General features: G+C 62.8%; 52 protein-coding genes and 1 riboswitch (2 of these 53 running past the window's edge). Of the genes, 18 read left to right on the top strand and 34 right to left on the bottom strand.

Annotated features, from left to right (window positions below; genetic code table 11):
• From BM269_RS07740 to BM269_RS07695, 10 genes are all read right to left on the bottom strand, one after another.
• A protein-coding gene (locus BM269_RS07740; protein ID WP_090436439.1) for a flagellar hook-length control protein FliK crosses the window boundary here: on the bottom strand, positions 1-1,108 show its 5' portion. Its footprint begins 176 nt before the window's first position; only the first 1,108 of its 1,284 coding nucleotides appear in the window; it begins with the start codon at positions 1,106-1,108; the stop codon falls past the left edge of the window.
• Positions 1,109-1,110: 2 nt separating this feature from the next.
• Entirely contained in the window at positions 1,111-1,422 is a 312-nt protein-coding gene (locus BM269_RS07735; RefSeq protein ID WP_090436438.1) for a hypothetical protein, read from the bottom strand.
• A complete protein-coding gene (gene fliS, locus BM269_RS07730) occupies positions 1,415-1,801 on the bottom strand; it encodes a flagellar export chaperone FliS (protein WP_090436437.1) in 387 nt (128 codons plus the stop codon). Before fliS ends, BM269_RS07735 begins: the two co-directional genes overlap by 8 nt.
• 12 nt (positions 1,802-1,813) lie before the next feature.
• Positions 1,814-3,205, bottom strand: a complete 1,392-nt coding sequence (gene fliD, locus BM269_RS07725) for a flagellar filament capping protein FliD (RefSeq protein ID WP_090436436.1) — start codon at positions 3,203-3,205, stop codon at positions 1,814-1,816.
• A gap of 87 nt (positions 3,206-3,292) precedes the next feature.
• Positions 3,293-3,724 (bottom strand): flagellar export protein FliJ, encoded by a 432-nt coding sequence (gene fliJ / locus BM269_RS07720; RefSeq protein ID WP_090436435.1) that lies wholly within the window; start codon positions 3,722-3,724, stop codon positions 3,293-3,295.
• Entirely contained in the window at positions 3,721-5,031 is a 1,311-nt protein-coding gene (gene fliI, locus BM269_RS07715; RefSeq protein WP_090436434.1) for a flagellar protein export ATPase FliI, read from the bottom strand. Before fliI ends, fliJ begins: the two co-directional genes overlap by 4 nt.
• Positions 5,028-5,738 carry a flagellar assembly protein FliH gene (gene fliH / locus BM269_RS07710; protein ID WP_090436433.1) on the bottom strand — a complete coding sequence of 237 codons (711 nt, stop codon included), beginning with the start codon at positions 5,736-5,738 and terminating at the stop codon, positions 5,028-5,030. Before fliH ends, fliI begins: the two co-directional genes overlap by 4 nt.
• Positions 5,738-6,766, bottom strand: coding sequence for a flagellar motor switch protein FliG (locus BM269_RS07705; protein WP_090436432.1), 1,029 nt, complete (start codon positions 6,764-6,766; stop codon positions 5,738-5,740). The genes fliH and BM269_RS07705 overlap by 1 nt, the downstream gene beginning before the upstream one ends.
• Positions 6,747-8,507: a flagellar basal-body MS-ring/collar protein FliF gene (gene fliF, locus BM269_RS07700; RefSeq protein WP_090436431.1), complete on the bottom strand. Its 1,761-nt coding sequence runs from the start codon at positions 8,505-8,507 to the stop codon at positions 6,747-6,749. The genes BM269_RS07705 and fliF overlap by 20 nt, the downstream gene beginning before the upstream one ends.
• A 36-nt stretch (positions 8,508-8,543) precedes the next feature.
• Positions 8,544-8,894: a flagellar hook-basal body complex protein FliE gene (locus BM269_RS07695; RefSeq protein ID WP_090436430.1), complete on the bottom strand. Its 351-nt coding sequence runs from the start codon at positions 8,892-8,894 to the stop codon at positions 8,544-8,546.
• Positions 8,895-9,280: 386 nt separating this feature from the next.
• Here BM269_RS07695 and BM269_RS07690 point away from each other — a divergent pair, with 386 nt between their 5' ends.
• The 8 genes from BM269_RS07690 (at position 9,281) to ribB (ending at position 16,540) form a co-directional block, all read left to right on the top strand.
• Positions 9,281-10,135 (top strand): FliM/FliN family flagellar motor switch protein, encoded by an 855-nt coding sequence (locus BM269_RS07690; protein ID WP_090436619.1) that lies wholly within the window; start codon positions 9,281-9,283, stop codon positions 10,133-10,135.
• Positions 10,136-10,137: 2 nt separating this feature from the next.
• Positions 10,138-10,512, top strand: coding sequence for a FliM/FliN family flagellar motor switch protein (locus BM269_RS07685; protein WP_373994385.1), 375 nt, complete (start codon positions 10,138-10,140; stop codon positions 10,510-10,512).
• On the top strand, positions 10,509-11,255 hold the full coding sequence (gene fliP / locus BM269_RS07680) for a flagellar type III secretion system pore protein FliP (protein ID WP_090436429.1): 747 nt from the start codon (positions 10,509-10,511) through the stop codon (positions 11,253-11,255). The genes BM269_RS07685 and fliP overlap by 4 nt, the downstream gene beginning before the upstream one ends.
• Positions 11,256-11,266: 11 nt before the next feature.
• Positions 11,267-11,539, top strand: coding sequence for a flagellar biosynthesis protein FliQ (gene fliQ / locus BM269_RS07675; protein ID WP_055924555.1), 273 nt, complete (start codon positions 11,267-11,269; stop codon positions 11,537-11,539).
• A 6-nt stretch (positions 11,540-11,545) separates the two neighbouring features.
• Positions 11,546-12,328 (top strand): flagellar biosynthetic protein FliR, encoded by a 783-nt coding sequence (locus tag BM269_RS07670; RefSeq protein ID WP_090436428.1) that lies wholly within the window; start codon positions 11,546-11,548, stop codon positions 12,326-12,328.
• Positions 12,321-13,466 (top strand): flagellar type III secretion system protein FlhB, encoded by a 1,146-nt coding sequence (flhB, locus tag BM269_RS07665; protein WP_090436427.1) that lies wholly within the window; start codon positions 12,321-12,323, stop codon positions 13,464-13,466. Before BM269_RS07670 ends, flhB begins: the two co-directional genes overlap by 8 nt.
• Positions 13,463-15,556: a flagellar biosynthesis protein FlhA gene (locus BM269_RS07660; RefSeq protein ID WP_090436426.1), complete on the top strand. Its 2,094-nt coding sequence runs from the start codon at positions 13,463-13,465 to the stop codon at positions 15,554-15,556. The genes flhB and BM269_RS07660 overlap by 4 nt, the downstream gene beginning before the upstream one ends.
• 90 nt (positions 15,557-15,646) lie before the next feature.
• Positions 15,647-15,797: riboswitch (FMN riboswitch) on the top strand.
• Between the two features lie 101 nt (positions 15,798-15,898).
• Positions 15,899-16,540, top strand: a complete 642-nt coding sequence (gene ribB / locus BM269_RS07655) for a 3,4-dihydroxy-2-butanone-4-phosphate synthase (protein ID WP_090436425.1) — start codon at positions 15,899-15,901, stop codon at positions 16,538-16,540.
• Between the two features lie 301 nt (positions 16,541-16,841).
• Here ribB and BM269_RS07650 read toward each other — a convergent pair whose 3' ends face one another.
• The 6 genes from BM269_RS07650 to BM269_RS07625 form a co-directional block, all read right to left on the bottom strand.
• On the bottom strand, positions 16,842-17,543 hold the full coding sequence (locus BM269_RS07650) for an aquaporin (protein ID WP_090436424.1): 702 nt from the start codon (positions 17,541-17,543) through the stop codon (positions 16,842-16,844).
• Positions 17,540-19,885, bottom strand: a complete 2,346-nt coding sequence (xdhB, locus tag BM269_RS07645; RefSeq protein WP_090436423.1) for a xanthine dehydrogenase molybdopterin binding subunit — start codon at positions 19,883-19,885, stop codon at positions 17,540-17,542. The genes BM269_RS07650 and xdhB overlap by 4 nt, the downstream gene beginning before the upstream one ends.
• Positions 19,882-21,369 carry a xanthine dehydrogenase small subunit gene (gene xdhA / locus BM269_RS07640; RefSeq protein WP_090436422.1) on the bottom strand — a complete coding sequence of 496 codons (1,488 nt, stop codon included), beginning with the start codon at positions 21,367-21,369 and terminating at the stop codon, positions 19,882-19,884. Before xdhA ends, xdhB begins: the two co-directional genes overlap by 4 nt.
• 17 nt (positions 21,370-21,386) lie before the next feature.
• Positions 21,387-22,688 (bottom strand): NCS2 family permease, encoded by a 1,302-nt coding sequence (locus BM269_RS07635; protein WP_090436421.1) that lies wholly within the window; start codon positions 22,686-22,688, stop codon positions 21,387-21,389.
• Between the two features lie 144 nt (positions 22,689-22,832).
• Positions 22,833-24,584, bottom strand: coding sequence for an allantoate amidohydrolase (locus BM269_RS07630; RefSeq protein WP_090436420.1), 1,752 nt, complete (start codon positions 24,582-24,584; stop codon positions 22,833-22,835).
• Between the two features lie 129 nt (positions 24,585-24,713).
• Entirely contained in the window at positions 24,714-25,649 is a 936-nt protein-coding gene (locus BM269_RS07625) for a LysR family transcriptional regulator (RefSeq protein WP_090436617.1), read from the bottom strand.
• A gap of 233 nt (positions 25,650-25,882) precedes the next feature.
• On the opposite strand from BM269_RS07625, the gene BM269_RS07620 reads away from it, so the two are divergent.
• The 4 genes from BM269_RS07620 (at position 25,883) to BM269_RS07605 (ending at position 30,795) form a co-directional block, all read left to right on the top strand.
• Entirely contained in the window at positions 25,883-27,163 is a 1,281-nt protein-coding gene (locus BM269_RS07620) for a urate hydroxylase PuuD (protein ID WP_090436419.1), read from the top strand.
• An 11-nt stretch (positions 27,164-27,174) separates the two neighbouring features.
• The gene (gene hutH, locus BM269_RS07615) at positions 27,175-28,797 is read left to right on the top strand and encodes an HAL/PAL/TAL family ammonia-lyase (protein ID WP_090436418.1); all 1,623 of its coding nucleotides are present in this window, start codon (positions 27,175-27,177) and stop codon (positions 28,795-28,797) included.
• Between the two features lie 78 nt (positions 28,798-28,875).
• Positions 28,876-30,111: a hypothetical protein gene (locus BM269_RS07610; protein WP_139232683.1), complete on the top strand. Its 1,236-nt coding sequence runs from the start codon at positions 28,876-28,878 to the stop codon at positions 30,109-30,111.
• Between the two features lie 306 nt (positions 30,112-30,417).
• Complete coding sequence (locus tag BM269_RS07605) at positions 30,418-30,795, top strand: DUF3060 domain-containing protein (RefSeq protein WP_090436416.1); 378 nt, start codon at positions 30,418-30,420, stop codon at positions 30,793-30,795.
• Positions 30,796-30,860: 65 nt separating this feature from the next.
• On the opposite strand, the gene BM269_RS07600 is transcribed toward BM269_RS07605, so the two are convergent.
• The 3 genes from BM269_RS07600 to BM269_RS07590 all read right to left on the bottom strand — a co-directional run bounded on the left by BM269_RS07600 (position 30,861) and on the right by BM269_RS07590 (position 34,598).
• Positions 30,861-32,237 carry an 8-oxoguanine deaminase gene (locus tag BM269_RS07600; protein WP_090436415.1) on the bottom strand — a complete coding sequence of 459 codons (1,377 nt, stop codon included), beginning with the start codon at positions 32,235-32,237 and terminating at the stop codon, positions 30,861-30,863.
• A gap of 111 nt (positions 32,238-32,348) precedes the next feature.
• Positions 32,349-33,701, bottom strand: a complete 1,353-nt coding sequence (locus BM269_RS07595) for a nucleobase:cation symporter-2 family protein (protein ID WP_090436414.1) — start codon at positions 33,699-33,701, stop codon at positions 32,349-32,351.
• A 75-nt stretch (positions 33,702-33,776) separates the two neighbouring features.
• Positions 33,777-34,598: an outer envelope protein gene (locus BM269_RS07590; RefSeq protein WP_090436413.1), complete on the bottom strand. Its 822-nt coding sequence runs from the start codon at positions 34,596-34,598 to the stop codon at positions 33,777-33,779.
• A gap of 129 nt (positions 34,599-34,727) precedes the next feature.
• Between BM269_RS07590 and uraH the strand changes: the two genes are divergently transcribed.
• Positions 34,728-35,081 carry a hydroxyisourate hydrolase gene (gene uraH / locus BM269_RS07585; RefSeq protein ID WP_090436412.1) on the top strand — a complete coding sequence of 118 codons (354 nt, stop codon included), beginning with the start codon at positions 34,728-34,730 and terminating at the stop codon, positions 35,079-35,081.
• Between the two features lie 9 nt (positions 35,082-35,090).
• Positions 35,091-36,392, top strand: a complete 1,302-nt coding sequence (gene guaD, locus BM269_RS07580; RefSeq protein WP_090436411.1) for a guanine deaminase — start codon at positions 35,091-35,093, stop codon at positions 36,390-36,392.
• Positions 36,393-36,446: 54 nt separating this feature from the next.
• Here guaD and pyk read toward each other — a convergent pair whose 3' ends face one another.
• From pyk to gcl, 5 genes are read right to left on the bottom strand one after another with little or no spacing between them, the layout of a single operon-like run.
• On the bottom strand, positions 36,447-37,868 hold the full coding sequence (pyk, locus tag BM269_RS07575; protein ID WP_090436410.1) for a pyruvate kinase: 1,422 nt from the start codon (positions 37,866-37,868) through the stop codon (positions 36,447-36,449).
• A gap of 28 nt (positions 37,869-37,896) precedes the next feature.
• Entirely contained in the window at positions 37,897-39,168 is a 1,272-nt protein-coding gene (locus BM269_RS07570) for a glycerate kinase type-2 family protein (protein WP_090436409.1), read from the bottom strand.
• 1 nt (position 39,169) lies between these two features.
• Positions 39,170-40,057: a 2-hydroxy-3-oxopropionate reductase gene (gene glxR / locus BM269_RS07565; protein ID WP_090436408.1), complete on the bottom strand. Its 888-nt coding sequence runs from the start codon at positions 40,055-40,057 to the stop codon at positions 39,170-39,172.
• Between the two features lie 24 nt (positions 40,058-40,081).
• A complete protein-coding gene (gene hyi / locus BM269_RS07560) occupies positions 40,082-40,861 on the bottom strand; it encodes a hydroxypyruvate isomerase (protein ID WP_090436407.1) in 780 nt (259 codons plus the stop codon).
• Between the two features lie 11 nt (positions 40,862-40,872).
• Positions 40,873-42,615, bottom strand: coding sequence for a glyoxylate carboligase (gene gcl / locus BM269_RS07555; protein ID WP_090436406.1), 1,743 nt, complete (start codon positions 42,613-42,615; stop codon positions 40,873-40,875).
• 126 nt (positions 42,616-42,741) lie between these two features.
• On the opposite strand from gcl, the gene BM269_RS07550 reads away from it, so the two are divergent.
• The gene (locus BM269_RS07550) at positions 42,742-43,710 is read left to right on the top strand and encodes a LysR family transcriptional regulator (RefSeq protein ID WP_090436405.1); all 969 of its coding nucleotides are present in this window, start codon (positions 42,742-42,744) and stop codon (positions 43,708-43,710) included.
• Here BM269_RS07550 and BM269_RS07545 read toward each other — a convergent pair.
• From BM269_RS07545 to BM269_RS07535, 3 genes are all read right to left on the bottom strand, one after another.
• Positions 43,640-44,599, bottom strand: a complete 960-nt coding sequence (locus BM269_RS07545) for a hypothetical protein (RefSeq protein ID WP_090436404.1) — start codon at positions 44,597-44,599, stop codon at positions 43,640-43,642. The two genes, BM269_RS07550 and BM269_RS07545, sit on opposite strands and share 71 nt — an antisense overlap.
• Before the next feature lie 74 nt (positions 44,600-44,673).
• A complete protein-coding gene (locus tag BM269_RS07540) occupies positions 44,674-45,546 on the bottom strand; it encodes a flagellin N-terminal helical domain-containing protein (RefSeq protein ID WP_090436403.1) in 873 nt (290 codons plus the stop codon).
• A 172-nt stretch (positions 45,547-45,718) separates the two neighbouring features.
• Positions 45,719-47,335 carry an electron transfer flavoprotein-ubiquinone oxidoreductase gene (locus tag BM269_RS07535; protein ID WP_090436402.1) on the bottom strand — a complete coding sequence of 539 codons (1,617 nt, stop codon included), beginning with the start codon at positions 47,333-47,335 and terminating at the stop codon, positions 45,719-45,721.
• Between the two features lie 211 nt (positions 47,336-47,546).
• On the opposite strand from BM269_RS07535, the gene BM269_RS07530 reads away from it, so the two are divergent.
• The gene (locus BM269_RS07530) at positions 47,547-48,323 is read left to right on the top strand and encodes an SDR family oxidoreductase (protein WP_090436401.1); all 777 of its coding nucleotides are present in this window, start codon (positions 47,547-47,549) and stop codon (positions 48,321-48,323) included.
• Here the strand turns inward: BM269_RS07530 and BM269_RS07525 are convergent.
• Entirely contained in the window at positions 48,320-48,865 is a 546-nt protein-coding gene (locus BM269_RS07525; RefSeq protein ID WP_090436400.1) for a PAS and helix-turn-helix domain-containing protein, read from the bottom strand. The genes BM269_RS07530 and BM269_RS07525 overlap by 4 nt on opposite strands.
• A gap of 82 nt (positions 48,866-48,947) precedes the next feature.
• On the opposite strand from BM269_RS07525, the gene BM269_RS07520 reads away from it, so the two are divergent.
• Positions 48,948-49,646: a CoA transferase subunit A gene (locus BM269_RS07520; protein ID WP_090436399.1), complete on the top strand. Its 699-nt coding sequence runs from the start codon at positions 48,948-48,950 to the stop codon at positions 49,644-49,646.
• Positions 49,647-49,658: 12 nt separating this feature from the next.
• Positions 49,659-50,303 (top strand): CoA transferase subunit B, encoded by a 645-nt coding sequence (locus tag BM269_RS07515; RefSeq protein ID WP_090436398.1) that lies wholly within the window; start codon positions 49,659-49,661, stop codon positions 50,301-50,303.
• A 140-nt stretch (positions 50,304-50,443) separates the two neighbouring features.
• Here the strand turns inward: BM269_RS07515 and BM269_RS07510 are convergent, their stop codons facing one another.
• The 6 genes in view from BM269_RS07510 to BM269_RS07485 are tightly spaced (at most 35 nt apart) and all read right to left on the bottom strand, a layout consistent with a single transcriptional unit that may run on beyond the window.
• Positions 50,444-53,782 carry a pilus assembly protein gene (locus BM269_RS07510; RefSeq protein ID WP_090436397.1) on the bottom strand — a complete coding sequence of 1,113 codons (3,339 nt, stop codon included), beginning with the start codon at positions 53,780-53,782 and terminating at the stop codon, positions 50,444-50,446.
• Positions 53,783-53,817: 35 nt separating this feature from the next.
• Positions 53,818-54,393: a hypothetical protein gene (locus BM269_RS07505; RefSeq protein ID WP_090436396.1), complete on the bottom strand. Its 576-nt coding sequence runs from the start codon at positions 54,391-54,393 to the stop codon at positions 53,818-53,820.
• The gene (locus BM269_RS07500; RefSeq protein WP_170860312.1) at positions 54,393-55,415 is read right to left on the bottom strand and encodes a PilW family protein; all 1,023 of its coding nucleotides are present in this window, start codon (positions 55,413-55,415) and stop codon (positions 54,393-54,395) included. The genes BM269_RS07505 and BM269_RS07500 overlap by 1 nt, the downstream gene beginning before the upstream one ends.
• 11 nt (positions 55,416-55,426) lie before the next feature.
• Entirely contained in the window at positions 55,427-55,990 is a 564-nt protein-coding gene (locus BM269_RS07495; RefSeq protein ID WP_090436395.1) for a type IV pilus modification PilV family protein, read from the bottom strand.
• Positions 55,984-56,433, bottom strand: a complete 450-nt coding sequence (locus BM269_RS07490) for a GspH/FimT family pseudopilin (RefSeq protein ID WP_170860311.1) — start codon at positions 56,431-56,433, stop codon at positions 55,984-55,986. Before BM269_RS07490 ends, BM269_RS07495 begins: the two co-directional genes overlap by 7 nt.
• 4 nt (positions 56,434-56,437) lie before the next feature.
• A protein-coding gene (locus tag BM269_RS07485) for a type IV pilin protein (protein WP_170860310.1) crosses the window boundary here: on the bottom strand, positions 56,438-56,614 show its 3' portion. It continues 216 nt past the right edge of the window; 177 of the gene's 393 nt are visible here — the last part of the coding sequence; the start codon falls outside the window, past its right edge; the stop codon is at positions 56,438-56,440.

Raw genomic sequence — 56,614 nt, 5'->3', positions numbered from 1 at the left:
CGAACTGGCGTTGCGACAGGTCCTGGCGCACGGCCTCGCCAATGGTGTTGAGCTGGCGCAGCACTTCGCTGTGGCTGGCCGCGATGTTCACTTGCAGGGCGCCGCCGCTGTGGCGCACCGAAATTTCCACGCTGCCCAGATTGGGTGGTTCCAGGCGGATCACGGCGCGTTCGTCGTTGCGCGCCAGTTGCAGTTGCAGGCGGTCGCCGAGGGCAGCGCGCAGCGGCTGATGCCATTGCTCCGCGCTGCCGCTCAGTTGCACTGCATCTCCCGGCTGGGCCGTGGACGCATTGGCCAGCACGCTACGGAAGCCGGGCAGGGCGCCGGCATCGCTTGGCTGGCGCTGGCTGTCGGCCAGCATGCTGGCGCTGTCCTTGGCCGCGATCGGCGCGGCGGTGCTGTCGGCGGCCCGGCCTTGCAGGGCGTTCAGCGCGGCCGCCAGCGCTTCGCCGGCAGCAGTGCGGGTGGCCGCTGCCGGGGTGCCGGCCGGCAGCGCAGGAGTGACGACGGGGCTCAGCACAGGGCTGACGACGGGACGGGCTGCCGCGGCCAGCATGGCGGCGCGGGTGTCGAGCAGGGATGCCTCGGGCGCCTTGCCCACTTCGCGTTGTGCACCGGCACCGGCGCCGGCGCCGCGCGCGGCCAGGGCGCTGGCCTGGGCCTGTTGGCGCAGCAGCAGGGCGCTATCGTTGGCCGCCGGCTTGATGGCTGGGGCGGCGGTCAGGGCGGCGGCAACGGCTGCTACGCTGTCCGGGGTGGCGCCCGGCGCGCCGCCGGGCAGCGGCAGGTTGCCCATGGCGGGCAGCATGGTGGCCACCGCCTGTGCGGCAGCCGCCTGGTCGTCCGCTACGCCGGCTGGTGCGGACTCGTCTTCGGCAAGATCGCCGGCCATGGCGTCCAGCAAGGCGCCGAATGGCGCCGGTGCGAGGGCCACGGCAACATCGTGCAGCGCGCCGGCCACGGCATTGGCCGGTGCAGCGCTATCAGTCGCTGCGCCGGCAGGCGCGGCATCGCTGGCGGCAGTGCCATTGGCCGCTGGCGGCGGCAGGCCGCTGGCGCCGGTGGCTGGGGGGACGGTGGCGGCAGGCGCCGCAGGCAGCTTGATCATGCTCAGGTTCCGGTAGCAGCGTTATCGCTGTCGAGGGCATAGGCAAGCCAGCCCTCTCTGTTGTGGGTCATATCGTTCAGGTGCTGGCCGGTCTCGACGGTGGCGCTATCAACCTTGGCCACGGCCGCGACGTGCACATCGCGCAACGCCGCCAGCGCTGCGCGCTCGGCCGGCGTCCATTCACCCTGCGCCGCCAGCGCCGGCAGGCTGGCGCACAGCAAAGTATTGATCGCCGCCAGCGCCGCCCAGTCGCTGGCGGCAGTGGCGGCGCTCAGCTGCTGCGCAAGCTGCAGCAGCGTCTTGTGCCTATCCATGCTTGTCGTGCACTCCCTGCCAGCCGGCGCGGATCGTGGTCAGCAGGCCCACCACCTCGTCGATGACAGCAGGGTCCATGTCCACGCCGGCACGGTACAGGCGGGCGGCGCAATAATCGTACAGGCGGCCCAGGTTGGCCACCACCTCGCCGCCTTGCTCGAAATCGAGCGAGCTGGCGAGGCCGTTGATGATTTCCGTGCACTTGTCGAGGCTGAGCGCCTTTTGTTCGTAGCGCTTGCCGACGATATGGCCGCGCGCACGGGCCAGCTCTTCCAGCAGGCCGTCGGTCAGCACCAGCACCAGCTCGATCGGCGTGGCGCGGGCCGTCTGTGCTTCCAGGTTGGTGGCGTGATAGCTGCCGTAGGCGTCGTGATCCATTGTTTAAGACTTTCAGGAATCGGATTTGCTGAACATCGCATCAAACATGCTGCTGGTTCCGCTCATCTGGGACTGCAGGGATTGCAGTTGGGTGAACTGGGTCAGGTAGCGCTTGTATGCGTTGTCGTATTGGTTTTCCAGCACGGCCTGGCGGGCCACCAGCTGGGACTGCAGTTTGGCGTTGGCATCCTTGCGCGTGGCCAGCTGGCCGGTACCGGCCTTGGTCCAGCTGTTGACCAGGGTATCGAGGTTGCCCAGCACGCCGGTCGGCGCGGGGCCGGTCTTGCCCAGGATCGCGTCGAGACCGGTCGGGTTGGTGGCCAGGGCCTTGTCCAGGCGGGTCTTGTCCAGCGCCAGGGTGCCGTCGCGCTGGGCAGTGACGCCATAGTTGACCAGGCTGACGCCGCCGACCGCGGTGCGCAGCAGCGACTGCATGCGCGACTTCAGCGAAGCGAGCCCGGCGTCGGAGGCGTAGATGCCGCTGGCCGCGCCCTTGGTCGGGTCACCGGCTGCCGTCAACTCGCCGATCGAGGCCAGCATCTTGTTCCACTGGTCGACGAAGTTCTGCACATTGGTGGCGGTGGCGCTGCTGTCGCGGGCGACATTCAGCGTCACCGGCACGCCGCCGGTCTGCGCCTTGGTGAAGGTCATCGCCACGCCATCGACCACGTTGAAGGTGTTCGAGGCTTGCGTGATCTTGTTGCTAGGATCGCCCCCCGGGGCGCCGACCCAGACCACGGCATCGGTGCCGTCCTGCAGCACGCGGTTGGCATCGGCCAGTTGCGCTTGCAGGGCCGGGTCGCCCAGGTTGGTGGTGTCGATGCCGGCCACGCCATTGGCCTGGCCGGTCAGGTTGGAGGTCAGCACCAGGCGGGTCTGGCCGTTGACGGTCAGGGTCGAGGCGGTGACGCGCGAGTTGTTGGTCGCTTCCATATTGATGGCAGCGGCAATTTCTTTCGCGCTCAGCACATTGTTCAGGTCCTTGTCGCCGTTGGCCAGGCTGACGGTAAAGCTGCTGCCGTCGGCCAGCTTGACGGCCAGGGTCCCGGCGGCAGCGCCGGTCACGCCGGAATTGCTCATGCCGCTGTACGAGACCTGGCCCACGGTGGCCAGTTGTTCGACGTAGAACTGGTAATTGCCGGCAGTCGCCGAGGCGGTCGCGGTGGCGGTGCCGACATCGGAGCTGAAGCTGGCCTTGTTGGCCACCACCGAGCCGGACGCGGTAGTGCTCGACAAGGCGCTGCGGAAGGTACTCAAGGCCGAGCTGAGCTTGGTCAGCGCCTTGCCGACCGCCGTCGCGCTGGCGGACTGGCTGTCCAGCATCGACTGGCGGCCCTGGATATACATCTGCGCCAGTTGGGTGGCCGTGGTCTTGGGATCGTAGGTGGGGACAGAAGTTGCCATTTCTCGTGCTCCGAAGAAATTAAATGAAGTGTACCAAGGTAAGAGGCGACCAAAGTGATGACTTCATGAAATATTCGGTTCAGCCTTTCATTTATGCCCGCGGAACCACAGTTGGGTTGCCAGTTCGTCATGCCGCTTGCGCTCTTGCGCGCGCTGCGCCGTGACGGCCGCGTCCTGGTGCCGCTCGAGCACCTGGCCCAGCACTTCGCGCTTGACGTAGGCGGCGGTCAGGGCGCGCTGCGAGACGGCCATGTCGGCTTCATGCATGTGCAGGTTGAGGCGCTGGCTGTCGGCCATGGCCATCACGCCCTGCTTGTAGTCGCCGCAGTTGAGGGCCAGCGCCATCGGCAGCCGGCCGGAGGCGCCGCTGCTTTCGTACAAGTTGGTCAACTTGTCGAGGGTCTTCTTGTAGCGCTCGCGCACGCTTTCCTTGGCGGCCATTTCCGTTTGCAGTTTGTCGACTTCATTGCTGCGCATGTCGACCAGGGTCGACAGGCTGCGGATGGTGGTAGAGGTCATGCCATCAACCTTTCAAGTTGGTCCACGCAGTTGGCATAGGGGGCCGGTTCCTTGGTCCCCTGGCACAGGAATTCTTCGATATGCGGATGCAGGTTCACCGCCTTGTCGGTGACCGGGTCGGCGCCGGGCACGTAGGCGCCCAGCGGGATCAGGTCGCGCACCCGTTCGTGGCGTGCCATCGACGCTTTCAAGGCGCGCGACGCCAGCATGTGCTCGCGCGTGATCACGTGGTTCATGCAGCGGCTGATCGAAGCGGCAATATTGATCGCCGGGTAATGGCCGCGCTCGGCCAGCTCGCGCGTCAGCACGATGTGGCCGTCCAGGATGGCGCGCGCGGTGTCGACCACCGGGTCTTGCTGGTCGTCGCCTTCGGCCAGCACGGTGTAGATCGCGCTCATGCTGCCGTACGGGTTTTCGCCGTTGCCGGCCGATTCGACCAGCTGGGGCAGGGCGGAAAACACCGACGGCGGATAGCCCTTGGTGGCAGGCGGCTCGCCCAGTGCCAGCGCCACTTCGCGCAGCGCCATCGCGTAGCGCGTCAGCGAATCGACCAGCAGCAGCACGTTCTTGCCCTGGTCGCGGTAATGGGCCGCGATCGAGTGGCACAGTTCGGTCGCCATGATGCGCATCAGCGGCGACTCGTCGGCCGGCGCGATCACCAGCACCGCCTTCTTCAAGCCTTCCGGGCCGAGCGACATTTCGATGAACTCGCGCACTTCGCGCGAGCGTTCGCCGATCAGGCCCACCACCACCACGTCGGCCACGGTCTGGCGCGTGATCAGGCCCAGCAGCACGGACTTGCCGACGCCGGAGCCGGCCATCAGGCCGACGCGCTGGCCCTTGCCCAGTGTCAGCATGCTGTTGATGGCGCGCACGCCGACGTCGAGCGCGTCGACCACCGGTTGCTTCCTGAGCGGGTTGATGCGCGGCGGCTGGGCGTCGAGCGGGTAGTCGCCGCCCAGCTTGCCGAGCTCATCGATCGGTTCGCCGATACCGTTCACCATGCGCCCCAGCCAGCTGTCGCCAATCTGCAAATTGGTTTTTTCCGCCGACGGCAGCACGCGCGCGCCGGTGGTCAGGCCGGCCGCCTTCTTGAACGGCATCAGGAAGGTCAGCTTTTCGCGGAAGCCCACCACTTGCGCGTCCAGCCATTCGCCGTCGACTGTCTCGATCTGGCAACGCTGGCCGGTATGCAGCTTGCAACCCGTCGCCTCCAGCAGCAGGCCGGAGGCCCCCACCAGGCGCCCGGTCGGGGTGGCCAGCGGTACCTCATCGAGTTCCAGTTTGCGCAGTGCGTCTGCAATCATTCTTCACTCTCGGCATCGTCTCCGCCATCGGCGGCCTGCAACTGATTATCGACCTGTTCCATGACAGCGGCAAGACGCTGGTGGCAGCCGGCGTCGACTTCGCTGTCGCCGGCGCGGATGCGGCATTCGCCCAGGTCGAGGCGGGCATCGCCGATCAGGTTCCAGCGCTTGGCGCGCTTCGGATCGACTTCCATGATGCGCTTCACTTCTTCCGGATTCAGGTAGACATCGATCTCGTCGCGGGTGGGCGGCATCGACGCCAGGGTTTCGTCGACCAGGGCCATGATCTGCACCGGCTGCAGGGCGAGCTCGGCGCGGATCACATTGCGCGCCACTTTCGCCACCAGGTCCACCACTTCCTTGCGCTGCGCGGCGCGGTAGTCGGCGCGCAGCTTCTTCAGCGATTTCAGCATGCCGTCGACCGGACGCGCCAGGTGGTCGAAGCCGACCAGGGTTTCCTGGCGGCCTTCTTCACGGCCCAGCTCCACGCCTTGCTGGCGGCCCGCTTCAAAGCCGTCTTCCTGGCCGCGCTGCAAGCCGATCTCGTAGCCGTCGCGCTGGCCCTGCTCGAAGCCTTCGCTGACCGAGGCCTGCCATTGCGCGGCATCGGCCAGGTGGCCTGGCCCGCCGACGCGCTGGCCATTGGCGCCATGCGTGTGCACGTATTGCTGCAAGGGCGGAAAGCGGAACGGGCGGAACTGTTTCATCACTCGACCACCGTTTCGGCGAACAGCTGCACTTCGACTTCGCCGGCATCGGCCAGCGCTTTCACGGTGGCCATGATTTCCTGGCGCGTCGCTTCGATGCGCGACATCGGCACCGGGCCGGCGCGCCGCATCATGTCTTCGAACGCTTGCGCCTGGCGCTTCGGCATGGTCTTCAGCACCGCATCGCGGATGGCCTGCTCGGCGCCCTTGAGCGCGATGGCCCACTGCTCGAGCGGCACTTCCTCGATGATGCGGGTGAGGGTGACTTCGGTCTGGGTCGACAGGATCAGGAAGTCGTACATCTGCATCTCGATCTGTTCCACCATTTCCGGATCGTGGGCGCGCAGCAGCTCGACGATCTGGGCCCGGTTGCCCGGCAGGCGGTTCAGGATCTCGGCCACCTGGCGCACCCCTTCCACGCTGGTCGACTGCGAGTCGAACGAGGACAGGCAACGGTTCACCAGCTCGTCCAGTTCCAGCAGCAGGTCGCGGTCGATCTCGTCCAGGCGCGCCATGTTCAGCAGCACCAGGTCGCGCCCTTCCAGCGGCAGCGCATCGAGGATCTGGCCGGCCAGCGCCGGCGGCAGGAAGGCCAGGAACACCGCCTGCATCTGCACGTGTTCGTTGGCGATATAGTCGGCCAGCCACTTCGGCGAGGCCCACTGCAGGCGCGCCATCTTGGGGCGCAGCTCATCGCCGTAGATGTTGTTCAGCACGGTGTTCGCGATATCGCCGCCCAGCGCCAGGTCAAGCGAGCGCTTGAGGAAGGAGCGCGAGGCGCCATGCACCCCCGATTGCTGGCGGTAGTCGTCGAAGAAAGTCTGCATGGCAGTCTTCACTTCTTCCACCTTGATGCCGCTCATGCGCGACATGACCTGGGTCACTTCCAGCAACTCTTCGCGCGACAGGCAGCGCAGCACGGCGGCGGCCGGCTCTTCGCCGATCGACAGCAGCACGATGGCAGCCTGCTCGACCGGGCTCAGGCCCTGTTCCGGCTCGTGGTCCAGGTTATTGTTGATGTCGGCCATTTTTCTGCATCCATTGTTTGACGACTTCGGCTACGCGTTCCGGCTCTTTCTCGGCCAGCACCTTGAGGTGGTCCACCATCACGTCGACCGGCGAACCGGCCGGCGGCAGATCGTAGTTCTCCAGCAGCGGCACCACCGGCATCTGGCTGCCTTCCAGGGCGCCCGGCTTGGCGCCGCCTTCCTGTGCTTCCGGAGAGCCTAGTGCAGCTGCCGCAGCGGCGGCGCCCGGGACAGCGCTGCCGCTGCCCGGCATCGGCGCGGCCTCGGCCTGGCGGGCTGCGCCGGCCAGGGCCGGCTTGGCGGCCGGCGCCGGCTTGGCGGGCGCGAAGCGGGCGGTCAGCAGGCGCAGCAGTGGACGGGCCAACAGCAGGTAAGCCAGCAACAGCGCCACCGCATAGCCGAGCCAGTTGGCCGAGTCGACCACCGTATCGCGTTCCTGCCACCACGGCACTTCGGCCGCCTTGGCCGGGAAGTTCATGGCGCTGACCACCAGCTTGTCGCCGCGTTCTTCATGGATGCCCAGGCCACTGCGCAGCACCTTGTCGATGTTGGCGATTTCCGCTGCGGTCCAGCCCGTCTTGGGGAACGGCGCCGCCGCCTGCGCCAGCACCACCGCCACGTTCTGGCGCACCAGGCGGCCGCGGGCGCGCTTGGTCTGGGTGATGCTGCGGTCGTAAGCGTACTGGCGCGTGGTGGCGTTCTTGCGGGCGGTGCCGTCCGGCGCCTGGCCCGGCGCGGCGGCGCCGCCTTGCGCGGCCGCGTCGGCCGCCTGCTGTTGCGGCGGCCGGTTGGACAGGGTACCCGGCACGCCCATGGCGATGCGGTTGCGATCCTGCTCTTCGCGCATGGCTTCGCTGGTGACCTTGGGCTCGGCGCCATATTTTTCAACGGTTTCCTCGACCTTGTCGTTGTCGACATCGGCGGTCACGCTGACGCGGAAATTGCTGTCGCCGACGATCGGGCCCAGCAGGCCCTTGATGTTGGCGCGGATTTCGTCCTGTTGGCGCTTGGCGCTTTCGTTGCTCGAGGTGGAAGCATCGAAGGCTTCGCTCAGGTCGACGTGGGAAGACAGCAGGTTGCCGGCCTGGTCCACCAGGCTCACGCGCGCCGGGCTCAGCGAGGCAACGCTGCCCGCCACCATGTTGACAATGGCGGCAATGTGTTCCGGCGCCAGGGCGCGGCCCGGCTTGGTAGCGATAACTACGGATGCCGACGATTTTTCGCCGTCGCTCGCGACGAAGGAAGTCGACTTGGCGATCGACAGGTGCACGCGCGCATGTGCGATCGCGTCGAGGGTCATGATCGAGTTGGCCAGTTCGCCTTCCAGGCCGCGCCGGAAGCGCACGTCCTGCACGAATTGCGACACGCCGAGCGGATCGCTCTTGTCCATCAGTTCCAGCCCGGCCGGCAATTGCGCGGTCACGCCTTTGGCGGCCAGCAGCATGCGCACCTGGCCCAGCTTGCCTTCCGGCACCAGCACCTGGCCGGTTTCCGGATGGATGCGGTAGGAAATTTTCTCCGCGTCGAGCACGGTCATCATGTCGGCGGTGGCGACCTTCTCGCGCTGGCCGAAGACCGGCTTGTAGCCGCTCTGGTCCTTCCACAGGAACATCAGCACCAGCGCCGTCACGCCGACCGCCAGCAGCAGCAGGGGATACAGGTTCTTCAGGACAGCCGGCGGCACTGCGGGAGCCGCGGCGCCCCGCCAGCGTCCGAGCGCGGACTTGAGGTTAGCAATCACGTCAGGTCTTTCGAGAGGGGAGGCGGAAATAACAGCTTACAGCGGAAGCTTGATCAATTCATCGACCGCACCCATTACCTTGTTGCGGACCTGCATCAGCATCTGGAACGACAGGCTGGCTTCCTGGCTGGCCAGCATGGCGCCGACCAGGTTGTCGCTGCGGCCGGCGTCGACATCGGCCATTTTTTGACCGGCATCAAGGTCTTGCGCATTGACGCCGGCAATCGCGTCTTGCATCGTTTGGGCGAACGAGAAGGTGGCGCCGGCTGGTTGCGCATGGAACTGGGCGGCCGGTGCAATGAGGTTGGCGTGCTGCGTGAGCTCGGCGGCCGCGTTGTTCAGGGATGCCAGGTCGGCCTTGATCAGGCCAGCGAATTCATTTGCCATAGAACACCTCAGGTTGGTTGCGTCAGGGCGCGCGTACGTTACCAATACAGCAACAAGATTAACTTCAAGTTACTAACTAACAATCTAGACTAATTGTTAAATGGTGCCGTACGGGAACATGCAGTGTAACCCGATTCCGGGAGCGTAACAAGCGCTTGCAAATTGCAAAACTTCTTATAAATCATGCACTAAGGATAGTTTTTGCAACCAACTGCTATTGCCTTGCACTAATGAAGCTTACTCTTCGGAAACTTTTATGTAAAGTCTTTTTGACCAATGAGGTACTTGATTCATGGCAATATTGAGGGAATTGAGTTATTCTACGCTTCCAAGATCATCCTGAGCGTATAACTTTGCGATAGGATTGCAGCAGACGGATGGCCACCATGACTACCTCTCAAAGCACTGTGCGATACGAAGTACTTGACCCTTGCTTGCTGGGACGGCCGGTACACCGGCTGCCTGAGTTTGCCGCGCAGTTGCGCGACGACCTGGCCCAGGCCATGCGCCTGAACGTGCATCGCCGCTACTGGGGCACGTTCCAGGTGGACGAGGTTGCCTTCAGCCGCCTCGACGGCAGTGAAGCGCGCCAGCGCTGGCTGGGTTTTGCGGCGCCTTCCGGGCAACTGGGTTTTGCGCTGGAGCGTAAGATCCTTCTGAGCGTATTGAATTATCGTTATGGGCGCGCCACCCGCGCCGAGGCTGCTGTTGACGAACAGGCCGTCCGCGTTACCGCTACCGAGGAGCGTTTGGCTGTGGTTCTCGGGCAACAGTTGGTGAGCATCCTGGCAGCGCGGATTGAAAGTAACCAGCCTGCGGGCGGCCGCGCATTGGGCGAAGAAGACAGCATCAAGGCCGGCAACGGCGCCCAGCCCGGCAAAGGCAGCTGGGTGATCACCGTTTCGCTGAGCGATGGCGAACTGCAGGGCAAGGCCTGGTTCGCACTCGACAAGCAAGTGATGGGCAACGTGCTGGGCGGACTGATGCCCGCGCGCGATGCCGGTAAAAAGGGCAGCAAGCATCCAGAGCCGCTGGCGGCGCGGCTCCAGGTGGGCCTGAGCGGCCGGCTGGTTTCCAAGGAAACCACGCTGGGCGCCATGTTCGACCTGCGTGTGGGCGATGTCATTCCAATCAGCCTGCACAGGGCAGACGTTATGCTCGAAGAATCCCGCCTGTTCACAGCAGCGGTAACTGAGCACAAGGGCAAACTCTGCTTAACCTCTTTTGAAGATATCGAATGAACATGATGAATAACCCGAACGGTTCCAACGACTCCATGCTGGACGATATGTCGGAAGAAATGATCATCGACCAGGTAGCGCAGGATTTGAGCGACGTGCCGGCGCCGCGTGGCGGCCGGCGCGACCTGCCTGCCATGATGCGCAAGATTCCCGTGACGCTGACGCTGGAGGTCGGGTCGGCCCGCCTGTCGCTGCAGGACCTGATGCAGATCGGCCCGGACAGCGTGGTGGAGCTCGACATGCTGGCCGGCGAGCCGCTGACCATCAAGGTCAACGGCACCGCGATCGGCCGCGCCGAGGTGGTGGTGGCCGGCGAAAACTACGGCCTGAAGGTCATCGATCTGGACGGTTTGAATCTGGACATGATGGCGCCATGACCGCGCGCCGCCTGGTGCCCGGCCTGGCGGCCGGTATGGTGTTGTTATGTGCCTGCGCCCCGGCGTGGGCACAGGACTTGCTGGCCGGGGTGGTGCCCGGCGCCAAGACCGACTTGTCGGTGAAGATGCAGATCCTGATCATCATGACCCTGCTGGGCTTGCTGCCCATCATGGTGATGATGATGACCAGCTTTACCCGCTTCGTCATCGTGTTGTCCCTGCTGCGCCAGGCGCTCGGCCTGCAGCAAGGCTTGCCCAACCGGATCATCACCGGCGTGGCGCTGATCCTGACCCTGCTGGTCATGAAGCCGATCGGCGACGCGGTGTGGCGCGATGCCTTCGTGCCGTATGACCAGGACAAGATCGGCCTGCAGGATGCGCTGAAGATTGCCGAGAAGCCGATCTCGCGCTTCATGCTGGCCCAGACCAGCAAGGCTTCGCTCAAGCAGATCGCCCACCTGGCGGGCGAGGATGCGATCAGCAACCCGGCCGACCATGGCTTCACCGTCAAGCTGGCCGCGTTCGTGCTGTCGGAACTGAAGACGGCGTTCCAGATCGGTTGCCTGCTGTTCATTCCCTTCCTGATCATCGACCTGGTGGTATCGTCGGTGCTGATGGCAATGGGTATGATGATGCTGTCGCCGCTGGTGATTTCACTGCCTTTCAAGTTGCTGCTGTTCGTGCTGGTGGATGGCTGGACATTGACTGTCAATACGCTCGTGACGAGCATACAGGCCTATTAGGGGACGGGAAGATGCTGACGCCCGACGTGGCCGTCGACCTGATTGTCGAGGCCCTGCATATCGTAATGATCATGGTCATGGTACTGGTGGTGCCAGGGCTGGTGGCGGGCTTGCTGGTGGCGCTGGTGCAGGCCGCGACGCAAATCAATGAGCAGACGCTGAGCTTCCTGCCGCGCCTGCTGGTCACCCTGCTTGCCATCGTCCTGACCGGGCGCTGGATGTCCAGCTACCTGATGGATTATTGCGTCTCGATCTTCCAGCGCGCGGCAACACTGGTCGGGTAGCGGGCCATGGAACAGGTCCTGGCAAACCTCCTGGTGTGGCTGACGGCAATCTGGTGGCCCTTCGTGCGCTGCATGGCCATGCTGAGCGCGGCGCCGGTGCTGGGCGAGATGATGGTGCCGGTCACGGTGCGGCTGCTGGTATCGCTGGTGCTGGCGATTATCCTGCTGCCGGTGACGCAGGGCCAGGTGGTGCAGGGCATCGATCCGGTGTCGGTGCAAGGCATCGCGGTGACGCTGGAGCAGGCGGTGATCGGCGGCACGATCGGGCTGGCCTTTCATTTTTCGATGTCGGTGATTGGCGTACTGGGCTACCTGGTGTCGAGCCAGGTCGGTTTTTCGATGGCGGTGATGAATGATCCGCTGAACGGCACCTCCTCCGACGTGGTGTCGGCGCTGCTGTCCATGCTGGCCATCGTGATCTTCTTTTCGATCGACGGCCACCTGGTGCTGGCGGGAGTGATCGGGCAAAGCTTCAAGGCCTGGCCGCTGGGCGGCGGCTATCCGGCGCTGTTGCTGCAGACGGTGGCCTGGAACGTGGCGTGGATTTTTTCCGCCGCCATGCTGCTGGCGATACCGGTGGTGTTTTCCGCGCTGGTGGTGCAGCTTGGCTTCGGCTTCCTGAACCGCGTGGCGCCGTCGCTGAACCTGTTTGCCTTGGGCTTTTCTGTGATCACCATTTTCGGCCTGCTGATGCTGGGCCAGGTGGTACGCTTCATCCCGCAGCATTACATCCGCATGTCGAGCCGGGTGCTCGACATGATCCAGCAACAGATGGTGCCACATGGCTGACGACAGCGGCGGCGACAAGTCAGAGAAGGCTTCAGCGCAGAAGCTGAAGAAGTCCCGCCAGGAAGGCCAGGTGGTGCGTTCGCGCGACCTGGCGACAGCCATCGGCATCCTGGTGTCGCTCAAATTGTTCGTGTACATGCTGCCGGCGTATCTGCTGGACTTCCGCGAGATCTTCCACCAGGCGTTCGCACCGCTGGAGAGCGAGGGCGCGCTGGACAACGTCATGAGTACCGTCTGGCTCAGTTGCGCGCTGCTGCTGGTGAAGATGCTGGTGCCGCTGTTCGTGGTGCCGCTGTTCATCGTGCTGGGCGCCATGGTGCCCGGCGGCTGGGTGATGAGCACCAAGAACCTGGAGCCCAAGCTGGAACGTTTCAACCCGGTCACCAACCTGGGGCGCCTGTTCTCGAAAAAGCATGGCTTCGAGCTGCTGGTTTCGATCGGCAAGGCAGCGGTGCTGGGCTGGGTGCTGGTGCACATCGGCACCAGCACGGTCAATGACTACACGCGCTTGCAGGGACTGGGGTTGAATGACGCCATGATTTTCGGCGCCAACCAGATGCTGAATGGCGTGATGGCGATGGTGGCCGTGTTCATCATCTTCGCCATCATCGACGTGCCGGCCCAGGCTTACTTCTTCGCCGAACAGCAGAAGATGTCCAAGCAGGAGCTGAAGGAAGAGTACAAATCGCAGGAAGGGCGCCCTGAAGTACGCCAGCGCATCCGCCAGTTGCAGCGCGCCATGGCCGAACGCTCCGCACGCAAGATCGTGCCGGGTGCCGACGTGGTGATCGTCAACCCGGAGCACTATGCGGTGGCGCTGAAATACGACGAGAAGCGCGCCGAGGCGCCATATGTGCTGGCGAAAGGCGTCGACGAGATGGCCTTGTACATCAAGCGCCTGGCACAGGAGCACGGGGTTGAAGTGCTTGCGCTGCCGCCGTTGGCGCGCGCAATCTACAATACCAGCCAGGTCAACCAGCAGATTCCCGTGCAGTTGTACCAGGCTGTTTCCATGGTCCTGCATTATGTGCTGCAGCTGAAGGCGTTCCGTGAAGGGCGCCGTCCGTCGCAGCCAAATCCGCTGGAAGCGGGGCAGGTACCGGTTCCAACTTCCATGAGTGAGGCAGCAACCATATGAATTTCCTGAAGGGCTTGTTCGCAGAAGCGGGACGCCACAAACTCGCCACGCCGGTCTTCCTGCTGGCGATCCTGGCGATGATCATCCTGCCATTGCCGCCTATCCTGCTGGACGTCCTGTTCACCTTCAACATCGTGCTGGCGCTGATCGTGATCCTGGTCAGCGTGAATGCCAAGCGCCCGCTGGACTTCTCGGTGTTCCCGACGGTGATCCTGGCCACCACGCTGATGCGATTGACGCTGAACGTGGCCTCGACCCGCGTGGTGCTGCTGCACGGCCACCAGGGCACGGATGCCGCCGGCAAGGTGATCGAGGCGTTCGGCCAGGTGGTCATCGGCGGCAACTACGTGGTCGGCATGGTGGTGTTCGTGATCCTGATGATCATCAACTTCGCCGTGGTGACCAAGGGCGCCGAGCGCATTTCCGAAGTGTCGGCGCGCTTCACCCTGGATGCCTTGCCGGGCAAGCAGATGGCGATCGACGCCGACCTGAATGCAGGCCTGATCAACCAGGAAAAGGCCATCCAGCGCCGCAAGGAAGTGTCGACCGAAGCGGACTTCTACGGCGCCATGGACGGTGCCGCCAAGTTCGTGCGCGGCGATGCGATCGCCTCGATCCTGATCCTGATCATCAATATCGTCGGCGGCGTCGCCATCGGTACGGTGATGCAGGACATGAGCTTCGGCGATGCGTTCAAGCAGTACGCGCTGCTGACCATCGGCGACGGCCTGGTGGCCCAGATCCCGGCGCTGCTGCTGTCGGCTGCGGCCGCGATCATCGTCACCCGCGTGTCCGAAACCGAAGGCGCCGATTTCGAGGCCCAGGTGGGCCAGCAGTTGCTGGCATCGCCGAATGTGCTGTTCAGCGCCGCAGCCGTGATGGTGATCATCGGCCTGGTGCCGGGCATGCCGAAACTGAGTTTCCTCACCTTCGCGGCGGTACTGGCCTACGTGGGCTGGCGCCTGTACCAGCGCCAGGGCGCGCCGGTAGTCGACAATATCGCCGCCATCGAGGCTGCGCTGCGCGAAGAAAAGGTGCCGGAGCTGGAATGGCAGTCGCTGCCCGTGGTGCAGCCGCTGCAGGTTTCGCTGGGCTACAAGCTGGTGGGCATGATCGACAAGGCGCACGGCGAGGTGCTGGCCAAGCGCTTGCGCGGGGTGCGCCAAAGCCTGTCGGAAGCGATGGGCATGGTACTGCCGCAGATCAATGTGCGCGATGACCTGGGCCTGAAGCCCTCCCAGTACGCCGTGGTGCTGGGCGGGTCCACCATTGCGGTGGCCGAGGTGTTCGCCGAGCGCCTGATGGCGATTCCGTCGCCGAATGTGTACGGCCAGATTGACGGCATTCCCGGTGTGGAGCCGGCCTATGGCATGCCGGTGACGTGGATCGAAGCCAAGGACAAGGCGCATGCGCTCGGCCTGGGCTACCAGGTGGTGGAAGCGCCAAGCGCCATCGCGACCCACGTGTCGAAACTGATTCGCGAGTACCTGCCGGAGCTGTTCCGCCATGAAGACGTGGCGGCGCTGATGGAGCGCCTGACCGCGCTGTCGCCCAAGCTGGCCGGCTCGCTGGACAAGGCGCTGAGCCATACCCAATTGCTGCGCGTGTTTCGCGTGCTGCTGCAGGAATCGGTATCGCTGAAAGACATCGTACCGATCGCCACGACCCTGCTCGATTCGTCGGAGACCACCAAGGATCCGATCCTGCTGGCGGCGGAAGTGCGCTGCGCGCTGCGGCGCCAGATCGTGTCCGGCCTGTTCGGGCAGAAGAATGAGATGCTGGCCTTCAACCTGGGCGGCGAACTGGAAAACATGCTGCTCGGCTCCCTCAACCAGGCGCGCCAATCCGGCAAGGTGGTGCTGGACAACTACCCGATCGACCCGCATCTGCTGGCGCAGCTGCAGGTGAATATGCCGGTGGCGCGCGAGCAGATGAAGCAGCAGGCGACGCCGCCGCTGCTGCTGGTGCTGCCGCAGATCCGGCCGCTGCTGGCGCGCTACGCCCGCCTGTTCGCGCCTGGGCTGCACGTGCTGTCGTATAACGAGGTGCCGGAGAACCGCGAAGTCTCCATCATCGGCACGGTCGGCTAAAACCGGTAAACTAGGGTCCGACCCACAGGGTCGGACGCGTTACGGTTTTGCTGTTAAAATCCCGCCGCCTGCACCGTGCAGGCACAAAAATTACGTCTTCGGGGCGGGGTGCGATTCCCCACCGGCGGTAAGAACGGCAACGTTCAAGCCCGCGAGCGCCTGCCTGGCTGCATAGGGCAGGGTCAGCAGACCTGGTGCGACTCCAGGGCCGACGGTATAGTCCGGATGAAAGAAGATGTGCGCTGTCGCGCGTGTACCTGTCCGCTTTTTGCGTACGGCTAGCCGCGCCTATTCGCTTGCCCTGGAGCGTTTTTCGTTAACTTTTAGCGAGGAGCGTTTCCTATGTTGTCCCCTGAATTTACCCTTCAAAGCACCGACCTCGAAGCCCGCATCCATGCGGCGCTGGAAGCCATGCGGGCCGGTGTCCCTGTCATCCTGCTGGACGATTTCGACCGTGAGAACGAGGCCGACCTGATTGTCGCCACCGACCGCCTGACGGTGGAAACCATGGCCCTGATGATCCGCGAATGCAGCGGCATCGTGTGCCTGTGCCTTACCGCCGACAAGGTGCGCGAGCTTGAACTGCCGCCGATGGCTGCCGAGAATGGCAGCAAGTACGGCACGCCGTTCACGGTATCGATCGAAGCGCGCCATGGCGTCACGACCGGTGTTTCCGCCGCCGACCGCGTCGCGACGATCCGTGCCGCGGCGGCGCCGGGTGCGCGTCCCGAAGACGTGGTGCGCCCTGGCCACGTGTTCCCGCTGCGCGCCACGCCTGGCGGAGTGATGATGCGAGCCGGCCATACCGAAGGTTCGGTCGACCTTGCCAGCATGGCAGGGCTGTCGCCGTCCGCTGTCCTGTGCGAGCTGATGAACGCCGATGGTACGATGATGCGCGGCGAAGCGATCGAGCAGTTTGCACGGCTGCACGGCATGCCCATCCTCACGATCGCCGAGCTGATCGAATGGCGCAAGCGCAGCTAGAATTCGGTGCCAAAATTCGGTGCCAGGTCTGTCATTCGGACAGGCTGACTACACCTTTGATTTAGATCAAACCACCCGCTCCGACGTAATCGGTCAGCGGGTGTTTTCTTTTGATGGAGAAAGTACTGAGAAATATCAAAGGTATGAGGTGCGTGTCCAAATGACAGACCTGGCACCGAAGCTCTTGGCACCGAAGCTCTTGGCACCGAAGCTCTGGCACCGAAGTTCGTGGCACCGAATTTCGAGCGTCGATGTCGCGCGAAACCTTGCGCTGAGCAAGCGCAGTTTGCAGCGCCAACTATCAAGGATTGGCAGGGTGTGACGCCGGGTGTATTTCGTCACGAATCCGTGCCGGGCTATGCAGCCATGTGACCAGCACTGTCGCGGCGATGGCGCCGAGCATCTGGGCGGCGACGTAGCCGGAAACGTCTTCCAGTCGGATGCCGGCCACCGTGTCCGTCGCGGCGCGTGCCAGCGTGAGGGCGGGGTTGGCGAACGAGCTCGATGCGGTGAACCAGTAAGCGGCAAGGATGTAGGCCGCGACGGCAAATGGCGTAACAGCGGGACGGCTGCGCGCGCAACCGCCGATGACGAAAATCAGGCCGAAGGTTGCCACGAATTCGCTCCACCATTGCGCCGCGCCGTTCCTGGCGTGGGTTGCGGCCGAAAAAAGCGGCTCGCCGAACATCGTATGCGCTGCGGCCACGCCGGCGACGGCGCCCAGCACCTGCGCCGAGGCGTAGGGCAGCGTTTCGCTCCACTTCATGCCGCCTTGCCATGCTTCGGATAGTGTGACGGCAGGGTTGAAATGGGCGCCGGAGATGGCGCCGAACGCCAGGATCAGCGCCAACAGTCCGCTGGCGCTGGCGAGCGAATTGGCGAAGAGGGCAATGGCCGCATTGCCGCCTGCCAGGCGGTTGGCCATGGTGGCGGAACCCACCACCACGGCCAGCAGCAGCGCAGTGCCAAGCGCTTCGGCGACAAGGCGTCTGGCGAGCGTCATGCCTGGGCGCGAACCGCGTCCACTGCATCGAGGATTGCTTCACCGGTGGCTGGGGCGCGCAGCGGCGGGTTGATACGGTAGTTGCCGACCGATGCAATGGCGTCGCGAATGGCCAGGAACACGGAGAAAGGCAGCAGCAACGGCGGCTCGCCGACCGCCTTGGAGCGGTGGATGCTGTCGAACGGGTTGCGGTTCTTGAACAGGCGTACGTTGAAGTCTTCCGGGCAGTCGGAAACGCCGGGAATCTTGTACGTGGATGGCGCGTGCGTCATCAGCTTGCCCTGCTGGTTCCACCACAGTTCTTCGGTCGTCAGCCAGCCCATGCCCTGCATGAAGGCGCCTTCCACCTGGCCCACGTCGATGGCGGGGTTCAGCGAATTGCCGGCGTCGTACAGGCAGTCGGCCTTCAACAGCTTCCATTCGCCGGTCAGGGTGTCGACGATCACTTCCGACACCGAGGCGCCGTAGGCATAGTAGCCGAAGGGATTGCCGCTCATGGTTTCGCGGTCCCAGCTCAGGCCCGGCGTGGCGTAGAAACCGTCGGACCAGAGCTGCACGCGGGCCAGGTAAGCTTTTTGCACCAGGTCGGCGAACGGAATGACGGTTTCGCCGGCGAATACGGTACCGTTGGCGAGGATCACATCTTCGGCCTTGACGCCGAACGATTTCGCGGCGAATTCCACCAGGCGCTGGCGCAGCGTGTGGGCCGCGTCCTGCGCGGCCTTGCCGTTCAGGTCGGCGCCGGTCGATGCGGCAGTGGCCGAGGTGTTGGCGACCTTGCTGGTGTCGGTGGCGGAAGCGCGCACCCTGGAGAGCGGAATGCCCAGTTCATGCGCCACCACCTGGCACACCTTGGTGTTGATGCCCTGGCCCATTTCGGTGCCGCCGTGGTTCACCAGCACCGAGCCGTCGACATAGATGTGCACCAGCGCGCCGGCCTGGTTGAAGTGGGTGACGTTGAAGGCGATGCCGAACTTCACAGGCGTCAACGCCAGGCCTTTCTTCAGCACCGGATTGGTGGCGTTGAATTCGCGGATTGCTGCGCGGCGGGCGCGGTAGCGGGTTTCGCTTTCCAGTTGTGCCACCAGTTCATGGATCACGTTGTCGACCACCTTCTGGCCGTACTGGGTGACATTGCGGCCTTCTTCGTCGTTGCGGCCGTAGAAGTTCAGCTTGCGCACGTCGAGCGCGTCCTTGCCCAGGTTACGGGCGATTTCGTCGATGATGTATTCGATGGCAATGGCGCCTTGCGGGCCGCCGAAGCCGCGGAAAGCGGTGTTGGACTGGGTGTTGGTCTTGCCTGCCATGGCGCGGATATCCACGTCCGACAGGTAGTAGGTGTTGTCGAAGTGGCAGATGGCGCGCGTTGCCACCGGCGCGGACAGGTCGGCCGAGAAGCCGGCACGGGTCACCATCTGCACCTTGGCGGCGCTGATCAGGCCCTGCTTGTCGTAGCCGATCTCGTATTCGTAATAGAAGCAGTGGCGCTTGCCGGTGACCATCATGTCGTCGTCGCGGTCGGCGCGCAGTTTCACGGGACGCTTCAGGTGCGCGGCACTGACCGCGGCGCAAGCGGCCCACAGTGCCGATTGCGACTCCTTGCCGCCAAAGCCGCCGCCCATGCGGCGGCATTCCACCACCACCGCGTGCGAAGGGTAGTGCAGGGCGTGCGATACCACGTGCTGCATCTCGGTCGGGTGCTGGGTGGAGCAGTAGACGTGCATGCCCTTGCCTTCCTTCGGGACGGCATACGAAATCTGGCCTTCCAGGTAGAACTGCTCCTGGCCGCCGACGTGCAGTTTGCCCTTCAGGATGTGCGGGGAGCGCTCAAATGCGGCCTGCGCATCGCCGCGCGTCAGGCGCATTGGCGGGACCACGAAGGATTCGGCATCGCGCGCCGCTTCCGGCGTCAGGATGGCGGGCAGTTCTTCGTATTGGATATCGGCCTTGCGGGCGGCGCGGCGGGCGTTGTCGTGGGTGTCGGCGACCACGATGAAGACCGGCTGGCCGACGTATTCGACTTTCTCTTCGGCGAGGATCGGGTCGTCGTGGATGATCGGGCCGCAGTCGTTGCTGCCCGGGATGTCCTGGTAGGTGTAGACCGCCACGACGCCGGGCATGGCCTTCACCGGCGCCAGGTTGAGCGACAGGATGCGTGCGTGGGCTTTCGCCGACAGGCCCAGCGCGGCGTGCAGCGTGCCTTGCGCTTCCGGAATGTCGTCGGTGTATACGGCTTCGCCCAGCACGTGCAGGATGGCCGATTCGTGCGGGTGGCTCTGGCCCACTTCGGACCAGCCTTTGGCGGCGCCCAGCGTCATGAACTGTTCGGACTTGCTGTTCATGCTGCGGCTCCTTCCTTGAATGCGTAAGCGTTGACGTAGGTGTTCGATACAGCGCCTTCCGGGCGGGTCTCCATCCAGAAGCGGCGCAGCAGGTTCTGCGCGGTGCGCATGCGGTAGTTGGCGGAGGCGCGCATGTCCGTCAGCGGCGTGTAGTCGCGCGCCAGCGCCTCCATGCCAGCGCGCAGCGTGGTTTCATTCCACGGCTGGCCGTTGATGGCGGCTTCGGCCAGCGGTGCGCGGCGCGAGGTGGCGGCCATGCCGCCGTAGGCAATGCGGGCGTTGCGGATCACGCCGTTGTCGAGTTCCAGGGAGAAGGCGGCGCAGACGGCGGAAATGTCCTGGTCGTAGCGCTTGGCCAGTTTGTAGGTGCGGAATTGCTGGCCGTCTTGAGGGGCCGGGATGCGCACGGCTTCCACGAATTCTCCCGGCTGCCAGTCCTTCTTCATGTAATCGAGGTAGAAATCCTGCAGCAATAGGACGCGCTGCCCTTTGTCCGAGCGCAGCACGATCTCGGCGCCGAGCACGATCATCCATGGCGCGGAGTCGCCGATCGGCGAGCCGTTGGCGACGCTGCCGCCAAGGGTGCCGGTGCTGCGGATTGGCTGGGAAGCGAAGCGCTGCCACAGCTCGCGCAGCGAATCGTTCGGATACAGTTCCAGCGCGGCTTGGTAGGCGTCATCCAGCGACACGGCGGCGCCGATTTCCAGCTTGCCGTCGACAGTGGCGATGCGGTGCAGTTCCTGCACCTGGCGGGTGTAGATCACGTCGCCCAGGTTGCGCATCTGTTTGGTGACCCATAGGCCGACGTCGGTCGAGCCGGCCAGGATGGTGGCGGCCGGCTTGGCGGCGCGCAGGGCGCTCATCTCGGCCAGCGTGCGCGGCGCGTGGAAAGTCTGGCCGTCGTGGGTGTAGCTGAACATGCTGTCTCGTTGCAGTCCTTGCAGGACGGATTTCAATGCTGCGCGGTCGAAGCCGACCGCCGGCAGCTCGCCCATGCGGGCGGCTGCATCAATAATCGGGCGGTAACCCGTGCAGCGGCACAGGTTGCCGGACAATGCCTCATCGATCGTTTTGCGGCATGGCGGCGCGCTCTGGCCTTCCTGCTTCAGGTACAGGCTCCAGAGCGACATGGCGAAGCCGGGGGTACAGAAACCGCATTGGGAACCATGGCATTCCACCAAGGCTTCCTGCACCGGGTGCAGGGCGCCGTCCGGCTGTTTCAGGTCTTCCACCGTGAACACCGCCTTGCCGTCCAGGGTTGGCAGGAACTGGATGCACGAATTCACATTGCGCATTTCCAGCTCGCCATCCACCAGCGAGCCGATCACCACGGTGCAGGCGCCGCAGTCGCCTTCGGCGCAGCCCTCCTTGGTGCCGGTGCAGTGCAGGTCTTCCCGCAGGTGTTGCAGCACCGTGCGGGTGGGGGCGGCGGAATCGACTTCCTGCACGCGCCCCTGGTAGAAGAAACGAATCGGTTGGGACATCTTTACTACTCCTTGCTTCATCCTGCGATGTAAATTGTTTTAAACAGGAACACGCCAGCGACACACCAGATCATGGCGCTGACTTCTTTGTATTTGCCGGTCAGCAGTTTCAGCGCGGCGTAGCTGATGAAGCCCAGCGCCAGGCCGTTGGCGATCGAGTAGGTAAATGGCATGACCAGCGCGGTGACGACGGCAGGCACGCTTTCCGTGGTCTCGGCCCAGTTGATCTCCGACATTTCGCGCAGCATCAGGCAGGCGACGAAGAACAGGGCTGGTGCGGTGGCGTAAGCCGGTACCACGCCGGCCAGCGGTGCGATGAACAGGGCTGCCAGGAACAGCAGGGCCACGATGACTGCGGTCAGGCCGGTACGTCCGCCTGCCTGCACACCGGCCGCGCTTTCGATGAAGGCAGTGGTGCTCGAGGTGCCCATCACGGCGCCGGCGATGATGGCGCCGGAGTCGGCCAGCAAGGCCTTGTTCATATTGGCCGGCAGTTTGCCGTCTTTCATCAGGCCGGCGCGCTGGGCCACGCCCATCAGGGTGCCGGTGGCGTCGAACAGTTCAACCAGGAAGAACACCAGGACCACGTTGAACAGGCCGTGCGACACCGCGCCCATGATGTCCAGTTCGAACGCGGTCGGGGAGATTGAAGGTGGCGCCGACACGATGCCGTGGAACTCGTTACCGCCGAAGAAGAAGCTCAGCACGGTCACGGCCATGATGCCGATCAGCAGGGCGCCGGTGACCTTCAAGCGGTCCAGGGCGACGATGACGAGGAAGCCGATGATGGCCAGCACCGGGGCAGGTTTGTGCAGGTCGCCCATGGTGACGAAGGTGGCAGGGCTGGAGACCACGATGCCCGCGTTCTTCAGCGAGATCAGCGCCAGGAACAGGCCGACCCCGGCCGGAATCGCGATACGCAGCGAGGCCGGAATGGCGTTCATGATTTTTTCGCGGATGCGCAGCAGGCTGACGATCATGAAACAGCAGCCGGAAATGAACACCGCGCCCAGGGCGGCTTGCCATGGGAAGCCCATGCCTGCCACCACGCCGTAGGCGAAGTAGGCGTTCAGGCCCATGCCCGGCGCCAGGCCGATAGGGAAGTTGGCATACAGGCCCATGATCAGGGTGCCGACAGCCGCAGCCACGCAGGTGGCCACGAAGACCGAGTCTTTCGGCATGCCGGCGTCGCCCAGGATGGATGGGTTGACGAAGATGATGTACGCCATCGTCAGGAAGGTGGTAATACCGGCCAGCACCTCAGTGCGCACGTCGGTGCCGTGCGCGCTGAGCTTGAAATATTGTTCCAGGAATTGCATGTTGGTGTCTCCGTTTAGTTTTTAGCGCCCGAAATTCCGCCTCTCCGGGCGGACAAATATGGCGTCCTCGCGCTGCTTTTTTTAACAATATCGTTGAAGGTCTCCTTTTCGGCTTATATGCCTGGGCATATCGGCTATTTCGACTTACGTATAGTTGCGCAGGAAGCTGAGCAGGATGCGGGCCGACAGGTCGGCGTCATCGTCGGTCATGGTCTCCAGCGGGTTGTGGCTGATGCCGCCGTTGCCGCAGCGCGTGAACAGCATGGCGACGTCGGTGACGCGGGCCATGAGCATGGCGTCGTGGCCCGCGCCGGAAGCGAGCTGGAAGGCCGGAATGCCATGGCGCTCCACAGCTGCTGCCAGCTGTTCCATCAGGCGCGGTGCGCATGGGGCGCAATCGGCGGCAACGGTCTGCTCGATCTGGAAGGTGATGTGGCGCTTTTCGCACACTTTTTCGATGTGGGCGAGGATGTCGTCCACCGCAGCATCGCGCGCCGCGTTGTTGGCGGCGCGGATATCGAGCGACAGGGTGCAGGCGCCCGGGATCACATTGGTGGAGCCGTTGGGCACCTGAAGCTGGCCGACCGTGCCGACCAGGGCGGAACTCTGATCCCGCGTACAGCGCTGTTCCACGTACAGGATGATCTCAGCGGCGGCGACAGCGGCGTCCTTGCGCATCGGCATAGGCGTGGTGCCGGCGTGGCTGGCCACGCCTTTCAGCTCCACCAGAAAACGCTTGCTGCCCGCGATGGAGGTCACCACGCCGACCGGCAGGCCGCGCTCAAGTAGTACCGGGCCTTGCTCGATATGCACTTCGACGAAGCCCAGCAGGTCGGCCGGGTCGCGCGCGATGTCGGCAATGGCGTTGACGTCATGGTCGGCATCGGTCAGCACATCGCGCAGCAACTGGCCGTCGCGGTCGCGCAAGTCCAGCAGCTTCGGATCGAACTGGCCGATCACCGCACTGCTGCCGAGGAAGGTGCTCTTGAAACGCACGCCTTCCTCTTCGGCGAAGCCGATGACCTCGAGGTGGAACGGCAGGGTTTCGCCGGTTTCGTGCAAGTGCTTGACCACCGCGATGGCGGTCAGGATGCCCTGGCGCCCGTCATACTTGCCGCCGTTGCGCACCGTGTCGTAATGCGAACCGGTGAGCAGGGTGCGTGCCTGCGGATCGGTGGACAGGTAGCGGCCCACCACGTTACCCACGGCGTCGATGTGGGCGTGCATGCCGGCCTCGCGCATCCACTTGGCCAATTGGTTGGCGGTACGGCGGTGGGTAGGCGTCATGTAGGTGCAGGTGAGGCCTTGTTCGTCCTCGCTCAGGGCGCCGATTTCTTCGGCCCACTCCATGATGTCGCGCCCCATGTGCGGCACGTAGGAAAGCAGGGCGTTCAGGCGCATCTCGGCGATACGGTGGATCTGGCGCAGTGCCTCGCGTTGTTCATCATCGGCCTGGTTGCGCAGGCGGCGCCGGAAAGCGGCGATGATGGCCTGGCGCGACAGCCCTTTGCCGTCGCCGCCTTTGACCGCCAGGATGAAGGGGAAGCCGAACTTGCCGTTGTAAGCGCCGTTCAGCTCCTGCAGCGCAGCGAATTCTTCCTTGGTGCACAGGTTCAGGCCGGCCTTGGCCTGTTCGCCGGTGGATTCCGGCGTCAATTCGCCCGCAACGGCGGCTTTGCCGGCCAGTTCCGGGTGGGCGCGGATCAGGCCCAGTTGTTCGTCGTTGCTGGCGTCCGACACCACTCTTTGCAGGCCGAGTTTCAGTTCGTCGATGCTGCGGAATGGGCGCTGCGTGGCGGCGCGCTGCGGAATCCATGGGGAATGCTCATACAGGCCGTGCAGGATCTCGGTAAAAGTCTCTGCGTCGCAGGTGTTCAGTCGCTTCAGGCTCGTCATCGTGCTTCGGGCCGCCGCCTGGCGACGGCCCGCTCCAAGTAAGGTGTTCTGGGGAATGGCGAATTGATAATAGAGGCCCGGCAGGCGCGAGATATAACGCTGGGCCGATATCAGCTATCTGGGGCGGTTTTATTTCACCAGCAGGCGGGCCGCTGCGCTGACCTGGGCGCGCAGCCACTTGTGCTCCGTCGCGTGATGGGCCCGTTCGTGCCATAGCTGGTAGAAGCTCAGCGGCGGGAATTCCAGCGGCACTTTGTAGGACTTCAGCCCCAGCAGATTCTCGTAGAAATTGGCAAATTGTTTGCCGCTCGTCAAAACCAGATCTGTCTGCTGAACGATGTAGGGCAGCATGCGGAAGTGTGCCGATTCCACAACAATATTGCGCTCCATATCGCGCTCCTCGAGGAAGGAGTCGATGTTGCCGTGGTAGCCCGGCAGGATCTGGGCCGGCGCGACATGCGGCAGGGTGAGGTATTCCTCGGGCGTCATGCCGTCTTTCGGGGTGCGGCGGGCGTAGGCGCTGTTGGCGCGCATCAGGCAGACGATCGGGTCGTCGAACAGCTTCGAGATGTGCAGGTGCTGGGGCGGCTCATCCCAGTTGCCGACCACCAGGTCCAGGTCGCCATCGGACAGCAGGCGCACGTAGTCGATATCCGGGCCCAGCGAATGGATCACCAGGCGGCTGCGCGGCGATTCGCGGCGCAGCCGCGCGATCACCTCGGTGAAGAACTGGGTGTTCATATAGTCCGGCGCGGCGATATGGAAGGTGCGCGCCTCGTCCTGCGGCACAAACGCTGTCTTGGGGCTGAACAGGCTTTCGGTTTCGTCGAGGATGCGCTTGGCGGTCTTCAACAGGCTTTCGCCGTGTTGTGTCGGCACCATGCCGCGGCCGCCGCGTACCAGCAGCGGATCGCCGGTCAGGTCGCGCAGCTTGCGCAGCGACCCGGAAATGGAGGGCTGCGGCTGGTTCAGTTTAAGGGCCACGCGCGATACGTTCTTCTCCACCAGCAGCAGGTACAGAATACGGATCAGGTGGATGTCTAAGTGTTCTGGCAATCTGGACATCATGGTCTCCGAATACTATTTATTTAGATTTTTCCATGAGAGGTTCGCACCTTCCGGGTCCCGAAACTATATCTCCAGGACTATGCGAGTTATATAGCAAACGGGAGGTCTCCCGCGCCCGCAACCGATATCGTTCCATCCACGCAGGTCGTAGCGGCGGCGGTATGACGACCGTTTGGTTCATCTGAAGTGCCCGCCAGAGGCAGGTGAACGGACTTATTGGAAAAAAAATCATGGAGACTTTATTCGGCCCTTACGGGGTGGAATGGCTTAATTTGCTGGTGCGCTGGCTGCACCTGATCACCGGTATCGCCTGGATCGGCGCCTCGTTTTACTTTGTCTGGCTGGACAACTCGATCCGGCCACCCAAGCCTGGCAGCCCGCTGGCCAAGAAAGGCGTGATGGGCGAACTGTGGGCCGTCCACGGCGGCGGCTTCTACAACCCGCAAAAATACCTGGTCGCGCCGGACGAACTGCCGGCAGACCTGCATTGGTTCAAATGGGAAGCGTATGCCACCTGGCTGAGCGGCTTCGCCATGCTGTTCATCGTCTACTACTTCAACGCTTCGGCGATGATGATCGATAAGAACGTGGCCGACCTGTCGTCGGTGCAAGCGGTGGCCGTCGGCCTGGGTACGCTGGCGGGCGGCTGGATGGTGTACGACACCCTGTGCAAGACCGCGCTGGCCGAAAAGCCTGCCGTGCTGGGCACCGTGATGTTCGTGCTGATCGTGGGCGCGGCTTATGTACTGACGCATACCCTGAGCGGTCGTGCTGCCTACATCCACGTCGGTGCCATGATCGGCACCATGATGGTTGGTAACGTGCTGTTTGTGATTATTCCTGGACAACGCAAGCTGGTGGACGCGATGGCCAAGGGCCAGTCGCCCGATCCGGTCTACGGCAAGCGCGCCAAGGTGCGCTCGGTGCACAACAATTACTTCACGCTGCCGGTGCTGCTGATCATGATCAGCAACCACTACGCGATGACCTACAGCCACGCCTATAGCTGGCTGGTGTTGGCCGCCATCATGGCCGCCGGGGTGCTGATTCGCCATTTCTTCAACCTGCGCCATGCGGGCAAGGTGTCGCCGGCGTTTCCGATTGCCGGCGTGATCCTGCTGGCTGGCGTGGCTGTGGCCATCGCTCCCGCGCCGCGCAAGGCAGTCGCTGCTCCGGCGACGGTAGCTGCCACCGTAGCTGCCACCGTAGCTGCCACGGTGGATGCCGATGGCCATGCCGCCGCCCCGGCAGCGCAAGCCAGCCTGTCCAGCGTCCAGCAAGTTGTAACGCAGCGCTGCGCTTCCTGCCACTCCGCGTCGCCAACCCAGGCGGGTTTCGCATCGGCCCCGGGCGGCGTGATGCTCGATACCGAGGCCCAGGTCAAGCAGCACGCCGCCAAGATCTACCAGCGCGCGGTGCAGAACAAGGATATGCCGCTGGCCAACATGACCCATATGACCGACGCTGAGCGCCAGCTGATCGGCACCTGGTTCGAGACCAGCGCGAACTGAAAGGAACAGCAATGAGCAACGTAACTATCGACGGCTTCAACCTGACTGCCGAAGAAGTGCTGGCCGTGGCGCGCAATGGCGCCAAAGTCGAATTGTCGGCCACTTCGCGCGCCGCGCTGAAGGAAAGCCGCGACTACATCGAATCCACATGGATGCATGATGAAGCGCCGATGATGTACAGCTTTAACACCGGCGTCGGCCTGTTGAAGGACACCCGCATCAAGGTTGAACACATCGAGCTGTTCCAGACGCAGCTGATCAAGGCGCACAGCGGCGGCATCGGCGAACCGTTCTCGGAAGAAGTGAGCCGCGCCACCATGCTGCTGCGTGCGAACGCCTTCGCCAGCAACTATTCGGCGCCGCGCGTGGAAGTGGTGGACCGCCTGCTGGCCTTCATCAACGCCGGCATCCACCCGATCATGCCGCAAAAGGGTTCCGTGGGTGCTTCCGGCGACCTGGCGCCGCTGGCCTACCTGGCAGCGGCCATCGCCGGCTTCGATGAAGCGGAAGTGATGTACCAGGGCCAGCGCATGCCAGCCGCCGAGGCGATCAAGCGCGCCGAAGTCGGCCCGGTCAAGTTCGACCTGAAGGCCAAGGACGCATCGGCCCTGATCAACGGTTGCACGGCATCCCTGGCAGTCGCCGTGCTGGCCGCCAAGGATGCTCGCGACCTGCTGACCGATGCCTGCCTGTCCCTGGGCCTGACGCTGGAAGCCATGCGCGCCGAGATGTCCGCCTTCGACCCGCGCATCCAGCAGGCACGCCCGCATCCGGGCCAGATCAAGACCGCCTCCGTGGTGCGCAAGCTGCTGAAAGGTTCCACGCGCGCGAGCCACGAAGCGCGTGCCGTGCAGTTTCCAGATGAACTGCGCCGCACCGATATCCCGTACACCCCGCGTATCCAGGACGTGTACTCGCTGCGCTGCACGCCCCAAGTCTACGGTCCCGTGTTCGATGCGCTGGACTACATCGACACCATCGTGAAGAACGAGATCAATTCGGCCACCGACAACCCGCTGATCTTCGGCAAGGATGACGGCGGTTTCGAGATCATCTCTGGCGGTAATTTCCACGGCCAGTACCTGGCGCAAGCGATGGACCTGCTGGCCATGGCGATTACGGACCTGGGCAGCATCTGTGAGCGGCGCGTGGCCCGCCTGATCGACCCAACCCTGTCGTGGGGCCTGCCGCGCAACCTGATGTCCGGCCTGCGCGGCGTGAACACCGGCTATCCGGTGGTGCAATGCTCGCTCAGCTCCCTGGTGATGGAAAACCGCACGCTGTCGATGCCTGGCAGCGTGGACTCGATTCCCTCGAAGGCCAACAGCGAAGACCACATCTCCAACTCGACGTGGTGCGCGCGCAAGGCGCATACCGTGGTGCAGAACACCCAGTACATCGTGGGTGTGGAAATGCTGTTGGCGGCACAGGCGCTGACCATGACCGAGCACCTGCTGCCTGGCTTCAAGCTGGGCGAAGGCACCCAGGCGGCCTATGACGAAATTCGCAAGCAGATCCCGGCATGCCTGGAAGGCGACCGCTGGTTCCACAACGACATCCAGGTCGCACACAGCTTCGTCACCAGCCGCTCGGTGCAGGAAGCGGTGACCGCAAAGGTTGGCGAATTCGTCTGACGGTTCGCAGTTCCCAGGAAAACGGCCCGCATGGGCCGTTTTTTGTGCCGCGCTTCGAAAATAATGGAGTAGATCGGAATGACAAACCTGAAGTGGTTATTAAAGATGGTGGCAAGCTTTCTTGCGTTGCTGCTCCTGTTGATCGCATTCGTGTTCTTCATCAATCGCGAAGACAAACCGCCTTCCGAATCGGTCATCAAGTTGCAGGGTATTGCGTCCGCGACCACGCCGGTCACGGACCGTGACAATGCCTACATTTATGTCATGGGCTTCTCCGCATCGGACCATGCCGATGTGATGTCGGAGGGTGTTGCCCGCGTTGAACAGATGCGCCAGTCAATGGAATCCCCCGGGGTGACCGACAGCGCCGAAGCGCCAGGCCGGAAACAGCTTCAGCGAGAACCTGCCCAATTGATTGAACGCTATGAGCGCCTGCTGGAATTCAAGCAGTGGCGCGAGCTTCGGCTGGGTGACGCGCGCTCGCAGGATGCCGCGTTCAGCCAGGTGTTTGAAGCGCAGCGCCTGATGTATTCGAGGGCCTTGTCGCTTGAGGTAAAGGGAGATGCAGCGGATTGCAAGCGCATGCTGGAAAGGGATTATCGGTTCTGGCGGATGGTCCTGGCCGAGAGTGCCAGTGCGAACGTCAAAATGATCGCAGCGCGCAGCATTGAACTGCATTTTGAAATGGGCAATCTTGTGGTGCGCCGTTTTCCACCAGCGCTGACGATGACGGCCATTCCGGACGGCTGGCGGGAACCGTTCTCCGATCGTGAGCGATCATTGGCGAGGATCATGGCCAACGAATGGACGCTGTCCGACTTGCGGCCCGACGATGAACGCGCCAAGAATTTGGTGACGATGTTGTTCGGAAGCTTCCTGTACCAGCCGCAAGCGACGACCAATGCCAATGCTGATCGCATGCTTCGCGTAGTCGAGCTGTATGACCGCGACTACCCCGCGATCCCGCAGGCGGCTGCCACTTTCCTGGCGTCCCACGGCAATGAGAAGAAGGCCGCAGCCGATATTGGTGTCTACAACCCAGTCGGCAGGATCCTGCTCAATATGGAAGGCATGGATGCATACACCAGGTACGGATTCCGGGTCGCCGATCTGGAAGGAATACGCAGGATGGCGCTGCTGGCTGCGCAATTGAGAAGTAGCGGCGCCAAAGGCAACGACGTGGCTGACGGAGTGCGAACCAGCGATCTGCGCGACCCTTACGACGGCAAGGAATTCACCTGGGATCCGGAGCATAGCTCTTTCTTGTTCAGGCGAACGCTCGAAGGGAAGCCGGATTTCAAGATCGCTTATTGATGTGTGATAGTGCCCCTGAAAATGGCCCAGGCGGGCCGTTCCTTGTCGCAGGTATTCGGAATGCACCGAGTAGCTCCTCCCAATTCCTAATTGCGCCGACTTCGCTCAAACGCTTCGCAAAGTGGCTCAATGCTGCTTTTTCGTGCTCGTTTGCTGCTCTTTTTTGCTCTTTCGATGCTCTTTTTTGCTCCTTTACTGCTCATTTGTGCTCGTTCGGTGCTCTTTTCTGCTCGCCTGTGCAATCGTACGCACCTGGTTTTACCATTCCCCTAGAATTACGTTTTTTATAACTTTGTGAGAGTTGGTATGAAACTGGGAATGCAAAAAGCTGTGGCTGCAAGCGTCGTAATGTTGGTGATGGCCGGCGCCTACGCACAAGAAGATGCGGTCGGCGAGGTTGAGGTGAGCGATAAGTTGATCAGCATCAGTGGCAGTGGGCACCAGCGTACGTTTGCTTGCGATGGGCGGAAACTCGAGGTCGTCGGCACGGGCCACGTAGTGAATACCACAGGCGTGTGCGGCGAGGTTGAAATCCTGGGCGTCGGCAATGTTGTCAATACCGAGGTTAAGCCTAAAGGCCGGCTCAGTATCACTGGCACGGATCATACGGTCCGTTGGAAATCGGAAGGCAAGATTGCGCAAAGCGTCACCGGGACCGGGCATCGGATCACCCGCGTTAAATAGTCGGTCTCGAACGCGAGCAAACGTGCTGAGACCCTGGGGGCCTTTGAAGCCCTCATGGCTCCAGATCATGCGATCTTTCGTGTTCCGGTTGCCAGTGCCAGCTTTGCGGCCAGTTGATTATGGCGCTCAATTGTCAATGGCAGGTCGATGGTTTGCAGGATGCCTTTCTTCACCACGACTTTGCCGTTGATGATGCTGTAGTTGACGTTGGCCGGTGTGCAGAACACGAGTGCGGCTACCGGGTCGTGCAAGGCGCCGGCAAAGCCTATCTGGTCCAGCTTGAACATGACGATGTCGGCCGACATGCCTGGCTTCAATGCGCCGATGTCGTCGCGGTTCAGTACTTTCGCGCCACCCAAGGTGGCCAGTTCCAGTGCCTGGCGTGCGGTCATCGCGTCCGGGCCAAAACCTACGCGCTGCAGCAGCATGGCTTGCCTCACTTCGCCCAGCATATGCGCCCCGTCGTTTGATGCAGAACCGTCGACGCCCAAGCCAACTGGCACGCCGGCATCAACCATTTTACGGATCGGTGCAATGCCGGAGGCCAGGCGCATGTTGGAACATGGGCAGTGCGCGATGCCGGTACCTGTCTTTGCGAACATGTAGACGCCGTCATCATCCAACTGCACGCAGTGTGCGTGCCATACGTCATGTCCCACCCAGCCGCAGTCCTCGGCATATTCAGCGGGTGTCATATTGAATTTTTCGCGGCTGTAGGCGATGTCGTTCACGTTTTCGGCCAGGTGCGTGTGCAGCGATACTCCGTGGCTGCGGGCCAGCGCGGCGGCTTCCTTCATCAAGTCGCGCGACACTGAGAACGGCGAGCAGGGCGCGACGACGATGCGTTGCATGGCGTGGCGTTGCGCGTCGTGATAGGTCTCGATCAGGCGCTGGGTGTCGCGCAGGATCGCCTTTTCATCTTCAACCACGCAGTCGGGTGGCAGGCCACCTTTGGATTGGCCCACGCTCATCGAGCCGCGGGCGGCGTGGAAGCGCATGCCAATCCTGGCGGCGGCTTCGATACTGTCATCGAGCCTGCAATCGTTCGGGTAAATGTACAGGTGGTCGCTGCTGGTGGTGCAGCCTGACAGGATCAGCTCCGACATGGCGGTCAGCGTCGATACGTGCACCATTTCGGCATCCAGGTTGGCCCAGATCGGGTACAGATTGGTCAGCCAATTAAATAACTCGCCGTTCTGCGCGGTGGGGATCACGCGCGTCAGACTTTGGTACATGTGGTGGTGGGTATTGACCAGGCCGGGAATCACCACGTGGCCGGTTGCGTCAATCACCTCGTCGGCCAAATGCGGCAGCTCGGAGGTGGCACCGACTTGTTCGACGACGTTGCCGCGCACGTAGATGGCGCCGTTGTCGATTTCGCGGCGTTGTTCGTCCATCGTGACAAGCACGCGCGCATTTTTGATCAGGAGAGTTTTACTCATTCAGTTCTTCTCGAAATGACTAAACACTGCGGAAACAATGCGCGGAGCAATGCGGAAACAATGTCGGTGAAAGGATCGGTCCTGCCACTTGCAGTGCAGGACCGGGGGAGTTTAGCCGACTTTCGGGATCAGCATCGGCTGTGGAACATCATCTTCCTCATCTTCGTCATGTTCAGCGACCGGCCGGTCGGGCAGCACCAGGTTCAGCACCACGGCCACGATGGCGGCGGTGGAAATGCCGGAGCCGAAGATTTCGTGCACGAAGGAGGGCAGCTTGGACAGCAGTTCCGGACGGACCGATACGGCCAGGCCGCAGCCTACCGATACCGCGATCAGCAAGCCGGTGCGCTTATCGTGTTCGACGTTGGACAGCATCTGCACGCCGGCCGCGATAATCATCGCGAACATCATCAGGCCTGCACCGCCCAGTACCGGCTGCGGGATCGTCACGACAATCGCGCCGAGCACCGGGAACAGGCCAGCAGCTGCAAGGAGGACGCCGGTCAGCGCAACCACGTAGCGGCTTGCCACGCCGGTCAAGGAAATCACGCCCACGTTCTGCGCGAAAGTCGAAACCGGCGGCGCACCCAGCACCGAGACGAAGGCGGAGCCCAGGCCGTCGCACAGCACGCCGCGGCACAGCAGTTTGCCTTTCATCTTGGTGTTGGTCGCGGAACCCAGCGCCATGAAGGTGCCGGTGGTTTCCACGATGGTGACGACGTATGCCAGCGCCATGGCCAGGATGCCGCTAAGCGGGAAGGTCATGCCGAAATACAGGGGCTGCGGCACGGCGAAGACTGCGGCCTTTTGGACGGCGTCGAAATTGACCAGGCCCAATCCCAGGCATACGCAATAGCCGATCGCGATGCCAATCACCACGGCGGCGGCGGAGATGATGCCTTTGCCGAATTGGACCAGCGCGATCACTGTGGCCAGCACGAACAGCGCAATGCCCAAGTTGGTAGGATCGCCGTAGTTCGCGCCGGCATTCTTGCCGCCGGCTGCCCAGTCGACTGCGACCGGTACCAGCGACAAGCCGATCATGGTCACGACTACGGCAGTCACCTGGTGCGGGAACAGCTTGCGGATCTGCGGCATGAAGAAGCTGCCGAGGATCATGATCGCGGAACCGGCAAGAGATGAGCCGAGGATACCGGGCACCCCATGTTCCAGGCCGACGCTAATGGCGGCCCCGACGAAGGCGAAGCTGGTGCCCATCACGCAGGGCAAGCGGATGCCGACGCGGCCTACGCCGATGCATTGGATGGTGGTGACGATGCCGGAACCCAGCAGGGCGGCGTTGACCAGGGCGACCACCTGGTCGGCGGGAAGTTTCAGGACCGCGCCGACCACCAGGGGAACGGCGATGATGCCGCCCAGGGCAGCCAGCATGTGCTGGGCCGCCAATAGCGCGGTTGTAATTGGCGGTGGACGGTCGTCCACCTGGTATAGCAGGTTGTTCATGGTGTCTCCGTTATAGGATTTTTATCTGAACTACTTTTTCCGGTGCTATCCGGCGTGCCGCTGTGGGTCAGTTTTTTAGAAATGGTACTCCGCGCGGATCATCGGGGTCTTTGCCGTGCTGCCGGGGATATTATGGGGATTGCCGAATTTGTTGCGCCAGTATTGGTATTCCAGGCCGACTTTGAAGCTGTTTGGCTTGGCGCCAAGATGGCCGCTCAGGTCATACATCACTTGCGCGTCAATGTTTACTTCCGGTGAAGTCTGGCCGCCGAATTCATCCTTGCCCTTGTTGCCGATCCAGTTGGCGTAGCCTTCGAAGCTGAAGCCCGAACCGAGCGGAATGCCCCAGGAGGCGCTCAGCATGGCGTGGGTGTCGTATTTGTAGCGCTTGGCGATGCCGAGCGGCTGGTTGCTTTCCCACATGCCCAACAGGCTCACATTCAGGAAGCCCGGCACGTCCAGCATCAGGGTAGGGCCGGCCACGATCATGCGCTTGCGCGAGTTGTAGGTGTCGTCGTTCTTGGTGTTCCAGTCGAAGCCTGCGGTGATGCCGACGCCGCGTACCGGGCCGAATTTGAAATCCTTGCCACTTACTTTGCCCAGGTCCAGGGTGTGGCGGTACAACAGATAGGCTTCGTGCGCGTTGTTGTCCTTCGCGTCGGAACGCAGGAAGTCCAGGTTCATGTAGTTGCTGCCGTACTTATAGCCGTCGACGTAGGTCCAGTTCAGGATCTGTTTTTGGATGTCGTTCGGATTGTACGGTTCTGCGAATTTGCTGCCGTAGCGGTAGCCGATGGAGGTGTCGCTCCAGTCGGCGGCACTGGCTTGCTGTGCGCCCATCGTGAGGGCCAGGACAGCGATGGTGCCGGCTGCCGCTACGCGTAATGCTTGCTGCATGGTGTCTCCTGTATTTTTTGATATGGAGTCCCGATTATGTCCGTGCAGGTCATGATTGATATTCACCGCCGTGTATATATCGCAATGGCCCGCCGTATATGATTTTCTTCATTCACAAGAGGAGACCATATGGGCAAACTGAGTACACACGTCCTGGATATCACCCAGGGCAAGCCTGGCGCGGGCGTCAAAGTCAAACTATTCCGCGTTGAGGGCAACACAAAAGTGTTGTTGAAGACCGACACTACCAACCAGGACGGCCGTTGCGAAACGCCTTTGCTGACTGGCGGCGAGGTCGTGGCGGGCAAATACGAGCTGGTGTTCGGCGCCGGCGATTACTTCGCGGCGCAAGGCGTGGCGCTGCCGGAGCCGCGCTTCGTCGACGAAGTGATCATCGCGTTCGGCATTGCGGACGTCAATGCGAACTACCACGTGCCTATCGTGGTGTCGCCGTGGGCGTATTCGACTTACCGCGGCAGCTAGGAAGGCGTCATGACTACTTTGAAAGCTTTCCGCGCCAGCATCCTTCATTTCACGGCGGATCCGGCCTTCCATGCCAACGCGCATACGTGGCACGAGGATGGCCTGCTGGTGATTGACGACGGCCGCGTACAGGCGGCTGGCGAGTACGCGCAGTTGAAGGATACGCTGCCGCCGGATACCCAGGTGCGCGACTACCGTGGCAAGATCATCATGCCGGGCTTTATCGATACCCACATCCACTACCCGCAGACGGACATGATCGCCTCGCCGGCGCCAGGACTGCTGCCTTGGCTGGATACCTACACTTTCCCCACCGAGCGCCAGTTCAAGGACCCGGTGCACGCAGGGGAGGTGGCCGATTTCTTTATCAAGGAGCTGCTGCGTTGCGGCACCACCACTGCCATGGTGTACTGCACCGTGCATCCGGAATCGGTGGACGCCTTCTTCGGCGCTGCGGAAGAGCGCAACCTGCGCATGGCGGCCGGCAAGGTGATGATGGACCGGCATTGCCCTGGCTTCCTGCAGGATACGGCGGAAACCGGCGCGCGCGAGAGCGAGGAGCTGATTCATCGCTGGCATGACAAGGGCCGGAATATGTACGCTCTGACGCCGCGCTTTGCACCGACTTCCACCGAAGCGCAAATGCATATGTGCGGCGAATTGGCGCGCGCTTATCCGGACACCTACGTGCAGACGCACGTGGCGGAAAACACCGATGAAGTGGCGTGGGTCAAGTCGCTGTTCCCGGATGCGCGCAGCTACCTGGACGTGTACGACAAGTACGGCCTGCTGCGCCCACGTTCCATGTACGCGCATTGCATCTGGCTGGACAACGAGGACCGCGCACGCATGGCTGACACCGGCGCAGCCGTGTCGATGTGCGCCACCTCCAACCTGTTCCTGGGCAGCGGCCTGTTCGATTTCGCGGCGGCCGACAAACAGAACGTTGCGTTGTCGTTGGCGACCGACGTCGGTGGCGGCACCTCGTTCTCCATGCTGCAGACCATGAACGAAACCTACAAGGTAGCGCGCATGGGCGGCACCTACTTGCCCGCGCTGCGCATGTTCTACATGGCGACGCTGGGCGGTGCGCGCAGCATGCAGCTGGAAGGCACGGTAGGCAGCTTCGCCGCCGGCGCCGAGGCGGACTTTATCGTGGTCGATCCCAAGGCCACACCGTTGCTGGAACGCCGCACCACGCGCTGCGACAGCCTGGAGGAGCTGCTGTTCGCGCTGGCTTTGCTGGGTGACGATCGCGCTATCGCAGCCACCTATGCGGCAGGGGTGCAGGTGCATCAGCGCGGGGAATAAAAAAGACGCCGGTTGGAGGACCGGCGTTAAAAGAGAAAGTCTGTACTTTGAAGCTTATTGGGGCCAGATTTCCGCCAGGCGCAGCAGGTTGGTACTACCCGGCTGCCCGAACGGCGTCCCTGCGGCGATGGCGATCTGGTCGCCGGCCTTGACGAATCCTTCTCGCAGCGCGGTACGGCAAGCCGCCGCCACCATTTCATCCACACTGTTCACATCCTGGCTCACGGTGCTGTGCACGCCCCAGGCCAGCGCCAGGCGGCGCGCCGTCTCCGGTTTCGGCGTGATGCTCACGATCGGCGCCATCGGCCGCTCGCGCGCGGTGCGCAAGCTGCTATGGCCGGAGGTGGTGTAGGCCACCATGGCTTTCGCGCCCATGATGCGTGCGGCATCGCGCATGGCGGCGCTGATTGCGTCGCCCTTGGTCGGCAGCGGCACCTGGTGCTGGGCTTCGATCATGGCCGGATACAGCGGATCGCGCTCGACTTCGGAGATGATCCTGTCCATGATGGATACCGCCTGGACCGGATATGCTCCGCTGGCCGATTCGGCGGACAACATCACCGCGTCCGCGCCTTCATACACGGCGTTGGCGACGTCGGACGCCTCGGCGCGGGTTGGCACCGGTGCGCTGACCATGGATTCCAGCATCTGCGTAGCAACCACAACCGGCTTGCCGTGCTTGCGGCACAGGCGCACGATGCGTTTCTGCACGCCCGGCACGCGCTCCGGCGGAAGCTCGACACCCAGGTCGCCGCGCGCGACCATGATCGCATCGGACACGCCGACGATTTCTTCCAACCGGTCAAGGGCAGCCGGCTTCTCCAGCTTGGACAGCACACCGGCGCGGCCTTGCACCAGTTCCTTCGCCTGCACCACGTCTTCCGGCAACTGCACAAACGAAAGCGCGATCCAGTCCACGCCCAGGCCGAGCGCGAATTCCAGGTCTGCCTTGTCCTTTGCCGTCAGCGCCGGAATCGGCAGCACGGCATCGGGCACGTTCACGCCTTTACGGTCGGACAGCACGCCGCCGTTCACCACGCGGGTGCGGATGGTGCCTGCGTCGCTGGCCAGCACTTCGAGCCGGATGCGGCCATCGTCCAGCAGCAGCGACTGGCCTGCGGACACGGCGGCAAACAGCTCAGGGTGCGGCAGCCGTACGCGCGAAGCGCTGCCCAGCGCCGGGGCCTGGTCCAGCTGGAATTCCGCGCCTGCATGCAAGGTCGCTTTCCCGCCTTCGAACTGGCCGATGCGCAGTTTGGGGCCCTGCAAGTCGGCCAGGATGGCGATGGGGCGTCCCAGTTCCTGTTCGATGGCACGCACGATGCCATAGCGCGCCTGGTGGTCGGCATGGCTGCCGTGGCTGAAGTTGAAGCGGAACACGTCGGCGCCCGCCTCGAACAGGGCCTTGATGGTGGCGTAGTCGCTGCTTGCGGGGCCGAGGGTTGCTACTATTTTTGCTTTGCGTTCGCGACGCATATGGGTGTCTCTCTCTATTCTCAATCAATCAAAGAATCAGGATGGCGCGGAAGTCGTTCACGTTGGTGCGTGTCGGGCCGCTGGCCACCAGGTCGTCCAGGGCGCTGAAGAAGCTGTAAGCGTCGTTGTTGGCCAGCAGGTGCTTGCCACTCACGCCCTTGGCATTGGCGCGGGCCAGCGAATCCGGCGCGTAAATGGCACCGGCGTTGTCTTCCGAGCCGTCGATACCGTCCGTGTCGCAAGCGATCGCATGCACGCCATCGGCCCCTTCCATCGCCTGCGCGAAGCTGAGCAGGAATTCGACGTTACGGCCGCCGCGTCCATTGCCGCGCACGGTGACGGTTGTCTCGCCGCCTGACAGGATCACGCAAGGACGCTGGAAAGGCTGGCCGCGCGTCAGCACCTGGCGCGCCAGGGCTGCGTGCATCAAGCCGATGTCGCGCGCTTCGCCTTCGATGCCGTCGGACAGGATGTACGGCGTCAGGCCGGCCTCGCGCGCCTTGGCGGCGGCGGCTTCCAATGCGTGTTGCGCCGTCGCGATAACGTGGTGGCTGTGTCCTTCGAAGCGTGCATCGCCCGGCTTCGGTGTTTCGCTGGCCGGCGATTGCAGGTGCACCAGCACGCTTTTCGGAATCTCTATCCGGTATTTGCACAGGATTGCCAGCGCTTCGGAACTGGTGGTGGCATCGGGCAGGGTAGGGCCGCTGGCGATCACGCGCGGATCGTCGCCCGGCACGTCGGAAATCAGCAGCGTTACCACCCGCGCCTTGCCGCAGGCCAGCGCCAGGCGCCCGCCCTTGATCGCGGAAAGGTGCTTGCGCACGCAATTCATCTCGCCGATGGTGGCACCGCTTTTCAACAGCGCCTTGTTCAACGCCTGCTTTTCGGCCAGCGAAATCCCTTCGGCCGGCAGCGCCAGCAAGGCCGAGCCGCCGCCGGAAATCAGGCACAACACCAGGTCGTCCGCGGTCAATCCCTGCACCATTTCCAGCATGCGCGCCGCGGCTTTCTGGCCGGCGTCATCAGGTACCGGGTGGGACGCTTCCACCACTTCGATATGCTGGGTGTCCGCACCATGGCCATAGCGGGTGACCACCAGCCCGGACAACGGCCCTTGCCAGCTGCGTTCCACCGCTTGCGCCATGGCGGCGGCACCTTTGCCGGCACCGATGACCAAGGTCCTGCCATTGGTGGGCGGCGGCGGCAGGTAGTCCTGCACCAGGTTGCGCGGGTGGACCGCACCGATTGCTGCGTCATACAGATCGAGCAGGAGCTCGCGTGGGGCTGGTGCGGACGTCATGTCAGGCCTGCGAAATGCGGTGGTTGGACATCAGTTCGATTGCCTGGCACAGTGCGGAGTGGTCGAGCCCGGACAAGCCGTTGGCCGCGCAGGCGTTCATCAGTTCCTGCGTAGCCGAGGTGTTCGGCAGCGACACGCCCAGCGCCTTGGCGCCTTGCAGCGCCAGGTTCAGGTCCTTCTGGTGCAGGGCGATGCGGAAGCCCGGGTTGAAGGTACGCTTGACCATGCGTTCGCCGTGCACCTCCAAGATGCGCGAGGAAGCGAAACCACCCATCAGCGCTTCACGCACCTTGGCTGGGTCGGCACCGGCTTTGGATGCGAACAGCAGCGCTTCCGCCACGGCCTGGATGTTCAGCGCCACGATGATCTGGTTGGCGACCTTGGTGGTCTGGCCGTCGCCGTTGCCGCCGACCAGGGTGATGTTCTTGCCCATCAGGTCGAACAGCGGCTTGACGGTGTCGAAGGCTTCCTGCGGGCCGCCGACCATGATGGTCAGCGAGGCCGCCTTGGCGCCCACTTCGCCGCCGGAGACCGGGGCGTCCAGGTAAGCACAGCTCTTCTTGTTGATCTTCTTGGCGAATTCCTTGGTGGCGATCGGCGAGATCGAGCTCATGTCGACCACGATCTTGCCTGCGGAAAGACCGGCGGCGATGCCGTCTTCGGAGAACAGGACTTCTTCCACCTGCGGGGTATCGGGCACCATCAGGAAGATGATGTCGGCGCGCTTCGCCACTTCCATCGCGGAGGTGCAGACCGTGGCGCCGCCTTCGACCAGGTTGGCCGGCGGGTTCTTCACGTCGTGCAGGTAGAGTTTGTGGCCTGCTGCCTGCAGGTGGCCGGCCATTGGGCCGCCCATGATGCCGAGACCGATGAATCCAAGTTTTTGCATGGTACTTTCTCCTCTAGGTTTTATTCAGGCGGCCAGCACTTGGCGCCACCCCAGGCCCGCTTCGGTGCCGGCCTTTGGTTTGTATTCGCAGCCCACCCAACCGTCGTAGCCGATTTCGTCCAGGAAGTTGAGCAAGTAGCGGTAATTGATTTCACCGCTCCCGGGCTCGAAGCGGCCCGGGTTGTCGGCCAGCTGCACGTGCTTGATGACCGACAGGTGATTCTTGATGGTGTTGGCCAGTTCGCCTTCCATGCGCTGCATGTGATAAATGTCGAACTGCAGGAACAGGTTGTCCGAAGCGACCGACTCGATCAGGTCCAGGCCCTGGCGGGTGCCGGACAGGAAGAAGCCTGGGATGTCGAAAGTGTTGATCGGCTCGATCAACAGCGGAATGCCGGACTTTTTCAGTGCGGCGGCCGCGAACTTCAGGTTGCTCACCAGCGTGGCCCGGGCGTCGGCATCGGCCACGCCTTCCGGCTTGATGCCGACCAGGCAGTTGATGTGCCGGGTTTCCAGCACGCTGGCGTAGGCCAGGGCGGTTTCCACGCCCTGTTCGAACTCGCCGATGCGGTTCGGGTGGCAGGCGATGCCGCGCTCGCCGCCGGCCCAGTTGCCGGCAGGAAGGTTGTGCAGCACCATTTCCAGCTTGTGCTTTTCGAGCTGTTCGTGAAGCTGTTGCGGCTCGAACTCGTAAGGGAACAGGAACTCGACGCCCTTGAAGCCGTTGCGCGCGGCGGCGCCGAAGCGTTCCAGGAAAGGCTGCTCGTTGAACAGCATGGTCAGGTTGGCAGCGAATTTAGGCATTGCGGTTCCTCTTAAGCGGCGTCGATGATGTCGTTGAACTCATTGATGGCGTTGATCTCGGTGCCCATCGCGATATTGGTCACGCGTTCCAGGATCACTTCCACCACCACCGGCACGCTGAACTTCGCCATCAGCTCGCGGGCTTGTTCGAAGGCAGGGATGATGTCGTCCGGCTTGTGCACCCGGATCGCCTTGCAGCCCAGGCCTTCCACAACCGCCACGTGGTCGACGCCGTAGCCATTCAGTTCCGGTGCATTGACGTTCTCGAAGGACAGCTGCACGCAGAAATCCATGTCGAAACCGCGCTGCGACTGGCGGATCAGGCCCAGGTAGGAGTTGTTCACCAGCACGTGGATGTATGGCAGCTTGAATTGCGCCCCCACGGCCAGTTCTTCGATCAGGAACTGAAAGTCGTAGTCGCCGGAAATCGCCACGATGTCAGTGCTTGGGTCGGCAGCACGCACGCCCAGCGCGGCAGGGATGGTCCAGCCCAGCGGGCCCGCCTGGCCGCAGTTGATCCAGTTGCGCGGCTGGTAGACGTGCAGGAACTGGGCGGCGGCGATCTGCGACAGGCCGATGGCCGACACGTAGCGCGTATTGCGGCCGAAGTATTTGTTCATTTCCTCGTACACGCGCAGCGGCTTGACCGGCACGTTGTCGTAGTCGGTACGGCGCAGCATGGTGCGCTTGCGGTGCTGGCACTGCGCTACCCAGCCGGTGCGGTCGCGCAGCTTGCCGGCGGCTTTCCACTCCTTGGCCACTTCGATGAACAGTTCCAGTGCGTAGCCGGCATCGGACACGATGCCCAGGTCCGGACCGAACACGCGGCCGATCTGGGTTGGCTCGATATCCACGTGCACGAAAGTGCGGCCTTCGGTGAACACGTCGACGGAGCCGGTGTGGCGGTTGGCCCAGCGGTTGCCGATGCCGATGATGAAGTCGGAGGCCAGCACGGTGGCATTGCCGTAACGGTGGCTGGTCTGCAGGCCGGCCATGCCCGCCATCAGCGGGTGATCGTCCGGGATGGTGCCCCAGCCCATCAGGGTCGGGATCACCGGCACGTTGACGATTTCGGCGAAATCCTGCAGCAGGGCGGAAGCGTTGGCGTTGATGATGCCGCCGCCGGCGGTGATCAGCGGGTGTTCCGCGTCATTCATCATCTCCAGGGCCTTCTCGACCTGGGCACGCGAGGCGCGCGGCTTGAAGGCGTCCAGCGGGGTGTAGGTCTCGGGGTCGAATTCGATCTGCGCCATCATCACGTCGAACGGCAGGTCGATCAGCACCGGGCCTGGACGGCCGGAGCGCATCAGGTGGAAGGCTTGCTGGAACACGCGCGGCACCTGGGCCGGTTCCAGGACCGTGGTCGCCATCTTGGTGACCGGTTTGGCGATGGACGAGATGTCCACGGCCTGGAAATCTTCCTTGTGCAGGCGGGCGCGCGGCGCCTGGCCGGTGATGCACAGGATAGGGATCGAGTCCGCTTGTGCCGAGTACAGGCCGGTGATCATGTCGGTGCCGGCCGGGCCGGAGGTGCCGATGCAGACGCCGATATTGCCTGGCGCGGCGCGGGTATAGCCTTCCGCCATGTGGGAGGCGCCTTCAACGTGGCGGCCCAGGATGTGCTTGATCTTGCCGTTCTTTTTCAGTGCGGCGTACAGCGGATTGATGGCGGCACCCGGGACGCCGAATGCGACCGAAATGCCTTCTTTCTGCAGTACGTGGACAGCCGCTTCGGCTGCCGTCATTTTTGCCATGGTGGTCTCCTGATATGCGTGTAAAGCGTGTTGTTGATGTTTTGTATGCTATCGGCGAACGGTTGACCTGATAAGACGACAAAAAATCGTTTCATTCAATACTCCAGGTATGGAATAATCAAAACCATGGACAAGCTCAAACAAATTGAAGCCTTTGTTGCCGTGGTGGAGAAGGGCAGCCTGGCGCGCGCGGCGCTGGAACAGAACATCACGCCGGTGATGCTGGGGCGCCGAATCGATGCGTTGGAAAAGCGCTTGGGGGTAAAACTGATGCACCGCACCACGCGCCATCAGACGTTGACGGAGCAGGGCAATGTGTTCCTGGAAGATTGCCGCAAGCTGCTCTCTGGGCTGGACGTCGCCGAGCGCAATATTTCGGAAGGGCGGCACAAGGCCACGGGCCACCTGATCGTGTCCGCACCGGCCTCGTTTGGACGCCAGCATGTTGCACCGCACGCGCCGGCATTCCTGGCCGCCAACCCGGACGTGCAGATCTCCTTCAACCTGACCGACCAGGTGATCGACCTGGTGCGCGAAGGCTATGACCTGGGCATCCGTATCGGTGGCGTGATCGACCCCAGTTTCGTGGCGGTGCGGCTGGCGAAGAACCGCCGTGTTGTATGCGGCACACCGGAATACTTCGAGCGCCACGGTATTCCGCGCACGCTGGACGACCTGGCGCAACATAACTGCCTGGCCTTCAACCTGCAGGGCGGCCAGCAGCGCGGCTGGTATTTCCAGCAAGGCGGCAAGCCGGTCACGGTAAGGGTGCAGGGGAACCTGGATTGCAACGACGGCGAACTGCTGCACCGCTGGGCATGTGAAAGCCTGGGGCTGGCGTGGCGTTCAACCTGGGAGATCCAGGCGCAGCTTGCCGAAGGCAGCCTGATTACGGTGCTGGACGATTTTGCGCTGCCGGACTACGACATCATGGCGGTGTACCTGCAGCAAAGACATTTGCCGGCGAAGATACGCTTCTTCATCGACGAATTGAAAGAGGTGTATGCGCAGCCCGGCTACTGGACTAGGCCGACAGCGCTTGTTCCGGCAAGCGTGGCTGCGACAGGAACACGGCAACTTCCGCCATCGCCTTGAACAGGGCGGCGGTCAGCAGGGCGACCTGCGGGCGCGACGGCTCGTTGTCGAGATGATTGACCGGCGTCAGCTCGCGCATCAGGCGCGCACGCACGATCTGCAGGCCGCAATGGCCGATGATGGAGGCAATGCGCGGCAACATTTCGCGCACCTGCTGCATGGCTTCATTGCTGGCGGCGCCGATTTCCAGCACCACGCCAAGTTCCGAAGGCTCCATCTGCACCACCACCTTGCCGATGCCGGGCAAGTTCATTTCCAGCCGCAATGCCACGCGCGGCCGGCGGCGCCGCTGCTCCGGCGGGCCATCTTCCTGGCCGGGGTCGCGCGCCACGACACGCAGCGTGAGCTTTTCGGCGCCCCAGGCGTAGACGGCAAAACGCCAGGCATCCAGTTCGGACACCAGGCCCGGATAAGGGCGGCCATCGCGCAGCACGGGCGGCGGCGGGTCGGCCATGAACAGGCTCGATGGCACATGGCGGCCTTGATTCTGCTGCTGCAGGGCGGCGCGCTGCTCGCCGTAGGTGCGCACCATGACCTGCCAGGAAGCGGCCAGCAAATTGGTATCGGGGGTGTGCCAGACCATCTGGCGCAAGGGGAATAACTGGTTGGGCTGCATCGACAACGCTTCCTGCGACAGCAGGGCGCCAATCGTTGCGCCTGCGGCAGCCGTGCTGCGCATCAGCTGGTTGTGCTGGGCACCTTCCATCGCTTCGATCAGCGCGCCGACGGAAGCGGGCAGGCCGCTTTGCAGCGCGAACTCGGGCGTATCGCCCGGCGGCTGGGCAACCGGCGGAACCGGCTGGGCATTGACCTGGCCGGGATTTTCCCGCACCTGGCGATCGTGGATGCTCAGGCTCGGATTGGACGAAGTGACGCGATCGATTGCCATACAAACTGATAGTAATACGGCGATATAAAAAAAGCCAACCGCGCACGGTTGGCTTTCTCAGGCCACCTGCGGGATTACTGCAGCAGGGACAGGACCAGGGAGGACTGGCTGTTGGTCTGCTTCAGCATGGCGGTGCCGGCTTGCAGCAGCATCTGCGAGGAGGTCATCTTCGCCGATTCGGAAGCGAAGTCAACGTCCATGATGCGGCCGGTTGCGTTCTTGGTGTTGGTCGAGATGTTGGACAAGTTGTTGAACACGTGGTCCAGGCGGTTCGCTGCTGCACCCAGGCTCGAACGGGTCGAAGCGACGTTGTCGATCGCGGTCGACAGCTTGTCGATGGTGGCGTTGGCGGCTGCGGTCAGTTCGGTGCCTGGGGTGCCTGGCACGCTGAACACGGAGCTGGCAGCGTTGATGACGTTAGCGATCGTACCTGCGGTACCGACTGCGCCGAAGTTGGCGGACAGGTCCAGTGCCATGGTCTCGCTGGTCGATGCGCCGATCTGGAACGTCACTGCGGTGGCCAGGGTGCCGCCGGTCAGCAGCTTTTGGCCGCCGAAGCTGGTGTTGGTCATGACGTTGGACAGTTCCTTGCCCAGCGCGTCATATTCAGCCTGCATTGCGGTCTTGTCGGCGGCGCTCGAGGAGGCGTCCGCTGCCTGGGTTGCCAGGTCTTTCATGCGGGTCAGCATATTGCCGACTTCGTCCAGCGCGCCTTCAGCGGTCTGCAGCATGGAGGTCGAGTTCTGGGTGTTGCGCATTGCTACCGACATGCCGCTGGTCTGCGATTTCAGGCGGGTGGCGATCTGCAGGCCTGCTGCGTCGTCCATGGCCGAGTTGATGCGGAAGCCGGTGCTCAGGCGGGTCATCGAAGTCGACAGGGAATTCTGAGTGCGGGTGATCGAGTTCTGTGCGGACAGGGCCGCTGCGTTGGTGTGAAGGCTCAGCATGATAACTCCTGGGTGGTTGGTTCGAATCGAGCAGCGGGTCTTTTTCTGCGCTCTCAAAAGTACAAGACGACCGTGGGACCGGGAGCATTAAATGCCGAGTGGAAATTTTTTCGATTTTTTTTGGGCCTTGCCAGGGTGACCATGAAAAAGGGGGCCGAAGCCCCCTTTGCTATTACATGTTCGGATAGTTCGGCCCGCCGCCGCCCTCTGGCGTGATCCAGACGATATTCTGGGTCGGGTCCTTGATATCGCAAGTCTTGCAATGCACGCAATTCTGCGCGTTGATCTGCAGGCGGTCCTGGCCTTCGTCGGTTTTCACGAATTCGTACACGCCAGCCGGGCAGTAGCGCGATTCCGGACCGGCAAACTTGGCAAGGTTGACATTCACCGGGACCGCATTGTCTTTCAGCGTCAGGTGGATAGGCTGGTCTTCGGCGTGGTTGGTATTCGAGATGAATACCGACGACAGGCGGTCGAAGGTCAGCTTGCCATCCGGCTTGGGATAGCTGATCGGGGTGAATTCCGACGCCGGACGCAGGCAGGCATGGTCCGGTGTCGAATGGTGCAGGGTCCAAGGCGCTTTGCCGCGGAATACGATCTGGTCGATGCCGGTCATCAGGGAGCCCAGGTACAGGCCTTTCTTCAGCCATGGCTTGACATTACGCGCCACGTGCAGCTCTTCGTGCAGCCAGGACTGTTCGAAGGCGGTCGGGTAGGCTGCCAGCTCATCGGCGGAACGGCCGGCACCCAGCGCTGCCACGACAGCGTCGGCGGCCAGCATGCCGGACTTGATTGCAGCGTGCGAACCCTTGATGCGGCTCATGTTCAGGAAACCGGCGTCGCAACCGATCAGCGCGCCGCCCGGGAACACCAGCTTCGGCAGCGATTGCAGGCCGCCGGCGGTAATCGCGCGGGCGCCATAGGAGATCCGCTTGCCGCCTTCGAGGAAGGTGCGGATTTCCGGGTGGGTTTTGTAGCGCTGGAATTCTTCGTACGGCGACAGGTATGGATTCTCGTAATCCAGGCCGACGACGTAGCCGATCATCACCTGGTTGTTTTCCAGGTGGTACAGGAAGGAGCCGCCGTAGGTCTTGCTATCCAGCGGCCAGCCGGTGGTGTGGATCACCAGGCCCGGCTGGTGCTTGGCCGGATCGATTTCCCACAATTCCTTGATGCCGATGCCGTACGACTGGGGATCCTTGCCCTTGTTCAGGTCATATTTGGCCATCAACTGCTTGCCCAGGTGGCCACGCGCACCTTCGGCAAACAGGGTGTACTTGCCGTGCAGTTCCATGCCGAGCTGGAAGTCGGGGCCGGCTTCGCCGTCGCGCTTGACGCCCATATTGCCGGTGGCAACGCCCTTCACCGAGCCGTCGTCGTGGTATAGGATCTCGGCGCCGGTAAAGCCAGGGAAGATTTCCACGCCCAGTGCCTCAGCCTGCTGGCCGAGCCAGCGCACCACATTGCCCAGCGAAATAACATAGTTGCCGTGGTTCTCGAAACACTTCGGCAGCATGAAATTCGGGGTCTTGAAAGCCTTGCTCTCGGTCAGGAACAGCACGCGGTCTTCGGTGACTTCGGTGTTCAGCGGAGCGCCCAGTTCTTTCCAGTTAGGGATCAGTTCGGTCAGGGCTTTCGGGTCCATCACGGCGCCGGACAGGATGTGGGCGCCGAGCTCGCCGCCTTTTTCCAGCACGACGACGGAGGTATCCGCGTTCAGCTGTTTGATCTTGATCGCTGCCGCCAGGCCAGCAGGGCCGCCGCCAACGATCACAACGTCGTACTCCATTGCCTCGCGTGGGCCGTACTGTTCTACAAGGTTGCTCATGGTGTTTTTATAAGAATGATGGAAAATGTGGTGCTGGAAATAGAACGAGTGTGCTCTTTTTTCCTTGGTATTGCAACGGTGGCGCCATTGTGAGGGCTAATATTAGACGTGGCAATCTAATAAGGAGGTTTTTTGTGTCATCATGGCGGAACGGAATCATAAGGAGTAGCCGGTGGGGATCGAAGTTAATTTTGAGGGCAAAATCGCCCTGATCACAGGCGCCTCCAGCGGGCTTGGCGCCCGTTTCGCCAAGGTGCTGGCCAAGGCCGGATGCCAGGTGGTGCTGGCCTCGCGCCGCATCGAACGCCTGAAAGAACTGCGTGCCGAAATCGAAGCTGATGGCGGTGCCGCCCATGTGGTGACGCTGGACGTGACCGATTACGCAAGCATCAAATCCGCCATCGCCCATGCCGAAACCGAGGCGGGTCCGATCGACATCCTGGTCAATAATTCCGGTGTATCAATGACGCAACGTTTGCTTGACGTGTCGCCGGAAGATTATGACTTTGTCATGGACTGCAACCTGCGCGGCGCCTTTTTCGTGGCACAGGAAACGGCCAAGCGCATGATTGCGCGCGCCAAGGGCGATCCGCGCAAGCAGCACCGCATTATCAATATCGCTTCGGTGGCCGGCTTGCGCGTGCTGCCGCAGATCGGCGTGTATTGCATGAGCAAGGCAGGCGTGGTGCAGATGACCAAGGCGATGGCGGTGGAGTGGGGCAAGTATGGCATCAACACCAACGCGATCTGCCCCGGCTACATCGAGACCGAGATCAATGAAGATTACTTCGCCAGCGACCAGGGCAAGCGCCTGATCGACATGCTGCCGCGCAAGCGCGCCGGCAAGCCGGAGGACCTGGATGGGTTGCTGCTGCTGCTGGCGGGCGACGAGGCGCACTTCATCAATGGCGCGATCATTTCCGCAGACGATGGGATGATGGCTGGTTAGCGCGCCCCAGCCAGCTTGTGCACCAGCTCGGTCGCCGTCGAAGCCCCAAATTTGCGCATCAGCGAAGCCCGATGCATCTCCACCGTCCGCGGCGACAACCCCGCATCGCGCGCAATCATCTTGCTGGTCTTGCCTTCCACCAGCAAGGCCGCGATTTCCCGTTCGCGCGGGGTGAGGGCGGCCGACACCGGCCGCTGTTCCGACACATCTTCAAACGTCCAGATGCCGGCGCCCAGCGGCTGCGCCGCATCGAGCGCGCGTCCGGTCACATGGCACCAGAACAATTCACCACCGGCACGGCGCATGATGCGTTCATCCGAATAGCGCCCCTTGGCGTTCATGATCGGGATGATGCGGTCCCCGGTACGCTGGTATTCATCCTGCGTCGGGTACAAGACCTGGAACGACTGCCCATCCAATTCCCCCGCACTGTAACCGAACATGGCCGCCAACGCATCGTTGCCGGCCTGGATCACGCGCTTGTCCGACACGCACATGCCTACCGGGGCGAATTGGAAGATGGACTCGTAATTGATCGGCATTGCGGTATTTCTACGGTATTGATGTTTGAGCGGGCGTATTCTATCCTCAATCGCCTTCTGGCCATTTGAACAAGGAGACATAATGAACAAGATTTACCCGGATGCCAAGGCCGCCCTGGCCGGCATCGTGGCCGACGGCCAAACCATCGCGGTCGGCGGTTTCGGCCTGTGCGGCATCCCGGAAGCGCTGATCGCCGCCCTGCGCGATAGCGGCGCCACCGGCCTGACCGCGATCTCCAACAACGCCGGCGTGGACGGCTTCGGCCTGGGCCAGTTGCTGGAAACCCGCCAGATCAAGAAGATGATCTCGTCCTACGTGGGCGAGAACAAGGAGTTCGCACGCCAGTTCCTGGCAGGCGAGCTGGAGCTGGAATTCACCCCGCAAGGCACCCTGGCTGAAAAGCTGCGCGCCGGCGGCGCCGGCATCCCTGCCTTCTTCACCAAGACCGGCGTCGGCACCATCGTCGCCGACGGCAAGGAGATCCGCGAATTCGACGGCGAACAGTACGTCATGGAGCGCTCGCTGGTGGCCGACGTATCCCTGGTTAAAGCCTGGAAGGCCGACAAATCGGGCAACCTGGTGTTCCGCAAGACCTCGCGCAACTTCAACCCGAACGTGGCTTCCGCCGGCAAAGTCTGCGTGGTGGAAGTGGAAGAAATCGTCGAAATCGGCGCCATCGACCCGGACGCCGTGCACCTGCCTGGCATCTACGTGCACCGCATCGTGCTGAACGCCAGCCCGGAAAAACGCATCGAACAACGCACCGTGCGTGCCAACTAAGGAGAACACAACATGGCATGGACCCGTGATGAAATGGCCGCGCGGGCGGCGAAAGAGCTGCAGGACGGCTTCTATGTAAACCTGGGCATCGGCCTGCCGACCCTGGTGGCCAACTACGTGCCGCAGAATATCGAAGTGTTCCTGCAATCGGAAAACGGCCTGCTGGGCATCGGCCCGTTCCCGACCGAAAGCGAAGTGGATGCCGACCTGATCAACGCCGGCAAGCAAACCGTGACCGCACTGCCGGGCGCGGCGTACTTCAGCTCCGCCGATTCGTTCGCCATGATCCGCGGCGGCAAGATCAACCTGGCGATCCTGGGCGCGATGCAGGTATCGGAAAAGGGCGACCTGGCCAACTGGATGATCCCCGGCAAAATGGTGAAGGGCATGGGCGGCGCGATGGACCTGGTGGCCGGCGTCAAGAAAGTGGTGGTGCTGATGGAGCACGTCGCCACCGCCAAGGATGGCTCGGTCTCGCACAAGCTGCTGAAGAAATGCGACCTGCCGCTGACCGGCGTCGGCGTGGTCGACATGATCATCACCGACCTGGGCGTAATGGAAGTGACCCCGACCGGCATCAAGGTGACCGAACTGGCCCCCGGCGTAAGCCGCGAAGAAATCGCCGCCGCCTCCGGCGTGGAGCTGTCGTTCGCCTGATTCCCACGCCAGGCTAGCAGTAAAAAAGTCGGGGTCAGCTCTGGCAACCGGACATTTTGCGCAGCAAAATGTCCGGTTGCCAGAGCTGACCCCGACTTTTAAGCATGTAGCCTTAGGGCATGGCGTGGTTCCGTCTTTATTTACTGGCCCTTGACGTAAGTGTATTTACGTTTCCGAACCGAACTGATCTTCGGCTTCACCGTGGCCGAGTTAATCGCGGACGGGGTGTAGCCGGAGCCGATCACGACCGAGACGCGGCGGGACGGGCTGCCCGGTTCGCCGCGCACCTGCACGCCGCTGGCCATCACCGGGGAAGGCGGCAAGCCGCCGCCGGCAAAGGAGGAAGAGCGATTGCCGCCGCAGAAGCCGTCGGCGCTGATGGCGCCGGACGCATTGAACAGGTTGACGACGTAGCCGCGCGCTTCGCCCAGTGCGGTCGAGCAGCTGGCGGCGTTGCCGACGATCGGTCGGTTGGTACTGAACATCACGGTGCCGCCCACGATCAGGGAGGAAGTCACTACCTGCTCCCCTTTTTGCAAGCCCATGAACCAGCCGCGGCTGCTGCCGTTCGGCAGCACGTTCGGCGCGTTGCAATCGGTCGGCGAGGTGCTGTCGGTCAGGCTGGTATCCATGTTCAGGCCAGCTTCGTCCGTCTCCGGCTTGGTGGCCAGGTTGTCCAGTGCCACGTAGAAGCGGTTGGCGGTCGAGTCATAGGGGTACTGCCAGGACAACGGGTGCTCGCGATCACCGCTGCCGAGTGCGACATAAACGAAGCCCTTGGTGAACAGCAGGGCCGGGCCGAACATGAACTTGCGCGGGCTGCTGGCCTGGTTGGTGTAGGCCACGCGGTACATGCGCCAGGCACTGGCGGCCAAGGCGCCCCGGGTGGTCGGGCCGTCGATCAGGTCGATGCGGTAGATGTTGCCGCCCATATCGGCGGCGTAGGCATAGTCGGGCATGCCGTCATTGTCGATGTCGACCATGGAAATATCGCCGACCACGCTGCGCTTGGTCTTGAAGCTGGCCAGCAGGGATCCGTTTTCGGCATCCATGATGTACACGAAGCCGCCTTTGCCGGCCACGCAGGTCGGTGCGCCAGTGTTGGCGTCTTCGCAGTTGTCGTAGCCGCCGCCCATCATGATCAGGGGGCGGGTGGCCGAGTAGCCTTTGACGAAGGCGACGCCTGGAACTGACCAGGTCTGGCCGATGCCCTCAAAGCCGGTGGTGCAGCCGGTGTCGTTGGCCAGGTTCGGGCAACCGACCGACCACATCAGGCGCGGGTTGTCGATGTCGGTGACATCCATGCCGTAGACCATGCGGCCGCCGCGGCGCATGGTCGGGTAGATCCAGATTTTCTTGGCCTCGCTGGCAGTCAGCGGCTGGTTCTGGAACACGCCGGTCGACCCGTCGAAGAAATAGTCTTTCGGGCTGCCGATGGCCGAGACGTCGCCGGGACCTGCCACGTTCGGGTAGTTCACCAGCGGCGTCTGGTCCTTCAGGCGTCCCAGGCGGCTGAAGAATTCGGGCGCGATAAAGGCCCAGCGTTCCTTGCCGTTGCTGGCGTCCACAGCGCGGAAGAAGCCATCGTTGGAGCCGTAGAATACGAACACATTGTTCTCGTCATAGGCCAGCGGCAGCGGGCGCGAATGGATCACGTCGCCATGGATCGACGGACGGGTGGTGGTGGCCGGATTGTCCGGACCGCGCTCCTGTGTGACGTCGGCGCCCTTGATAAAGTTGACCAGGTCGGTCGGCAGGCCGCTATTGGTGGTGTTGAAATCCACCAGCGTGCTGCCGCCGGCGGTGCGGGTGTACAGCCGGCGGTTGACCGCATAGCTGGGAGTACCGGCGTTGCCGGGATCGTTGCCGTTGCGAAGCATTTGCGCCATCGCGCCTTTTTCAACCGAGGGGCCGTCGGGCGCATCGGAATAGGGCGAGACGCCTTTCGCCAGGGTGCGGCAGCCGCTGGCCGGGTCGGGGTTGATGCCGAGCTTCTCCCAGTAGGCGCCTTTGTCGACAGTCCAGTAGCTTTGCGCGCAATCGGTAATGAAGCCGGTATTGTCGTTGACCGCCAGCTGGCCGTTGGCATCGCCCAGCTTGACGTCGGAGCCATCCATCACCAGCTGGTAGCGCTTCAGGTTGCCGAACCAGCGCGGCTTGGCATCCGGGTCTGGACGGAACATGCCGATGAAGACCTGGTTCTGGTTTTGCGAACGGTTGGTGGAGTTCACCGGCAGCGAGGTTGATGCAAAGGTGGAGTTCACCGCCAGCACTTCGCCCAGGATCTGGTTCAGCGCATCGGTGATCGCTTGCTGGTTCTTGGCGGCGAAATACTTGCCGCCGCCAGCCTTGGCCATGCTCAACATCAGCTTGGTGTGCTCGACATTCTGCTGGGCGTTGTAAACGTCGATGGTGTAGAACGTTACCTTGGACTTCATGCTGCTGGACGGGATCGGTACGCCCTTGTCGTGCATGAAGCGCGCCCATTCGTCCGAGTTCCAGGGATTGGCGTCGGTGCTCTCGCCACCCGTCGGTACGTTGGTCACCGTGCTGTTGACGCCGTTGATCGCAAACGATGAGGTGCCGACCGGGCACACCTTGCTGCCGTTGTTCAATGCCGAACCGATCTGGCAGCCGTCGGTGTAGTTGCCGCAGGTGGTGGGCCATGGCGCCATGTTCAGTTCGGCGGCAGCGGCGCTCTGGCTTGAGTAGCAGACCGAGGTCTGGCCGATATTGGTGACGCTCTTGACGGTCTGGGTCGAGAAGTTCGGCAGTCCGAGCTGTTTGGTATTGCCGCCCAGGCTCTGCAACTGGCTGGTGTTGGCGGAATCGTCCTTGGTCGGTCCGCTCTGGTCCGGGTTGGTGACGAAAATCACAATGGTCTTGGCGCAGCTTGCATCATCGGTCAGCGGGGACTTGAACGGCACCCATTTGCTGACATAGCCGGCCGGGTCGGCAATCGAGCCTGGCGTCACGCCTTTCGCTGCGGAGTAGCCGGGCAGGCCGCCGAGGTAGTTGTACACGTCGTACATCAGGTTGCCGTACATGGTGCCCGAATTGCGCTTTTCGATCGGGCTGGTAATGCCGGTATCGATGGTGTCGAGGCGATTGCCGAAGGCGTTCCTGGCCGACGGCGTCATTGGCTGCACCTGGAAGCGCACGAAGCCGCCGTTGTCGTTGGCATTGCCGTCGGTGACGAATTCGAACAGGCCGACGTTGACCTTCTCGTCCAGGCCGGCAATCGCGCTCTTGATGGCGCGCACCTCGGACTGGCCCTGGGTCAGTCCACCCGGCCATTTCTGCGCCTGGCGCGACCAGTTTGACGTGTTGTCCAGCACGATCAGGATGCGTGGGTTGATCGACGTGCCGGCGGAGGCGCCGGTGAAGATATCGATGTCGTCAGCGCCAGCAGGGAACGACAGGAGGGTGGCGCATGCACCGAGCCCGGCGGCTGCGGTGAGTAATAGCTTTTTTGGCATGGCTGGCTCTCAATAAAAAGCGGGCTAGTTATTCTCTATTTGCATGTGGTGTCCGCGTTGTCGGTCGGGATGCGCATCGCAACGCCCTGTACCATGACGACTTCGGATTGGACTTGCTGGTCCTGGCTGGTGGCCGCCATTTCCCAGGTGGTATCGGCACACATCGAGTTGCCCCTCTGGGCCTGTCCGCCGACGATGCCGAAATCGCCCGGCGTACCCAGGCTGCAGCCGCGGTCCTCTTCACTGCCGGTGATGTCGAGCTCGGTCGACTTGATGGTGCGCACCTTGACGCATTTTGGCGTGCTCAAGGCGGTCACGATATCGATCACCTTGTCGCCATTGAGGTCGAAGCAGCGATGGTTGCTGTTGAGGCATGGCTGGTTCAGTGCGTCGCTTGGCGTATCGAAGAAGCGGGTACTGGACATGGCTTCATCGAGCACGCTGCGGCTGGCGGCGATCCCTTCATCGCGGTTTTGCATATTGTTGACAACCTGGATGCTCGATTTGCCCAGGTTGAAGGTGGTCATCGCCAGCAAGGTGATCAGCACGAGCATGACCAGGGCCACCACCAGGGTCATGCCGCCTTGCCGCTGGAGTGCGCGGTGTGTCATCAGGATTTCCTTCCGGCCACGTTCGGCAGGCCGATCAGCGAGGTGAAGACGTGGCGTTTGAATTTATCGTTGCTGGCGTTAATGACGTTGGGTTGGCCCTTGTCGTCCGCGCCGAGCACATAAGTCTTGGTATCGGTATGCCCGAGCGACGGGCTGAGGGTGCGCGCCAGCAGGTGCAGCTTGACCGACACCACATTGCCCCAATCGGCATCATTGATCTTGCTGGTGAAGCTGTCGGCCACGCCGTCTTCGTTACTGTCCAGGCCGTACTCTATCTGCATGTTCTCGATTCCCTCGGCCAGCGGCACAATCTGGACCGACATGACCCCGTTCTTGCTCACCACTTCGGCACGCTTGAGGGTAGGGACGCCGTCGCCCGCCAGGCTGTTGTTGGCAACGAAGTAGATATGGGTCAGCAGCCGCCGCACATCGGCCGGGGTGCCGCTGTCATTGACTTCAGTGCAGTTGTACTGGTGCAAGGTGAAGCCGCTGTTGAGCGTGGAGATCTGGTAGTGCTTGGTCTTGTCGCTTGAGCCGAGTTCGTACTGGTTCGAGCATTGCGAGGCCTGGAAGAACGGACCGCCGGCGCTAGCGTCTTCACAATCGGCCGCGCCGACCACGCAGGTGTGGGTATGGCGTACCACCACCACGTCGGTGTTGGCCTTGACGTCGGACAGGCAACCGAGCGCATTGCTGTTGTCATAGCCCTGTACCGCGAAGGCGAGGGCGTCACGCAGGGTGGCCATGTCGATGGCGCAAGGGTCGGGCAGTGCCGCCGGTACCGCCAGTTCGATCGGGTCGTACTCGGAATAATATCCGGCGTTGCGCAAGTCGCCGGTCATCAGCTGCATGGCATAGCGCCCGTTTTCCACCTGGCGGTTGGCGCGTTCGATTTCCATCTGGGCAGCGCTATTGCTGGTGAACAGGGACGACAAGCCGGCGAGCAGCAACAGGCCGATGGCGACTGCCACCATCAGCTCGACGACGGTAAAGCCTGGCTCGCGACGGCGCTGGGTATGCATGAATGGGCTCCTCATTTGCATTCGAGTTGAGGAATCAGGACCTGGGCGGCAATCAGGCGGCGATAGGTCTCGTCGCCGAACTGGTTCTTGCCGCAATCCATGGATGGCGCCTGGGTGGCGTGCAAACCCTGCCAGGCCACTGCAACCTGCACGATGCCCGGTTTGCAAACGCCAGGCGAGGGGTCGGCAACCTGCAGCATGGAGATACAGCCGCGTGCGCCGATCATCGCGCCGACCTTGGTATTGCTATCGCTTTCCGCAGCACCTTTCAGCGAGTTGCTCCATTCGCAGACGTCGCGTGCTGCGCCCGCGCCAAGGGCGTTGCAATCGGCCGGTTGCGCGTCGCCGGTGCCGATGTTGCTGGATTCGTAGGCCGCGCTGTTCTTCGGGTTGCCTTGCACGCGGGCGGTCATGTCGTCCAGCAGGATGACCGCCTGGGCGCGTTGGTAGGATTCGATCGAACCGACGCTGGCCTTGGACTGGAAGACGGCAATGCCCAGCAGGCCAAAAGCCAGGATCACGATGGTGACCAGGACCTCGATCATGGTGACGCCGTGTTGGTGGTTTTTTAGCATGATTTGGCTTGCACGTTCGGGCGACCGCCGAGGTCGATCCTGATGCAGCTGGCTTTGCCAGTGGAAGACGTAATCGAAAACTGCAAGTCGGTATCACCCTTGACCCGGCCTGCAGGGTTGAAGGTCACGCCGGCCGCCGGTCCGGCGACCGTAATCTGCGAACGCGTCGTAAAACTGGCCAGGGCCGGTTCGCCCGGGTTCGGGCTTGGAATGGTCCAGCCCGTGTTCCAGTTGGTGGTCGGGGCGATCGTCACGTCCTTATTGCGCTTGATGGCCTCGCTGCGTGCCCGCAGAATGCTGGTGAACAAGTCGCTGGACGTGCTTTTAACGCGCTGGTTGGTGATGAAATCCTGCATGGCCGGCATGCCGACCGCTGCCAGGATGGCGATCACAGCCACCACCGCCATGGTTTCCACAAGGCCGAAGCCGGTTTGGCGCTTCATGGCATCACCACTTGTCGGCCGGCAGCTTGGCGCCGGCCTGGTCGATGCTGATGTCGCCATCGTCTACCTGGCTGGTGCCGGCGACAGGCGTGGCAATGATCTTGAACGTGGGGGGCGGGCCGCTGTCCGTCTGGATGGCGATGCTGTAGAACTTGGAGACGGAAGGCGGGGTTTGCATGTT

The organism is Duganella sp. CF458, assembly GCF_900113115.1.
Taxonomy (GTDB): domain Bacteria; phylum Pseudomonadota; class Gammaproteobacteria; order Burkholderiales; family Burkholderiaceae_D; genus Rugamonas.
Note: the sequence above shows the minus strand (reverse complement) of the source record. Positions and strands in the feature narration are given on the sequence as shown.

Excerpts from the sequence above, each read along its gene's own strand:
- xdhB (WP_090436423.1), bottom strand. The coding sequence starts at position 19,885 with ATGAACAGCAAGTCCGAACAGTTCATGACGCTGGGCGCCGCCAAAGGC.
- flhB (WP_090436427.1), top strand. The coding sequence starts at position 12,321 with ATGGCTGACGACAGCGGCGGCGACAAGTCAGAGAAGGCTTCAGCGCAG.
- BM269_RS07600 (WP_090436415.1), bottom strand. The coding sequence starts at position 32,237 with ATGAGTAAAACTCTCCTGATCAAAAATGCGCGCGTGCTTGTCACGATG.
- ribB (WP_090436425.1), top strand. The coding sequence starts at position 15,899 with ATGTTGTCCCCTGAATTTACCCTTCAAAGCACCGACCTCGAAGCCCGC.
- BM269_RS07595 (WP_090436414.1), bottom strand. The coding sequence starts at position 33,701 with ATGAACAACCTGCTATACCAGGTGGACGACCGTCCACCGCCAATTACA.
- fliH (WP_090436433.1), bottom strand. The coding sequence starts at position 5,738 with ATGAAACAGTTCCGCCCGTTCCGCTTTCCGCCCTTGCAGCAATACGTG.
- BM269_RS07685 (WP_373994385.1), top strand. The coding sequence starts at position 10,138 with ATGATGAATAACCCGAACGGTTCCAACGACTCCATGCTGGACGATATG.
- BM269_RS07690 (WP_090436619.1), top strand. The coding sequence starts at position 9,281 with ATGACTACCTCTCAAAGCACTGTGCGATACGAAGTACTTGACCCTTGC.
- fliS (WP_090436437.1), bottom strand. The coding sequence starts at position 1,801 with ATGGATCACGACGCCTACGGCAGCTATCACGCCACCAACCTGGAAGCA.
- BM269_RS07550 (WP_090436405.1), top strand. The coding sequence starts at position 42,742 with ATGGACAAGCTCAAACAAATTGAAGCCTTTGTTGCCGTGGTGGAGAAG.
- BM269_RS07650 (WP_090436424.1), bottom strand. The coding sequence starts at position 17,543 with ATGACGCTCGCCAGACGCCTTGTCGCCGAAGCGCTTGGCACTGCGCTG.
- BM269_RS07500 (WP_170860312.1), bottom strand. The coding sequence starts at position 55,415 with ATGCATACCCAGCGCCGTCGCGAGCCAGGCTTTACCGTCGTCGAGCTG.
- BM269_RS07660 (WP_090436426.1), top strand. The coding sequence starts at position 13,463 with ATGAATTTCCTGAAGGGCTTGTTCGCAGAAGCGGGACGCCACAAACTC.
- BM269_RS07620 (WP_090436419.1), top strand. The coding sequence starts at position 25,883 with ATGGAGACTTTATTCGGCCCTTACGGGGTGGAATGGCTTAATTTGCTG.
- guaD (WP_090436411.1), top strand. The coding sequence starts at position 35,091 with ATGACTACTTTGAAAGCTTTCCGCGCCAGCATCCTTCATTTCACGGCG.
- BM269_RS07545 (WP_090436404.1), bottom strand. The coding sequence starts at position 44,599 with ATGGCAATCGATCGCGTCACTTCGTCCAATCCGAGCCTGAGCATCCAC.
- BM269_RS07570 (WP_090436409.1), bottom strand. The coding sequence starts at position 39,168 with ATGACGTCCGCACCAGCCCCACGCGAGCTCCTGCTCGATCTGTATGAC.
- BM269_RS07625 (WP_090436617.1), bottom strand. The coding sequence starts at position 25,649 with ATGTCCAGATTGCCAGAACACTTAGACATCCACCTGATCCGTATTCTG.
- pyk (WP_090436410.1), bottom strand. The coding sequence starts at position 37,868 with ATGCGTCGCGAACGCAAAGCAAAAATAGTAGCAACCCTCGGCCCCGCA.
- glxR (WP_090436408.1), bottom strand. The coding sequence starts at position 40,057 with ATGCAAAAACTTGGATTCATCGGTCTCGGCATCATGGGCGGCCCAATG.
- fliP (WP_090436429.1), top strand. The coding sequence starts at position 10,509 with ATGACCGCGCGCCGCCTGGTGCCCGGCCTGGCGGCCGGTATGGTGTTG.
- BM269_RS07695 (WP_090436430.1), bottom strand. The coding sequence starts at position 8,894 with ATGGCAAATGAATTCGCTGGCCTGATCAAGGCCGACCTGGCATCCCTG.
- BM269_RS07735 (WP_090436438.1), bottom strand. The coding sequence starts at position 1,422 with ATGGATAGGCACAAGACGCTGCTGCAGCTTGCGCAGCAGCTGAGCGCC.
- BM269_RS07495 (WP_090436395.1), bottom strand. The coding sequence starts at position 55,990 with ATGCTAAAAAACCACCAACACGGCGTCACCATGATCGAGGTCCTGGTC.
- fliI (WP_090436434.1), bottom strand. The coding sequence starts at position 5,031 with ATGATTGCAGACGCACTGCGCAAACTGGAACTCGATGAGGTACCGCTG.
- BM269_RS07520 (WP_090436399.1), top strand. The coding sequence starts at position 48,948 with ATGAACAAGATTTACCCGGATGCCAAGGCCGCCCTGGCCGGCATCGTG.
- BM269_RS07535 (WP_090436402.1), bottom strand. The coding sequence starts at position 47,335 with ATGGAGTACGACGTTGTGATCGTTGGCGGCGGCCCTGCTGGCCTGGCG.
- BM269_RS07630 (WP_090436420.1), bottom strand. The coding sequence starts at position 24,584 with ATGACGAGCCTGAAGCGACTGAACACCTGCGACGCAGAGACTTTTACC.
- gcl (WP_090436406.1), bottom strand. The coding sequence starts at position 42,615 with ATGGCAAAAATGACGGCAGCCGAAGCGGCTGTCCACGTACTGCAGAAA.
- BM269_RS07705 (WP_090436432.1), bottom strand. The coding sequence starts at position 6,766 with ATGGCCGACATCAACAATAACCTGGACCACGAGCCGGAACAGGGCCTG.
- BM269_RS07590 (WP_090436413.1), bottom strand. The coding sequence starts at position 34,598 with ATGCAGCAAGCATTACGCGTAGCGGCAGCCGGCACCATCGCTGTCCTG.
- fliQ (WP_055924555.1), top strand. The coding sequence starts at position 11,267 with ATGCTGACGCCCGACGTGGCCGTCGACCTGATTGTCGAGGCCCTGCAT.
- BM269_RS07510 (WP_090436397.1), bottom strand. The coding sequence starts at position 53,782 with ATGCCAAAAAAGCTATTACTCACCGCAGCCGCCGGGCTCGGTGCATGC.
- BM269_RS07525 (WP_090436400.1), bottom strand. The coding sequence starts at position 48,865 with ATGCCGATCAATTACGAGTCCATCTTCCAATTCGCCCCGGTAGGCATG.
- BM269_RS07515 (WP_090436398.1), top strand. The coding sequence starts at position 49,659 with ATGGCATGGACCCGTGATGAAATGGCCGCGCGGGCGGCGAAAGAGCTG.
- BM269_RS07540 (WP_090436403.1), bottom strand. The coding sequence starts at position 45,546 with ATGCTGAGCCTTCACACCAACGCAGCGGCCCTGTCCGCACAGAACTCG.
- BM269_RS07610 (WP_139232683.1), top strand. The coding sequence starts at position 28,876 with ATGACAAACCTGAAGTGGTTATTAAAGATGGTGGCAAGCTTTCTTGCG.
- BM269_RS07605 (WP_090436416.1), top strand. The coding sequence starts at position 30,418 with ATGAAACTGGGAATGCAAAAAGCTGTGGCTGCAAGCGTCGTAATGTTG.
- BM269_RS07505 (WP_090436396.1), bottom strand. The coding sequence starts at position 54,393 with ATGACACACCGCGCACTCCAGCGGCAAGGCGGCATGACCCTGGTGGTG.
- BM269_RS07490 (WP_170860311.1), bottom strand. The coding sequence starts at position 56,433 with ATGAAGCGCCAAACCGGCTTCGGCCTTGTGGAAACCATGGCGGTGGTG.
- fliD (WP_090436436.1), bottom strand. The coding sequence starts at position 3,205 with ATGGCAACTTCTGTCCCCACCTACGATCCCAAGACCACGGCCACCCAA.
- hyi (WP_090436407.1), bottom strand. The coding sequence starts at position 40,861 with ATGCCTAAATTCGCTGCCAACCTGACCATGCTGTTCAACGAGCAGCCT.
- hutH (WP_090436418.1), top strand. The coding sequence starts at position 27,175 with ATGAGCAACGTAACTATCGACGGCTTCAACCTGACTGCCGAAGAAGTG.
- uraH (WP_090436412.1), top strand. The coding sequence starts at position 34,728 with ATGGGCAAACTGAGTACACACGTCCTGGATATCACCCAGGGCAAGCCT.
- BM269_RS07635 (WP_090436421.1), bottom strand. The coding sequence starts at position 22,688 with ATGCAATTCCTGGAACAATATTTCAAGCTCAGCGCGCACGGCACCGAC.
- fliJ (WP_090436435.1), bottom strand. The coding sequence starts at position 3,724 with ATGACCTCTACCACCATCCGCAGCCTGTCGACCCTGGTCGACATGCGC.
- xdhA (WP_090436422.1), bottom strand. The coding sequence starts at position 21,369 with ATGTCCCAACCGATTCGTTTCTTCTACCAGGGGCGCGTGCAGGAAGTC.
- BM269_RS07670 (WP_090436428.1), top strand. The coding sequence starts at position 11,546 with ATGGAACAGGTCCTGGCAAACCTCCTGGTGTGGCTGACGGCAATCTGG.